Below are 56,145 nucleotides of genomic sequence, written 5' to 3' on the forward strand. Positions count from 1 at the left end.
ATCGCCAGGAGCCGGGTGGACGGCGCGGTGTTCACCGGGGCGTACCAAACGAGCCAGCCTGCCCCGCATTCACTGGGCAGCGAGGTGCCCGTGGCCACGTTTGGCACCCAGCCGAGCACGCTCAACATCGGATTCGGCAGATTGCTGGATGCGCATCTGATCACCGGCGTGACGGTGCGCACCTCACACCGGCGTCGCGGGCTGCTCCGCCGCATGATGACCGAAGACCTCGCCCTGGCCAAGGGCAAGGGAATCGCGATCGCCGCCCTCACCGCATCGGAAGCGTCGATCTATGGCCGGTTCGGTTTCGGTGTGGCTACCGCAGAGCAGAGCATCACGGTAGATACCGGCGCCAAGTTCCGCCTCGACCATGTGCCGGTGGGAACGGTGGAGGTGGCCGACCCCAAGGTGCTTCTCGAGCTGGCGCAGCAGGTCTTCGCCCGGCTGCACGGCGAACAGCCGGGGTCCATTGGCCGTCAGGAGTTCTACCGTCAGCTGGCCGCCGGGGCGGCGAGTCGCGAGGGCGGTCCAGACGCCAAGGTGAAGGCGGCACTGCATTATGGGCCCGACGGCGCGGTGGACGGCTACGTCTCGTACCGATTCGGCGGCTGGGACAAGACGCCCGCGACGATGGAGATTGTGGACCTGGTGGCCGTCACCCCGACGGCCTACCTGGAGCTCTGGCAGTATCTGGCGGCCATCGACCTGGTGGAGCGCATCACCTGGAACGAGGCGCCGGTGGACAACCCGCTCAGCTGGGCGCTGACCGACCCGCGTTGCGTGACGGCGTCGAACCCGCGGGACCTGCTCTGGTTGCGCATCCTCGATGTGCGCCAGGCACTCGAAGCGCGCCGCTTCGCCGCCGACGGCACGCTCGTTCTGCGAGTCACCGACGGCCTGGGTCTCACCGCGGGCACCTTCGCGCTCGAGGTGCACGACGGCACGGCGCGGGTCACCGCATCCGCCGCGGCACCCGACCTGGAATTGGACATCGCCGCCCTCTCCTCCGTCTACCTGGGCGCGGTGAACCCCGTGTCACTGGCGGCGGCCAACAAAGTGCGCGAACACACGCCGGGTGCAGCGTTCCTGGCCGCCAGACTCTTCGCGGTTGAGCGCCCCGCCCACTGCCTGACGCACTTCTAACCGGATGCCGCCGAGCGGGCGCCCGGAGACCACGGGCGTCCGCTTGGTGTGCGGAGCGGGTCAGGCCTGCCGGTCAAGCAGCACGTAGGTGTACGCAGATAGGGTCGCCGCATCCACGATGTCTCCCTTGCGGATCATGCGCCGGAAGTCGTCTTCGCTGAACCAGCGGTGCACCATGTCCTGCTCGGTGATCTCGCGCTCCGGCGGCCCGGGCGTGAGCTCGGTGGCCAGATACAGATCGCAGCCCTGGCTGCTGTGCCCGTAGGCGCTGTAGAAATGGGCCAGGTGCCGCACTTCGCCGGCACGCATCCCGGTCTCTTCCTGCAGCTCGGCGCGGGCCAGGTCCTCCTGGCTGCCGTCATTCTCACCGGGCCAGGAGCCCTGCGGGAACTCCCAGGCCCGCCGCCCCACCGTGTACCGGAACTGCTCGACCAGCCAGAATCCGCCGTCGACAAACGGCACGACGATGGCGAAGTCGGGCTTGTCGACGACACCATAGATGCCTGTTGAGCCGTCCGGACGGCGCACGACGTCTTCTCGCACGGTCATCCAGGCGTTACGGTAAGCCTCCCGCGTTGACAGGGCTTCAATCATGGGCACCGCCTCTCGGTCCCATCCAACCACGGCCACAAAGCTCCCCGCCCGCAAAGGCGCCCCCGCAGCCAGGGGGGAGCTGGCTGCGGGGGCGCTCTGCGCTGCGAACGCTAGGCGTGCTTGCGGCGAACCTTGAACATGACGGCTGCGCCGATGAGGATGGTCAGCAGACTGAACACCCCAGCACCCAACAGGCGATCGGAGTCCACCCCGGTGTGCGCGAGTGCACCCAGAGACTTCAGGGTCACTCTCACGCTGTCGTGGTCGGCAATGCCCGGACCCGTGGGAGGCGTCGCGGTCACGGTCGCGGCGTTGATCACGAAGCCGGCCGCCTTGTCAGCGTCGGTAACGGCGTACTTCGCCGTCGCCACAACAGTCGCCCCAGGAGCGAGCTCGCCCTGGGCCTTCGGCCAGGCACCGTAGGTGATTTTCGACAGGCCACGCAGTTCATCCGCTATCGAGACGGATGTCAGCGACACGTTGCCCGTGTTGGTGACGGTGAAGGTGTAGCTGATTGTGTCACCTGCAATCACACCGGTCTTCACCAAGGAGATCGCCGGACCGTCGACGAGCGGCAGATCGAACGTGTCCTTGTCCGAGACCACCGGCCCCTGTGGCGGCGTGCCCGTCACGGTGGCCGTGTTGGACACGATGCCGGCGTCAAGGTCTGCCTGCGTCAGGGTGTAGCTGGCGGTAGCCGTCACCGACTGTCCAGGTGCAAGCACACCGGAGTCAGCCGGCCAGGCGCCGTACTTCACGTCCGACAGCCCGTCGAGGGCGTCCTCGATGGATACCGACGTCAGGGTGACGGTGCCCGAGTTCGTCGCGACGAACGTGTAGGCAATCGTGTTTCCGCTCAGCACACCGGTCTTGACCAGTGACACCGAGGGAGTCCCGCCGAGGGGCTGGTCGAACTCGTCCTCGTCGGTGACGATGCCGCCGCCGGGCGGGGTTCCCGTGGTCGTCGCCGTGTTGTGCACGGTGCCGGCATCACGATCCGCCTGAGTCACCGCGTACGTCGCCGTGGCGGTCACCTGCTGGCCAGGAGCAAGAGCTCCTGCGGCAGCCGGCCATTCGCCGTAGACGATGTCCGACAGTCCGTCGAGCTCATCGGCGATTGCCACCGAGGAGAGGGTGACGGCCCCGGTGTTCGTCACAGTGAACGTGTAGGCGATGGTGTTGCCCTTCAGCACACCGGTCTTCACCAGATTCAGCGCGGGCGCACTGTCGAGGGGCTGATTGAAGTTGTCCTCAGCAGAAACGGGAGGACCACTCGGCGGCGTTCCCGTGGTGGTGGCGGTGTTGTCAACGGTGCCCGCATCCCGGTCAGTCTGCGTCACAGCGTACGAAGCGGTCGCGGTTACCGACTGACCCGGGGCAAGAACACCCTCAACGGACGGCCACTGACCGTAGGAAATCTCCGACAGGCCCTCGAGCTCATCAGCGATCGACACCGACGACAACGTCACACGGCCCGTGTTCGTGGCCGTGAACGAGTATTCGATGGAGTCCGCGTCAAGAACGCCGGTCTTGACCAATGAGATTGCCGGGACATCTCCCAAGGGCTGGTCGAAGTCGTCCTCGTCAGCAACTGGTGGACCGCTCGGCGGTGTTCCCGTTGTCGTCGCGGTGTTGTCCACGGTGCCCGCATCACGGTCAGCCTGGGTCACCAGGTACGAAGCAATTGCGGTCACCGACTGGCCCGGGGCAAGAACGCCCTCCGCGGCCGGCCATGTGCCATACGAGATCTCCGAGAGTCCGTCGAGCTCATCCGCAATTGTCACCGAGGACAACGTCACGTTGCCGGTGTTCGTCGCAGTGAACGAGTACGCGATCGTGTCGCCATCGAGCACACCGGTCTTCACCAGATTCAGCGCAGGTGCGCCGTTTAGGGGCTGGTCGAAGTCGTCCTCGTCAGAAACCGGCGGACCGCTCGGCGGTGTTCCCGTTGTCGTCGCGGTGTTGTCCACGGTGCCCGCATCACGGTCAGCCTGGGTGATCGCATACGAAGCAGTTGCGGTCACTGATTGGCCCGGGGCGAGAACGCCCTCGGCGGCCGGCCACGCGCCGTAGGCAACCTGCGACAGACCCTCGAGCTCGTCGGTGATCGACACCGCCGACAACGTCACGTTGCCGGTGTTCGTCGCAGTGAACGAGTACGCGATCGTGTCGCCAGCCAGCACACCAGTCTTCTCCAGGGAGATTCCCGGAGTGAGTTCAGGCAAAGTGACGAGGGCCGGAGCCTCATCGGTCACGGCCGTTCCGGCCGGTGGGATGCCCGAGGTAGTGGCAGTATTCGACACTTCTCCGGCCGTAACATCGGCTTCTGTAAGGGTGTAACTCGCGGTCGCGGTCACCGATTGTGTCGGCTCAAGAACACCCGGAGCACCGGGCCAGATACCGAACTCGATGGACGACAGGCCCGGCTTCGGGTCGGCGAGCGTCACGTCGGTGAGGGCAACGGTCCCCGTGTTGGTGACGGTGAACTCATAGTCCACGATGTCGCCGGCCACACCGGTGGCGCCGGCAGCGAGGGTTCCGGTCTTCTCCAGATCGATCGACGCACAGTTCGTGTTCACGATGCCGATGAGAGTGCTCGCCAGTGCAGCGAATCCGGCGAGGTGGTAGTCGTCGCCCTCGGCCGGTCCGGAGATCTGAGTGATGTGCTCACGGAACGTCGCCAGCTGATCGCCCGCGATGTTGTCGTTCACACCGATCGGAACGATCCGGGTGCCCTCGCCCTTGACCAGGTTCGCGCTGCGGACGGCAGCGTCGATGGTCGCCTGATTGGTGCTGTTTCCCGGGCCCTGGACGGGGTTGGCGTACTGGGTGGGATTGCCGTCGGTGAGGAAGAAGAGCGCGTCGTAGGTCTCGGGGGACTCCGCAATGGCTGAAAGACCGCGGTCCCAGTTCGTGCCACCCTGCGCCTGAGCCGGACGCTGCAGGCCGTTGACGTAGGACACGATCGCGTCGACGCCGGCGGAGTCGGCAACCGACGTCAGCGGCAGCGGCGCGTTGGATCCACCGCTGGTGGCCGGGGCTGTTGAAGCGAAGTTGCTTACCGCGAAGCGCACCGGGTAGCCCTCGAGCGCATTCGCGAGCTCAGCGAGCTCCTCACGGGCCTGCTGAAGCTGTGCGTCGGTGACCGAATTGGACAGGTCCAGGCTGATGGCGAAGTCGACTGCACAGTGCGCGGCCAGGGCCGGATTGGGAGCTGCGGGCACCGTCGACTGCACTGCGAAAGCCGCCGATGCGCCGCTTATCGCCAGAACGGAGGCGAGAGTCGCGGCCACCGCACCCCGCGCGACGTGTCGCGACTTCCTTCGGCGTACGGATGAATCAGGACGTAGTCGTCTCATGTGATCGGGTTCTCCATGGTCGATCGGATGGCACAGCACATACAGAGAACGGCCATGCCCGGCAGCTGGGTTACTGCCGCCCAATGCTCGCCTCTCCCTCGCCCGCGTCAGCTCGGATTCTGCGAATTTCACCCGCCACTTCACCCTTCTCCCGGCAGGCGGTCTGCGGCGCGCATCGCGGCCGGACACCTCCCCTTTGGGGGCGCGGAATCTGCGATATGGCTGATGAGGCGCTAATTATCCCGTCACAGGCCAGAACGGGTGGCGGTAGGCGGCACAGCGGCCATCGGCGGACCGGGCACGGTGGCCTTCATCGACTCATCACCCCAGAGTCTGAGGTCGGAATCATGGCGCTGTCGATGCCCAGAATTGCGAGATTGGGCTGGCTCCGCTTGCTCTCTACGGTGCGGTTGACGGTCTGTGGTCAGGCGAGCAGGTGGGGTGCCGTCGTAGCGACTCGAATGGCACCGTCTCGGTCGTTCACGTCGAGTTTTCGATAGATCGACTTCAATTGGGTCTTGATCGTGTTGGGTGACAGGTGCTCTGCGGCAGCGATCGCCGCGACGCTTCGCCGTTGCACGAGGTGGCGGAACACGACTCGTTCGCGTTCGCTCAGTTGCACGGTCGGGGGTGCGGCTATCGCACTTGTACGAGAGTCGAGTTCGCGGAGCATGCGCGGTTCGAGCGCCGCCCGGTGATGTGAAAGCAGTGTCGCTTGTTCGGGAGCGGTCAGGCGAAGCAGCACGATGCCGAGTTTCTCAGAGGCCACGAGGTCGATTGCCGCCGCGAAGTGCACCCGTGCCTCCTCGATTTGGCCGAGCTCAAGCTTCGCCGCGGCGACGAGCACCAACAGTTCGACGGTGACGCGAGGACTGATCAGAGTCTGGGACAGCCCCGGCGCTGCGAGCACGAGAGCCCCCCGGGCGTCTCCCTGCCGGAGAGCAGCCCACGCACGAACGATGCGCACGGGATCGACCGCGGCGGGAAGGGTGACACCGTCGAGTTGCGCGATCGTCTGAGTCGCCGAGCCGACATCGCCAAGCGCCAATTGCAACTCAGCGACCGCCATCGTGGACAGCCACCCGTTCAGGCCGCTCGAACGCAGGCGCTCTGGCTGGGTTGACAGTGTCGCGCCGACGCGGGCGAGCTGCTGCTGAGATTGACCGGAGGCTCTGGCCAACGCGGATTCGACAAAGAGCCTAAACGCCCAAGACTCCCGGTCGATGTCGGCCGACGGCGCGGCATCCAGTGCCTCTTGCGCATCTTCGAAACGAAGATCACTTACGGCCAGAAGGGCGCGCGCGAATGCGCCCGCTGTCAATACAGTGTCAACGGCCGCCGCTTCCGCTGGACCGTCCTGAGTCTCACGCCCGGCTCCCGGCTGGCGACTCAACCACTGTTCAGCGACGCCTCGGTTACCGGAGAGCGCGTAGTTAAGCGCCAACGAACCCGCCGCCTCCGTGGCAATACGCTCGTTGTCGAAGGTCAACGCTTCATCGAAGGTGCGTTCGTAGGCACGGTTCGCATCGATCAGCTCGCCTCCTAGTTCGAGAGTGATCGCCCATTGCAGCCGGATGTCAGGGAGCACCGGTCGGATGGATGCGATCGCTTCGTCGGAGACGTCGGCGATCATCCCGTGCGCCTCGCGCACCAAAGCCACAGCTTCGGCCATGTTCCCCTGGAACCGTGAGGACACGCTCCGGCTCGTGAGGTCGACGAGGATGTCGAGCAGGCCACGGGGAACGGGTGCCACCCGATGCTGGAACCGAAGCGGGCGGCGATCGCCGCTCACCGGCAGGTAATTCACGTAGGTCTTCGCCGCAACGAGCCGCGGGTTATCGGCAAGGACCGCTGCCGGGAGAGTATTGATCACTTCCAAGAGGAGTGCCTGATTCGTCTGTGTGAGAGCTACCCAGTTTGTCTCGACTGATTCGATCGCGACGGACCACGCCTGCTCGCTCAGCGCGTCACGCAGCTCTTCTTCAAACGACGAATCCCCCATAGCGAATCTATTGTAGGAGGGTTTCTCGTTCGCCCAACCCCCCAGAAGCCGGGGTCTGCGGCGTCCCAATCTTCCCGGCGTGCGGTCCGAAAGCACACCGAATATCGGGTTGGCGACGCGTTTCCCATACATAGTGATTAGACCGTGATCGAGCCTGCAGACGTCGAGGGATCAGACCGGGAATTGACGTCGTGAGGACCACCGAGCCCCGAGGGACGGGCGGGCACTGACGTCCCCTTGCCGCCAAGAGATTGACTAGTACTTGACATCCACAAAAACGTTTATGTAAGATCACTCCCAGATCAACAAAAACGTTTTTGGGATTGGGTTCAATGATGAGCAAGCGTGTGGGTATTCGAGAGGTCGCAGCAGCGGCCGGCGTCTCCGTGACGACCGTGTCGCACTCGCTCAGCGGCGGCGGACAGCTCAGCGACGCCACCCGGGAACGCGTGAAGTCGGTGGCCGAGGGCCTCAACTACACACCCAACCGGCTCGCCAGCGGATTGCGCAGCAAGCGCTCGCAGATCATCGGATTCGTCAGCGACGAGATCTCCACCACGCCCTACGCCGGCCGGGTTCTGCTCGGAGCTCAGGAGGCCGCGGCCGCCAACGACCAGGTGCTGATGATCGTCAACACCAACAGCAACGACCGGCTCGAAAACCGCGGCATCGACGCACTGCTGCAGCACAGCGTGGACGGCATCATCTACGCCCGCATGTACCACCAGGCGGTGCAGCTGCCCGAGGCCCTGGCCGGGGTTCCCACCGTGCTGCTGGACGCCTACACCGACCGCCTCGACCTCTCCTCGGTGGTCCCCGACGAGGAGGGCGCCGCCCGCACCGCGATGGCGCACCTGCTCGCCGCCGGACACCGCCGCATCGGCTACCTCGGCAACATCGACGACATCCCCGCCACCCACGGCCGCCTCGCCGGATACCGCGCCGCCCTGGCCGAACACGGCATCGCGTTCGACGAATCCCTCGTCACTGTAAGCGAGTCGATGACCGCACCGGGTCGCGCCGCCGCCAGCCGGATGCTCGCCCAGCCCGACCGGCCCACCGCACTGTTCTGCTTCAACGACCGCATCGCAATGGGCGCCTACCAGGCGGCCCAGCTGGCGGGCCTGGCGATCCCGAACGACCTGAGCATCGTGAGCATCGACAACTTCGAGGTCCTGGCCGACGCCCTGCTGCCCGGACTGACCTCCATCGCACTGCCGCACTACGAGATGGGCCGCTGGGCCGTCGAACGACTCGCGGCCGAACTGGCCGGCGAGGCCGACGCGGCACCGCAGCAGATCCAAATGCCGTGCCCGCTGGTGCTGCGGCAATCAGTTGGCCCGCCTCCGCATTGACGCGGCGACGAGCCAACCCCCTTACTTCGCGACCGCTGGAACGGCCGCGACGATCGGCGCCCTAGCCGAGACACCCCCAACCCCCCGAATAGAAGGAATGAAGATGCGACACGCAAAGAAGCGCCTGATCGTAGCGAGTGTACTCGCCACGAGTCTCGTTGCCGCGTTGACCGGCTGCGCCAGCGGCACCGCCGGAGGCTCCGACGGCAAGAACGGCGAACTGACCGTCTGGACCCACAACGGCGGCAACGTCGAAGAGCTCGCCGCCGTGCAGGCCATCGTCGACGGCTACAACAAGAGCCAGGACAAGACCACCGTGAAGCTGCAGGCGTTCCCGCAGGCCTCCTACAACGACTCGGTCATCGCGGCCGCGGCATCCGGCAAGCTGCCCTGCATCGTCGACATCGACGGCCCCAACGTGCCCAACTGGGCCTGGGCCAAGTACCTCACCCCGCTGGACCTGAGCGTGGACCTGGACGAGAACCTGCCCAGCACCCTGGGTATCTGGAACGACGAGACCTACTCCGTGGGCTACTACGACGTGGCGCTGGCCATGTTCGCCCGCAAGTCGGTGCTCGCCGAGAACGGCATCCGCCAGGCCACCATCGACCAGCCGTGGACCCAGGCCGAGTTCGGCGACGCACTGGAGAAGCTCAAGGCCACCGGCACCTGGACCAACCCGCTCGACATCGGCACCGGCGACGTGGGCGAGTGGTACCCCTACGCGTTCTCCCCGCTGCTGCAGTCCTTCGGCGGCGACCTCATCGAACGTGACGAGTACCAGTCGGCCGAGGGCGTGCTCAACGGCCCCGAAGCCCTCGAATGGGCCGAGTGGATGCAGTCCCTCGCCACCGACGGCTACATCGCCACCAAGAGCGGCGCCGACTCCGCCCTCGACTTCCAGAACAACGTCACCGCCATCCAGTACGGCGGCAGCTGGGCGGCCGCCAACAACGCCGCCGCGCTCGGCGACGACCTGGCCGTGATGCCCTCCGTCGACCTCGGCGAAGGCACCAAGATCGGCGGCGGCTCCTGGCAGTGGGGTGTGACCACCGGTTGCGCCGACACCGAGGCAGCCATGGACTACCTCTCCTACTCGCTCTCCCCTGAGAACATCGCCGCGGTCGCGGTGGCCACCGCCACCATCCCCGCCACGGATGCCGCCGCCGCCCTGGTGCCCGGATTCGAAGAGGGCGGCAACCTCGCCGTCTTCCGTGAGTTCTCCGCCCAGAGTGCGGTGCTGCGCCCGGAGACCCCGGCGTACCCGTTCATCGCGACGGAGTTCACCAAGGCCACCCAGGACATCATCAACGGCGGCGACCCGCAAAAAACCCTCGACGCGGCGGTCACGGCCATCGACGCCAACATCAAGTCCAACGGCGGTTACACGCAGAAGTAGTCGACCGCGGGGGCGCAGACGTCTGCGCCCCCGCTCTCGCTCAGGGAGACTCTCATGACCAGCACGATCGAACGACCCCCGGCGGCCCCCGTCGCCGGCCCGGCCCGGCACACCCGGCCCAAGCGGGACCGCACCAGCAAGACCGAGAACCTCGCCGGACTGGCCATGCTCACGCCCGCCGTGCTGCTGCTGGCCCTGTTCATCTTCGTGCCCGCGATCCTCGCGTTCGGGCTCGCCTTCACCAACGCCCGGCTCATCTCGCCCTACCCGGCCACCTTCGTCGGCCTGGACAACTTCGTGCGGCTGTTCGCGGATGCCGCGTTCTTCCGGGCGCTGATCAACGTGGGCTACTTCGCCCTGGTCGTCGTGCCGCTGCAGGCCGGCCTCGCCCTGGTGATGGCGATCCTGGTGAACAAGAAGGTCAAGGGCACCACCTTCTTCCGCACGGTGTACTTCCTGCCGGTGGTCACCTCCATGGTCGTCGTGTCGCTGCTCTGGCTGTTCATGTACCGCCAGGACGGCCTGATCAACGTGATCATCGACCGGGTCACCCTCGGCCTCGTCACCGGGCCGGACTGGCTCAACGACACCACCACCTCGATGCCGGCGATCATCTTGATGTCGGTCTGGCAGGGCGTGGGCTTCCACATGATCATCTGGCTCTCCGGGCTGCAGACGATTCCCGCCGACCTCTACGAGGCGGCCGACCTCGACGGCGTCTCGCCGTGGCAGCGCTTCAGGTACATCACCTGGCCGGGCCTGTCCGCCACCCGCAGCCTGATCCTGGTGACCATCACCATCCAGGCGTTGAGCCTGTTCACCCAGATCAGCGTGATGACCCAGGGCGGCCCGCTCAACTCCACCACCACCGTGGTCTACGAAGCCGTCGAATCCGGCTTCGCCCAGCAGGAGACCGGCTACGCCTCGGCGATCTCACTCGTGTTCTTCGTCATCGTGCTGCTGATCTCCGTCGTGCAGCGCTTCCTCAGCAGAGAGAAGGCCTGATCATGGCGATCACAGAAGTGGCCAGCGCAAAAACGGCCCCAACATCCGCCCCGCACGTGGTGCTCGGCCAGAAGACGGCCAAGAAGAAGCGCGCGCTCGGCATCGGCGGCTACCTCCTCCGGATCGGCCTCGCCGTGCTGTTCCTCTTCCCGATCCTGTTCATGTTCGTCTCCTCGCTCAAGCCCGACCAGCAGATCTTCGGTGACCTGTCCTCGATCGCGGCGTTCCTGCCCATCGGCAACATCTCGATGGACAACTACTCCGCCGTGTTCGACCGGGTGCCCGCCGCCCGGTTCCTGGTCAACTCGATCGGCATCTCGACGATCACCGTGGTCGCCGGGATCCTGGTGAACAGCCTGGCCGCGTTCGCGCTGAGCCGGATGCGGGTGCGCGGCAAGACCGTGATCCTCACGCTGATCATCGCCACCCTGATCGTGCCGTTCGAGACCCTCGCCCTGCCGCTGGTGTGGTGGGTGAACCAGCTGCCCTCGTTCGAGCTGACCGAGCTGGGCTTCATGTTCAGCAAGGGCTGGATCGACACCTACCAGGTGCAGATCATCCCGTTCGTGGCCAATGCCTTCTCGATCTACCTGTTCCACCAGTACTTCGAGTCCATTCCCAAAGAGCTCGACGAGGCCGCCCGGATGGACGGCGCCGGCTGGTTCCGCATCTACCGGCAGGTGGTGATGCCGCTCTCGGGCCCCGCCATCGCCACCGTCGCGATCCTCACCTTCCTGCCCGCCTGGAACTCCTACCTCTGGCCACTGATGGTGGTGCAAACCGAGGAGCTCCGCCCGGTGATGGTGGGCGTGCAGTACTTCTTCCAGCTCAACGTCTCCTGGGGCGAGGTGATGGCGTACTCCACGCTGATCACGCTGCCCGTGGTGGCCCTGTTCATCGCTTTCCAACGCTCGTTCGTCAACAGCATCGCGTCCAGCGGTGTGAAAGGTTAGGCCGGTTTTATGTCGCTCCAACTGCCCGATAAGTGGATCTGGGACTCCTGGTACGTTCAGGTCGACGGCGTCACGCACGCCTATTACCTGCACGCCAGCAAGGCCCTGGGCGATCCCGACCGCCGGCACCGGCACCCCATCGTCGGCCACGCCGTCAGCACCGACCTCACCAACTGGACCGTGGTGCAGGACGCCCTGATCATCTCGGATGCGCCCGCGTTCGACGACGCCACCACCTGGACCGGCTCGGTGGTGCAGGCCGACGACGGCCTCTGGTGGATGTTTTACACCGGCACCTCCCGCACCGAAGACACCATGGTGCAGCGCGTTGGCGCGGCCACCTCCCCCGACCTGTTCACCTGGACCAAAGTCTCGACCGAGCCGCTCGTGGAGGCCGACCCGGCCTTCTACGAGACGCTGGACCTGTCGGTCTGGCACGACCAGGCCTGGCGCGACCCGTGGGTGTTCCGTTTCCCCGGCGAGAGCACCTGGCAGATGCTGATCACCGCCCGCGCCGCATCCGGCGACCCCCGGGTGCGCGGCGTGCTCGGCCACGCCACCAGCGAGAACCTGCGCGACTGGACGGTGCGGCCGCCGCTCAGCCAGCCCGGCCAGGGCTTCGGCCAGCTCGAGGTGTTCCAGTTCGAGATCGTCGACGGAGTGCCGATCCTGCTGTTCTGCTGCGGCGTCACCGAACTCTCCCCCGAGCGCCAGGCGGCCGGCGAGGTGGGCGGCGTCTACAGCGTGGCGGTGGATGCGCGGTTGGAGCAGGTGGACTTCACCGGCTCGGTCTTGTTCGACCGCACCGACCTCTACGCCGCCCGGCTGCTGCGGGATGCCGACGGTGGTTGGGTGCTGCTCGGCTTCATCAACATCGTCGACGGCGAGTTCGTCGGCACACTCAGCGACCCCATCCCGGTCACGGCCGACCCGGTGCGCGGGCTCGTGCACCGGCCGACCGTGCACCGGCAAGCCGAGGACTCGGCCGCGGCATCCGCCTTCGCCGCAGCCGCGCTGTGACCGGCGGGGATCTGGCCGAGCGCCGGGTGCTGGTGGTCGGCGAGGCACTGATCGACCTGGTTCAGCGGGCCGACGGCTCCCGGGACGAGGCGCCCGGCGGCAGCCCAGCCAATGTGGCGCTGACGCTGGGGCGGCTGGGGCGGCATCCGCAGCTGCTCACCAGCCTGGGCGAGGATGACCGCGAACACGCGGTTCGGGCCTGGCTGGAGGGCTCGGGGGTACGGGTGTCTGCGGGGAGCGCGACAGGGGCGCACACCTCCACCGCAACGGCACTGCTCGATGCCACGGGGGCGGCCACCTATGAGTTCGACTTGGCCTGGGCCGTGGATGTGGAGCTGGCCGGCTCCGCCGACGTGCTGCACGTCGGGTCGATCGCGACGGTGCTCGAGCCGGGTGCGTCCGACGTGGCACGCCTGGTCGAGGCCCGCCGCGCGACGGCCACCATCACCTTCGATCCGAACATCAGGCCGGCCCTGATCGACGACGCCGCGGCCGCCCGGTCGAGGGTGGAGCAGCTCGTACAACTCGCCGACGTCGTGAAGGTCAGCGACGAAGACCTGCTCTGGCTGCACCCCGACCGCGATCTCGCCGAGACGGCAGCCTCCTGGCTGGCCGCCGGGCCGGCCGTGGTGGTGGTCACCCAGGGCGGCGAGGGCGCGTTCGCGCTCACCGCTCAGGGACGGGTGTGGGCGTCAGCGCCCCGGGTAACGGTGGTCGACACCGTCGGTGCCGGGGACACGTTCATGGGCGCGCTCATCGACGGGCTGATCGACGCTGACCTGATCGGCGACGACCGCCGCCAGGCGCTCCGTGACGTGCCGCTGGGTGTGTTGGAAGGCATCATGCGGCGGAGCGCAGAGGCGGCCGCCGTCACGGTGTCCCGCCCCGGGGCCGACCCGCCCACCCGCGCCGAACTCGCCGCGGTGTAGTTCACACCGCGCTCCACCGACCGACCGCCCGCCGACCACAGAACCGACCGACCAGCACACGACCCAATCGCGATCCACCAGCAACACAACGGAGTCAATGATGACTGCACCACTGGCGTTCCCCCGACCGACCCGCCGCCTCCGGCGGACCGCCGCGATCGTGATCGGAGCCCTGGCCGTCGCGGCGCTCATCCCGGTGGCCGCGCCACCCGGCGCGGCCACCGCCGCACCGGCGGCAGCAAGCGCCGCGTCGGAAAGTGCCGCCTCGGAGGGCAACCGGGCGCAGTACCACTTCACAGTTCCCGACCACTGGAAGAACGACCCTCAACGGCCGCTCTACGTCAACGGCGCATTCAACTATTACTACCTCTATAACGGCGACTACGACCAGAAGGTCGGCACCGCCTGGCGGCTGGCCACCACCACCGACAACGTGATGTTCGCCGACCAGGGCGTCGTCGCAGACAAGGGCACCAACGCCAACTACGACCTCTGGTCCGGCTCGGCCGTGCTCGACAGCGCCAACACCGCCGGCTACGGCGCCGACGCCATCATCATGCTGGTCACCCAGATGGACCACCCCACCCCCGCCCAGATCGCCAACGCCTCCGGACCGCAGGCACAGTTCCTCTGGTATTCCACCGACGGCGGCCTGAACTTCCAGCCGGCCGGCGACACCCCGGTGATCGCCAACGGCGGGCGCACCGACTTCCGCGACCCCAAGGTGATCTGGGACGCGGACCGTGGCCGCTGGGTGGCGCTCATCGCCGAGGGGCAGAAGATCGGCTTCTACACCTCGCCCAACCTCACGGACTGGACCCGCGCATCCGAGTACGTGAACACCGGGCTGGGCACCCTGGAATGCCCCGACCTGTTCCAGATCACCGCGGACGACGGCACCAGCAGATGGGTGATGGGGATCAGCGCGAACGGCTACGCCACCGATGAGCCGAACACCTACGCGTATTGGACGGGCACCTTCGACGGCAGCACCTTCGTTCCGGACGTGACCGCGCCCCAGTGGCTCGACCACGGCTTCGACTGGTACGGGGCCGTCACCTGGGCCGACCCGGCGAATGCCGCGAACGACAGCCGGTTCGCGATGGCGTGGATGAACAACTGGTCCTACCCGCACGTCACGCCCAACTGGCCCGCCGATGGCTTCAACGGCACCGATTCGATCGTGCGGGAGATCAGCCTCAAGCGGTACGGCACCGGCTACAGCCTGGTCTCCCAGCCGGTCGCCGCCCTCGAGGAGGATCACGCCACCAGCGTGAGGAACCTGGGCACCTTCGCGGTGAACGGGCAGCTTCCGCTGGACTATGAGGGTTCGGCGTACCAGCTCGAGGCCGACATCAGCTGGGCCGACCTGGACAACGTCGGCCTGCAGCTGCGGGCCTCCGCGGACGACAGCCGGCACGCCGACGTGGGCGTCTTCGACGACTTCGCGTACCTGAACCGCGGCGGCACCGGCAATCCGGATGCCTCCGGCCAGAAACTCGAGAGCCAGGTTCCGTTCGATCCGGCCGCGAAGAACGTGCACCTGCGCATCCTCGTCGACCGCACCACCGTCGAGGTCTTCGTGAACGATGGCCGTTACGTGATGTCGAGCGAGGTGTTCGCCGACGCCGCGGATACCGGGATCAACCTGTTCACCAGCGGCGGCGCTGCGACGTTCTCCGACGTGACGATCACCGAGTTCGCCAGTGTCGCGCAGCGACCGGCCCGGGTGCTCGCCGACTTCGAGGGCACCACCTGGGGAGCGGGCTGGACGGCGACGGGCAGCTTCGCCGGGCAGGGGCCGAGCGGCTACACCGCACCCGGAACGGTGGGCAGCCAGGTGCTGAACAGCTACGTCGGCGGCGGTGATGCGGCCACCGGCACCATCACCTCCGCACCCTTCACCATCGATCGCAGCTCCCTCCGGTTCCTGATCGGCGGCGGTGCGCATCCGCTCGGCGTGGAACCGGCGACGTCGGTGAACCTGCTGGTCAACGGCCAACCCGTGCGCACCGCCACCGGCACCAACGACGGCGCCCTGCGGCCTGTGACCTGGGATCTGACCGACCTCGCCGGCCAGAGCGCTCAGCTGCAGGTGCTCGATGACGCGACCGGGGCTTGGGGGCACCTGGTGGTGGACCAGGCGGTGTTGAGCGACTAGCTGCACCGGCCTGGTTGAACCTGTGCTCGCTGCACCTCGTATGGCCCACTGCGCCCGCTATAGGGGGTGCGGTGGGCCATACCTGGTGCAGCGACGACGTGTGCCGGTTCAACGCGGTAGGTCGGAAGGCCCTACGCCGGCGGCAATAGGGGTGCGCCTCGAGAGGATGATTCGGGAAGGCGGCTCTCGCAGGGGAACGGCCACGCCCCGTGATTGATGTGGCGTCGCACTTGCAGCATTAGGAGTTCCCATGTCCGCACGATCCTTGCTCATCGCCACAGCCCTCACGGTGTCCGCCGTCACCCTGGCCGGCTGCGCGCAGCCCACGCCGGTACCGACCGAGCCAGTGCCGAGCGTGCCGCCTGTGGCGGAGCCGGCGCACTGGTCGTACGACGGGGAGAGCGGCCCGGAGTCCTGGGCCGGACTGGACTCCGCGTTCCAGGCCTGCGAGGCGGGAACGAATCAATCCCCCATCGACCTACCGGCGGCCGTTCCCGCGCCGAGCAGCAGCATCGAGTTGAGCGCCGCCGAAGCGGACGGCGATGTCTTCGACTCCGGGCATGCCGTGGAGTTCGAGTCCGACGGGGACGGCGAGGCACTCACGTTCGGCGGGAATGAGTACAGCCTGCAGCAGCTGCACGCCCATGTGCCGTCCGAGCACACCGTCGACGGCCGGCCCGCCGCGGCCGAGCTGCACCTGGTGCACGCGGATGCGGCCGGCAACCTGCTCGTTCTCGGCATCCTCGTGACCGAGGGAGCGGCATCCGACGCGTTGACGCCGTTCATCGAGGCCGCCACCCACCTGTCCGACGACGACGAAGTGACGCTGGACGTCGCCGCCGTTCTGCCGGTCTCGCTGGAGAACTACGAGTACTCGGGCAGCCTGACCACCCCGCCGTGTACCGAGGACGTGCAGTGGGTGGTGATGGGCACGCCGATTTCGATGTCGGCGGAACAGATCGGCACGCTCGCGGACGCGCACAGCCACAACGCCCGGCCCACGCAGCCGCTCGGGGACCGCACAGTCGTTGGAGGAACCGCGGAGCTCGAAAGCGAGGACTAGACCAGAGCACCGAACTGGCGGGATGCGCCCGCGTTCTCAGGCGCATCCCCGTGCCCGCTAGGCCCGCCACACCCCGGTGGCGGCCGTAGTCCGGGCATAGTCGGTGAAGTCCGTGGCCGGCTTGCCGAGTACCCGCATGATGTCGTCGGATGTCGTCGCGAGCGCGCCGCTGCCAATGTGCGCGTACAGCTCCCCCAGCATCTGCGCCCACTCCGCGGGCACACCGTCGCCTACCTGCTCAGCAACGAACTCGTCAACCGAGAGCGGAACGTAGCTGACCGTACGACCCTGGGCGGTGCTCAATTCGTCGGCGATCTCGGTAAAGGACAGCAGGCGGGGCCCGGTGAGCTCGTAGGAGTGGCCGGCGTGTGCCGGGTCGGTGAGGGCCGCAACAGCGACTTCGGCGATGTCATCAGCATCGACAAAGGCCTCCCGGCCGTCGCCCGCCGGCAGCCGGAGTTCGCCGGTCGTCGCGGCGCCGAGCAAGAAGTCCTCGCTGAAGTTCTGGTTGAACCAACGCAGACGGAGAACGGTGAGGGAGATCGCCGCGTCGGTGATCTGCCGCTCCGTCTGTGCCACGACATCGACATCCATCCCACCAGAGGCCGGAACTGACACCATGACGGCCCGTGTCACGCCGGCAGCCGCGGCACGCTGGGCGAACGCCCGCACCTGTTCGATGGTCTCGGCGGTGCCGAGGTTTGGCAACACGATGTATACCGCGGTGACGCCGGCCAGCGCAGCCGGCCAGGTGGTTTGGTCGGTCCAGCTGAACGGCGTCGCGGTCGAGCGGGAGGCTTCCCGAACGGCGTAGCCGCGCTCCGCGAGCAGGCGAACAACGCGGCTGCCGGTCTTTCCGGTGGCTCCGGTGATGAGATAGGTTTCTGCGCTCATGGTGACTCCAAGTCATCTCGTGGTCGAGGCAACACAAGGCGCAGCGCACGAAGCTCGAACCTTTGGTTGCCACGGCAACCATATCGTTGTTTGGTTGCCGAGGCAACCAATCCAGTTATGCTCGATGTATGCCAAAGCCACCAGGAATGACCGAGCTGGAGTCGCGGGCGTGGCTGTGCGTGGTGTCGGTGGGGCAGCTGCTCACGCCAGCGCTCGACGCGCGGCTTCGGGCCGCCGGAGTGACGACGTTCGAATTGGGCACCCTTGTGCTGCTCACCGAGAATGCCGGCGGGCCCCTTCGAATCAGCGAGATCGCCACGAGCCTGTACGCCACATTGCCTCACATCTCCAAGGTCGTGGGCAAGCTCGAAGGCAGGGGACTCGTTGAGCGGGCGCCCTCATTGCGCGACGCCCGAGCCTCCAGCATTTCGGTGACGGAGTCGGGGAGACGCCTGGTGGCCGACGCCTCGCCGATCTACTCCGATGAAGCCCGAACCTTGCTTCTGAACAGGCTCGGGCCAGAGCAAGTCGCGGTTCTGGTTGACATCCTCGAACCGTTCGTACAGGCCCTGGCCCCGAACCACCCGCAGAGAGCGGCAATCGCTGAAGGTCCGACGCGGCACCCGGCACAGCCTGCCCCATAATTGGATGAATGGGCATCCGCCCGCCACGATCCACGGAGATGAGACCGGTGTCAGACCCCAGCCTTCGCCTGCCCAACACGCAGTTCTGCGCGGTGCTCAACCTCGGCGTTCTGCCCTTGGTGGCACCGCCTCTGCCGACGCGGTTCGCCCTGCCGGTGCTGGATGCGCAGTGGCTCGAGGACGGCGCCGCGATCTACATCGGCTTCGAGGAGGGCGAGTTGCACTTCGACGTGTCGGAACGGGGCATCGAGCACCACTTTCACAACGTCGACGGCGTCGACAGCGACATCAGCCCGTGGCCGAGTGCCGACACCGAGGCCCTGCTGGCCTGGGCCGGCCCGTTCGTGCGCCACGTCAGTGAGCTGCTCGAGGAACTGACCATGGATGCCGCCGAGGCGGCCGAGTGGAGCGCGCTGGGCCTGACCGTCTACGCCACCAGCCCTCCGGAACCCACGCAGCTGGAGGTTGTCGACCTCGAACTCGAGGGCGAACAGATGATGCTGCCCTGGCTGGGCGCCGGTCACGTGGGCCACGACCACATCGACGGACCCAACCACCCGATCGCGCTGCTCTGGAACGCGCAGCACGAGGAGCCCGACCTGCCCCTGGCCACCGCCTGGACCGACCCGGCCAGCGGCCAGCCGGCCGTGCTGGCCCGTCCCCAGGTGGACTGGGACGCGGTAGGCCTGCCCGAGGCAGAGGTGCTCGAGTGGCTGGAAGGGCTCTACCTCAACCACCACCTGCTCGCCGACCCCGAAGAACTCATCCTCCGCGCCGGCCTGGAGCGGATCGCGGGGATTCGCTAGAAGCTTGGGGCTGGCGCTCTAGCGGGAGCGGCTCCAGGTGACCAGGGGATGCAGCAGCGAGATCAGCTGACGGCCGGACGGGGTCAGGTTGTAGCTGATCGACACCGGGGTGGTGGGCTGCACATCGCGCTCGATCAGGCCCTCGTGTTCGAGTTCCTTAAGCCGGGCCGCGAGCACCCGGTCGGAGATGCCCTCCACGAGGGTGCGGTACTCGGAGAACCGGCGAGCGCCGCGGGCGCCGGCCATCAGGATCGCGGCGCTCCATTTACGGCCGGCCAGCTCCACGGAGATCTGGAACCGACGGCATTCTTCTTCGTCGAGGGCGAAGGTTGTGTCGCTCATGACACCTCACTAACTATTGGTTAGCAGCTTACCCCGGGATGGCGCCCGGTGGTGAAGTTTGCCATCGTGGGATAACGGCGCTCGCACCCGGCGCCGTGCACCTCGGCAGAAAGGCCTCCATGGTCAGCACAATCGGCATCCTCGGAGCGGGCCGCGTCGGCTCCGCCATCGCCCGCACCGCGCTCACGGCCGGCTACACCGTGCACATCGCCGGCTCGGGCCCGGCCGCCGACATTCAGCTGATCGTCGACATCGTCACCCCCGGCGCCGTCGCCATGACGGCCGCGGATGCGGTCGCGACCGCCGACCTGGTGATCCTCGCCGTTCCGCTGCACAAGTACCGCTCGGTCGACCCGGCCACCCTGGCGGGCAAGATCGTGATCGACACCATGAACTACTGGCAGCCCATCGACGGCGACCTGCACGAGTTCACCGGCGATGCCCGCAGCAGCAGCGAGGTCGTCGGCGACTACTTCCCTGGCGCCCGGCTGGTGAAGACGCTCAACCACATCGGCTATCACGACCTGGAAGCCGACGCCCGGCCCGCCGGTGACCCAGAGCGGCACGGGCTCGCCCTCGCCGGCGACCCCGAGACCGCGGCCGTCGTGGCCGAGGTCATCAACAGGTTCGGGTTCGACCCGGTCTACGCCGGCTCGCTTGCCGCCGGGGCCGCGTTCGAGCCCGGGTCGCCCATCTTCGGCGGCCGGCACACGGCCCGGGAACTACTCATCGAGCTGGGTCCGGCCGTGGCCGAGGCCGCCTAACTGTTCCCCGAACGGACAAGTGCGTCCGGCACACCGGGCGCAATTGTCCGCTTCGGGCACAGATACGCAACCACCTAGCCCCTCAAGACATTGGACCAACCCATGGAAATCGGCGCCTACAGCTTCGGCGACACCCCACTGAACCCCGACGGTAGCCCGCGCAGCACTGCCGAAGGCATCCGCAATCTCTTCGACGCCATCGTGGCGGCCGACCGCGCGGGGCTGGACTACTTCGGCGTCGGCGAGCACCACACCGTGAGCATGCCGGCGTCCTCCCCCGGCGCACTGATCGCCGCGGCCGCCGCCGCGACCGACCGGATCATCCTCGGCAGCGCGGCGAGCATCATCAGCACGGATGACCCGGTGCGGGTGTTCCAACAGCTCGCCACCGCCGATGCCATCTCCGGTGGCGGCCGGGTGGAGATCACCGCCGGGCGGGGGTCCTCCGTCGAGACGTTCCCGCTGTTCGGCTACGACCTGCGCGACTACGACACCCTGTACGCCGAGAAGCTCGAGCTGCTGATGAGGATCAACGGCAGCCCCACGGCGGAAGTCACCTGGTCGGGCAGCGTGCGGCCGGCGATCGACAATCTGGCCGTAGTTCCCCGGCCGGTCAACGGCCGGCTGCCGATCTGGCTGGCCACCGGCGGTAACGCGGCCTCGTCGGCGCGGGCCGGTCGGCTGGGCCTGCCGGTGTCGTACGGCATCATCGGGGGCGAGCCGCACCGGTTCGCTCCCCTGGCCGAGCTCTACCGCCGGTCGGCCGCGCAGGCCGGCCACACCGGCGAGAACATCAAGGTGTCAGTGGCCACCCTCGGTCTGGTCGCGCCCACCAAGAAGGAAGCGCTGGAACGCTTCCACCCGGGTTGGCACAACCTCAACGTGGAGATGGGCCGGCTGCGCGGCTGGCCGGCGCCGGACCGACGCCAATTCGAGGCACAGGCCCAGGCGCCGGGCGCCTATTACGTGGGCGACCCCGACGACGTCGCCGAGCGCATCGCCCACCTGCACGGTCACCTGGGCCACATGCGGCACTTCCTGCAGTCGGATGTGGGCGGGCTGCCGCACGAGCACCTGCTCGAGTCGATCGAGTTGCTGGCCACCGAGGTGAAGCCCCGCGTGGCGCGGCTGCTCGCCGCCAAGTAGGCGCACCCGAGCCCGTATCTCGCTGATCGAACCGCACCATCTCGCTGATCGAGCCGCACCGTCTCGCTGATCGAGCCTGTCGAGATCCCGTCACCAGGTCTCGACAAGCTCGACCAACGACGTGGAAACGACCCCGAGACCGGGTCACCCGGTCACGACACGCTCGACCAACGACGTGGAAACGACCCCGAGACCGGGTCACCAGGTCTCGACAAGCTCGACCAACGAGGTGGGAACGACCCTGAGACCCGATCGCAAAATCAGATGGAGGCCCGGGGAACCGGAGGGCACGAGATGAGTAGCGGGGATTCCTGCGGGGCTTCCTGGATCCCGAGCAGAACACGCACTCCGGCCGCGCCCAGTTCGTAGTGCGGAAGGGCGACGGTAGACAGCGGAGGGCGAAGGTGGGCGGCGATGACCTCCTGGTTGTCGAACCCGACGATGGCGATGTCGCTGGGGATCTTCAGCCCGCGCTCCCGCACACCGTCGTACAGACCCATCGCGACCCGGTCGTTGTGGCAGAACACGGCCGTGACCTTCAGCTCGAGCAACCGATCGGTCGCGGCGTAGCCGCCCTCCTGCTCGGGATGGGCCTCGAGCACCAGCGCTGGATCGAAATCGATGCCGGCCTCGGTGAGCGCCCGGCGGTATCCCTTGAGCCGCCCCGACTGAGCCGGAGATGACGAGGTGGTGTTGATGAAAGCGATACGACGGTGGCCGGCCTCCAGCAGGAGCCCGGTCGCGGTGTAACCGCCCTGCACTTCGTCGGGCACCACGGCGGGGGCCGTGGCGTTGGCTTCGAAGCAGTCGACGAGCACGTAGTCGGTTTCGCGCAGGGCTTCGGGCGGCACGACAGCCCGGTGGAACCAGGTGGAGTAGAGAACGCCGCGCACCTTGTGCTCCAGCATCATGCCTATTGCCGCCTCTTCGGCTGCCGGGTCGCCCTCGGTGTTGGCCACGAGCAGCACAAAGCCGTGTTTCCACGCCTCGTCCTGGGCGCCATGAATGATCTGACCGGCGAAGGGCGTCGTGGCGATGGCATCGGCGACCAGGCCGATGAACTTGGAGCTTCCGCTGGACAGCGTCTTCGCGAGCGCGTTCGGCCGGTAGCCCAGATCGCTCACCGCGTCGTGCACGCGCTGCCGGGCATCCGCGCCGATTCGCGCGCTCTTCTTGTCGTTGACAACGTTCGACACCGTCGCGACCGACACCCCGGCCGCCTCCGCGACATCGCGCATGGTGACCGGATGCCCGGCGTGACCGGATTCGGCAGCGTCGCTGGATCCAGAGCGCTTTCGCTTGGTGGTCATGATGCCATCCTGCACGGACTTGTCATACGTCATCCCTTCGACCCGCCGCTTGAGAGGCCGTAGATCATTGCCTTGTTCAGTACCAGGAACGCGAGCAGCAGCGGAGTAATGCTCACGCAGACGGCCGCGAATGTCGCCGTCCAGTCCACCTTGCCCATCGCGCCGATGTAGTTCTGCAGCCCGAGCGGGATCGTCTTCAGGCCGTCCGACAGCACGAACGTGTTGGCGAAGATGAAGTCGTTCCAGATGAAGATGCTGTTCACCATGACCACGGTCACGATCGTGTTCAACGACAGCGGGAAGGTGATCTGGGCGAAGATCCGGTAGGGACCCGCGCCATCAAGCGATGCGGCCTCATAAGTCTCTCGCGGGATGTACTCGTAAAAGGACGAAAACAGGAAGATCGACATCGGCAGCGAAAAGCCGGCCAGCGGGATGATGATCGACTGATAGGTGTCGAGCAGGTTCACGGCCGCGTAGTCGATGAAGAGCGGCACCAGGGCGATCTGCACCGGCACGACGATGCCGATCAGGAACAATCCGCGAACGAACTTGCTGCCGCGAAAGCCCAGCACCTGGAGCGCGTACGCCGCCATCATGCCCAGGACCACGATCAGCACGATCGCTCCCGAGGTGACGATGAAGCTGTTCAGGATGTTGAGCGCGAGGTTGCCGGTGGAGAACGCGCGGGAGTAGTTCTCGAGCGTGAATCCGGTGGGCAGGCCGAACGGATCGCCGTTGGCGAAGTCCTGCTCGGTGCGCACACTGGTGAGGAACAGCCACGCCAGTGGGTACACCTGCACAACGACGATGAGCGCGACAACAACGCTGGTGAGAGTGCGCTGAACGTTCAGCCGTCGATGCTGGCGCGGGGGTGGCGGCGACAGCCTCGATGACGAACGTCGGGGTGCCGAACTACGGGGTGCCGTGGTGGTGGTCATGCGTCGGCCTTCCGTCGGAGGAGGAGAAGAATGAGGCCCACTGCAACGAGGCACTCGATGACCACGAAGACGGCGATGGTGCTCGCGTACCCGTAGTCGGTGCTCGTGAAGGCCGTCTTGTACATGTAGGTGGTCAGAAGTTCGGAGGCCTGGCCCGGCCCGCCGTTGGTCAGCAGGTACGGGATGTCGAATCCGCGCAGCGCGTAGGTCGTGGCGATGATGGTCGTCGTGATCCAGACCGGGCGGATGTGGGGAAACTTGATGCGCCAGAACGTCTGCCACCACGAGGCGCCGTCGAGCTTGGCCGCTTCCTCGAGTTCCTGCGGCACGGCGAGGAGGGCCGCGTAGATGATGAGCATGTACAGGCCGGTGAAGCGCCACCCTTCCGGTATCGACACGGCCGCGAGGACCGTGCTCACATCGGAGAGCCAGGCCGTCTGCAGGCCCCCCAGACCGATGAGCTCGAGTGCCCGGTTGAGCAGGCCCGCCGGCTCCAAGGAGTAGATGCGCTGGAACAGGAACGCGATCGCGACCGTGGAGATGACCGCCGGCAGCAGGTACAGCGTCTTCACGAGTTCCCGGCCGCGGCGGAGCATGGTCAGCAGGCTGGCCACGAGCAGCGCTCCGCCCAGCTGCAGGATCAGGCAGATCACGAGATAGCCGAGGGTGTTGAGGAACGCCGTCCAGAACACCGTGTCCCCGGTGAGCAAGTAGACGTAGTTTCCCAGTCCCACGAACTGCATGTCCGTGACGCCGTCCCACTGGAAAAAGCTGAGGAACAGGGACTGCAGGATGGGAAGCAGCACGGCAACTGCATACAGCAGCAGCGGTGGCACGAGGAAGATCAGGACCGAGAGCCGTGACCGGTTGGGGAGCATCAGTGCGCCTTCCCGTGGGGGCCCTGGGGCCCCCACGTGCGGATGTGTTGAACGGAGCGGGCTATTTGAACGCGGCGGGGCCGTTTTGGGCGATGACGGCATCCATTGTCGAGATGAACTCGTCAGCCGTGACCTCGCCTTGCACGAGCAGCGTCAGCTCCTGCTGCAGTCGGGTGTTCGAGGTCGGGTCAAGCTGCGTGTCCCAGGGCATGGCCGTGGTCTCGCCGACGTCGTTGGCCTGTTGTACCGCACGCTCGTAGAGAGGCGTGGCGTTGGCGGGGATGGTGGTCTCGACGTTCGTCGTGGGAGAAAGCGCGCCCGTGGCCGCGTAGACCTCGGGGTAGCGTTCCAGCGCGAAGCCGAGGAAGTCGCGCACCAACGGGTCGAAGGTCTCGGCGTTGACCGCCATGCCGATGCCGGACGGTGAGACGAACTCGTTGGCCGCGGTTGCCGAGCCGGCTGTGACGGGCAGGGTGAAGTAGTCGATGTCGTCGCGCACTCCGGCGTCGAGCGCGTCGGTGGCGAGGCTGCCCAGCTCCCAGGTGCCGATGTTGTACACGGCGGCCTTGCCCGAGGTGAACAGGTTCTGCGCGTCAGAGTAGCCGGTTGACGAGAAGCCCTCCTGGAAGCAGCCGGACGAACCCAACTGGCTCATCCATTCCACGGCCGCAACTCCATCGGTGTCGCTGAGCTTCGCGTCGCCCTTCTTGAGGTCCTGCACGAAGTCGGGTCCTGCCGTGCGGAACGGGTGGTACGCCATGTAGCGCTCGAGGGGCCACTGATCCTGCCCGTCGAGGGCGATCGGGGTGATCCCCGCCTCGCGGAGCTGCGTGCACATCGCCGGGATCTCGTCGAGGGTCGTGGGGATCTCGACGCCGGCCTGCTGGAACAGCGCCTTGTTGTACCAAAAGAACTCGAGCTGGAACTCGAACGGCACCATGTACAGCGAGCCGTCGTCGAAGCGCTGGTAGTTCAGCGCCGCCGGGCGGTAGTCGTCGTACAGGTCAAGGCTCGTGAGCAGCGCTTCGGCATCCATCATCCGACCCTGCTTGGCGAGCTTCTGTGCGTAGGGGGTCGCGTCGGTGTCGAAGAGTTCGGGGAGCTTATTCGCGGCCGCGAGGGTTTGGTACTTCTGGATGTACGACGGACGGTCCGGCGTGGTGATGAGGTTGAGGGCGAAGCCGGGGTGATCCTTTGCGTACTCATCGGCTATCTGCTCCATGGCGGTGATCACACCGCCGTCGGCCGGCCGGGAGAGCAGCCAGGAAATCTCGCGGGCCTTGATCTCGCCCTCAGGGTCGACGTTGGTGGAGTCAGCGTTGCCCGCTGCGCCTCCTGCGCCACCACACGCTGTGAGTCCGAAAGCCAGTGCAGTGGCGGCGGCGGCGACTGCGAGCCGTGATCGGGTTGTTTTCATTGTTTCCATCTCCGTTGATCGAATGTCAGTGATCGGGTTGTTCAGTGCTGGGCTATTCAGTTGTGCGCGTACTGCCGCTCGGGCAGGTTCTGGGGGGTTTCCGTGGCGGTGCCCACGGAGCTCAGGCGCAGGTCGCGAACGACGATGCTGCCCTCTCCGGCGAAGACGCCCACCCGCCCGGCCGGGCGGTCGTAGATCCGGGTACTGAGCGTGGTGCGGCCGTCGAGGTTCGCGACACACAGGTCGCCGTCGACGATCACCTCGAGAGTGTGTTCACCCGGCGAGATGTCGCAGTGGCGTTCCAGCTCGATCACGAAGGGCGTATCCCCCGAGATCTCCCACTGACCGTCACCGGTGCGGCGACGCGGCCAGCGATCGAACACCATGCGGCCGCGTGTGGGCTCGAGCCGAAGGATGTAGGCGGCGTCTCCGTCGTCGCTCGCCCGCAGGAGCACGCCGCATTCGGTCGTGCCCGGGGCGATGTCCAGGGTGAGGGAGAGGCGGAATTTGCGGGGCGAGTCGACCTCGGAGAGTCGGACGCTGTAGCCATCCGGCGCATCGAGCTGCAGCGAAGCGCCGGCTAGCCCGGTGCCGGCGATCCCGAGGGGGACGTCCTCGGTGAAGCTCGCCAGGAGTTCGGGCGCGAAGCCGAAGGCGAGCGTGCCGTCGTCGTTCTGGGTCGCCTCGAGAACTGACATCGTGCCCGCCCACTGCCAGGCTCCGTCGTCGCGGTCGCCCTCGCGGCTGGCGATCCAGCCGAAGAAGAACCGGCGCCCGTGCCGCTCGGCGGTCTTGGCCGCATAGAACGCGCGCCCGTCGATGCTGTCGTGTTCGGGAACCAGCCAGGGTCCGGCGAGACTTCTGGCCATGCGGTAGCGGGTGGTGAAGTTCTCGGAGAACTCCGAGTACACGAGGTACCACCAGTCGCCCCAGCGGAAGACATCGGGGCACTCGTGCGCCACGTAGCGCCGCGGATCCCAGAACGGTTCGACGCTCTCCCAGTGCACGAGGTCGGTGGACACGCACTGGGCGATGGTTCCCCGGCGCCGCTCCGGCCCGTCGGTGTGCCGGGCGGCGATCAGCATCCGCCACAGTCCGGCCTCGTCGTCACGGAAGACGAAGGGGTCGCGCCAGTCCGCCGTCTCGTAGCCGGCCGGCGCCCCGAAGGTGTGCTCGGGGAACCGCTGCCAGCTGGCCAGGCCATCGGTGCTGGTTGCGTGCATGACGAGCTGCAGCGGGAGGCCGTCCGCACCGAGGATCGCGGGATTCTGGCCCGTGTAGAAGAGGTGGTGCGTTCCGCTGCCGTCGTCGACGATGCTGCCGGTGTACACGTTGAAGTCCGCGGCGGCGGTCGATCCGTGGTCGAATGCCAGGCCCCGGTCGTCGAAATCGACCAGGTTGCCGGTGGTCACGAGGTGCCACGGGGTGCCGGGTTTCGGGGTGCTGCGCTCCTCGTGCAGGTAGAAGAGCTGAAACTCGTCGTTCGCTACGAACGGGATGATGTCGCCAACCCACGCTCGTGGTGGCTGAAAAAAGAGGTGCTGTGGCATCGGCGCTGATCCTTTGGTTAATCGCTTAATCAGAACCATAAGCGGTTAACAAATGAAAGATCAAGCGGTTAATCAAAATCGGGCGACGAGTGCGCAGGCACAAGGGTACGGTGGGCGGCATGACGGATGCGGCGCTGATCGGTGGGGTGACCGCGCCCGACCTGCACGTGATGACCTACAACATCCGTCGCCGGGTGCCCACCCTCCGGCCGGGTAGCCCCGACAAGTGGGATACCCGCAAGCTGCTGCTGCGGCGCCTGCTGGCGGCTGAGCAGCCGACACTGCTCGGCGCGCAGGAGGCGCTCGTCGACCAGGTCGATTTTGTAGCCGCTGCCCTCGGCCCGCACTACCGCTGGGTGGGTCGCGGCCGGCACGCCGCGGGGACCGACGAGCACAACCCGATCTTCTACGACAGCCGTCGCCTACAGCTCACCACCTGGCAGCAGCGGGCCCTGTCGTCCACCCCGCACGCGCACGGGTCACGTTCCTGGGGCAATCTCACCCGGCGGGTCGTGGTGTCCGCTGCTTTCACCGACCTCGCCACCGGCGCCCGGCTGCTGGCCTTCAACACCCACTTCGACCACATCTCCTGGCGGTCCCGGCTCACCTCGGCGGCGTTCATCACGTCCCTGGTGAACTCAGCCCTCGCCGCAGAACCCGACGCCACGATCGTGGTCACCGGCGACCTCAACGCCACCGTGGACTCCGCCGTGTACCGGAGACTGACGGGGGAAGGCGTGCTTCGGGATACCTGGCTGCTGGCCGCCGAACGCCTGACCCCGCAGTGGGGCACCTTCTCGGGCTATCGGCGCCTGCGCAAGGGCGGCGCGCGCATCGACTTCGTCCTGGTGGGGCCGGGCGTCACTGTGACCAGCACGGGCATCAACGCCGCACGGTTCGACGGCCGGGCGGCCTCCGACCACGAGCCCGTGCAGGCCGTGCTGCGCCCGGCACGCTTCTCTGCCGGCGGCCAATCCGGCTAGTGTGCTGGCCATGATCCACATATTGCTGCGGCGCCCGTCCGGAGTGGCGGAGGCCACGGCCGACGCACTGCGGGCGTTGGCCGTGGTCGGCATCGTGGTCGCCGCCGTCGGCTGGGGCCCGTTCTCCGGGCTGAGTCTGGCCGTCGTGGCCGTACTGATGGTGCTCCCCCGCCTGGTCGGGCTGCGGCCGAGCGTCGACATCGCGTTCGGCGCGGTGGTGCTCGTCGCCGTCTGGAGCAGCGTGCTGGGGATCTACGTCACGACCCGCTGGTGGGACCTGCCGGTGCACTTCCTCACCAACGGGCTGTGCGCGGCGCTGCTCTACATCGTGCTTTTGCAGTTCGGCGTGGTGGCCGACGCCGGCACCCTGCCCCGGCCGATGCTCTCGACCGCCGTGGTGACGACGGCGCTGGGATTCTCGCTCGGCGTGCTCTGGGAGCTCTTCGAGTGGGTCGGGCACACCTTCTTCGATCCCGAGATCTTCGTCGGCTACAACGACTCGATCGGCGACATGGTCTGGGGCGGTGCCGGCGCGCTGCTCGCGGGGTGCAGCATGACCTATCTCACCGGCCCGGCGCCGAGCCTTGCGGAGCCCGCAGCCGACGCCGGCACGGCGAACTTCTAGGTCGGGTTACCGCGCGACGGAATCCGCGAACCAGGTGGTGATGGTCGTCGGATGCGTGATGGCCGTACCGACGACAACCGCGAACGCGCCGGCGTCGACGCAGGCCGATGCCTGGGCCGGCGTGTGCACCCGGCCTTCGGCGATCACAGGGATCGGCAGCACCGACGCGAGCTCGCGCAGAACCTCGAGGTCGGGACCGTCGGTTTTGGACCGCTCTCCCGTGTAACCGCACAGGGTGGTGCCCACACAATCGGCGCCGGCCTCGTGGGCGGCGATGCCGTCGGCCACCGAGCCGACATCCGCCATCACCAGGGCGGTGGTCTGCTCGTGGATGCGGGCGATGGTGTCCGCCAGGCTCAGGCCGTCTGGCCGGGCCCGGCGGGTGCCGTCGATCGCTACGATTTCGGCTCCGGCGGCGATGACGGCCAGGGCGTGTTCGAGGGTCGGCGTGATGAACACCTCATCGGCGCCGTCCTTCCACAGGCCGATCTGCGGCAGGGCCACCCGCTCGTGGATCAGGCGGATGTCGTCGATGCCCTGGGCGCGGATGCCCACGGCGCCGCCGCGCACGGCGGCCTCGGCGACCTGGGTCATGGTCTCGGGGTTCCGCATGGGCTCCGCCGGGTAGGCCTGGCACGACACGATGAGGCCGCCTTCGAGCGCGGCGAGGTGGGGATGGGTCATTCCGGGGATCCGTTTCACAGAGTTATTGGTGCGAGAAGTGTGGTGGTGGTGATGAGCGAGGCCGCGCCGACGATGGCCGAGTCGGCGCCGAGGGAGGTCGGCACGATCCGGCAGCCGGCCAGCAGGCCCATCGCTTCGGCGCGGGCGTGGCTCTCCACGGTGTTCCACCAGCGGGGGCCGGCTGCTGCGAGGCCGCCGCCGACGATGACGAGGTCGGGGTCGACGCTGTTGATCAGGCCGCCGATCGAGCGGCCCAGCGCGGTCGCGGCGATGTTGATGACCTCCGCCGCCACGTCGTCGCCGGCGTCGGCCCTGGCGAAGATCTCCTGGGTGTCCCCGGGCTCGCTTCCGCCGCGGCGCAGATACGCCTGGAGGATCGCGGGCCCCGAGGCGATGACCTCGAGGTGGCCGGTACCGCCGCAGGTGCAGGCCAGTCCCGCGGCTTCCGCGGCCGGCACGTGCCCGTAGTGGCCCGCGGCCCCGTGCCGACCGGCCTGCAGCACGCCGTCGACCACGAGCGCACCGCCGATCCCGGTTCCGGCGGCGATGACGAGCACCGTGCGCTCGCCTCGGCCGGCACCGTGCACAGCCTCGCCGATGGCGTGTGCGTGCACGTCGTTGACGGTGGCGACCGGCATGCCCAACCGGCGCTCGATCTCCGCGCCGAGCCGCGTTCCGGTCCAGCCGGGCAGCGAGTTCGTGGCGAACTGCACGGTGCGGCTCACCGGGTCGATCACGCCGGCCGCACCGATCCCGCACCCGGCGATGACGGTGCCGGGTGCGTGATCGGTGAGGCTGGTTGCGAGGTCGACGATGGTCTGGAGGATGGCCTCTGGACCCTCGGCCGCCGGCGTCGGCGCCGACATCCGCCGGGTGACGACGCCGCCGGGGGCGACGAGTCCCGCCGCGATCTTGGTACCGCCGAGGTCGACGCCGAGTGTGAAGGTCATCGCACCAGGAGGCCCGCGCGGTCGACGATCGCCTGGATGCGCTCGACGGTGTCGCCGGTAAGGGCGGGGACCGGCGGCGACATCAGGTTGGTCGAGATGATGTCCAGGTGCGCCAGGGCGGTCTTGAACGCGCCCAGGCCGGCGGCTTCGCCGCTGACGCCGGAGGCCTGGAAGACGATCTCGAACAGTTCGGACAGTTCATCCTGGATGCGGCGAACGGCCTCCCAGTCGCCCGCCTTCGACGCGGCGAACAGGTCGACGTAGCGCTTCGGGTCGACGTTGCCGAGGCCGGGAACCACGCCGTCGGCGCCGAGCAGCAGGGCGCCGTCGACGACGACCTCGTGGCCGGTGAAGACGACCAGGGGGCTGCCGGCGGCCCGGTTGGCCATCACCAGACGGCGGAAGCCCACGTCGTCGCCGCTGGAGTCCTTGACGCCGGCGATGATGCCTTCGGTGCCCAGACGAATGAGCATGTCGAGGCTGAGCTTGTTGTGCACCCGAACCGGCACGTCGTAGGCGAAGATCGGCAGCGTCGTCGAGGCGGCGAGCAGACGGAAGTGCGTCTCGATCTCGGCCTGGTTCGGCAGCGTGTAGAACGGGGCGGTTGCCACGATCGCGTCGACACCGGCGGCCTCGGCCAGGCGGATCTGCGCCACGACGCGGGCCGGGGTCATGTCGTTGACGCCGGTCATGATCTTGACGCGGCCGGCGGAGATGCGCACGGCTTCGGTCAGGACGACGGTGCGGTCCGCGTCGGAGAGGAAGGCGACCTCACCAGAGGACCCCAGCACGAACAGGCCGTCGACGCCGGCGTCGATGAGGTGGTTGACGAGTCGCTCGAAGGATTCGAGGTCGACGGCGCCGTCGGCGGTGAGAGGGGTGACGAGAGGGGGAACGACTCCGCCGAAGGTGGGTGCTGACATAGTTGTTGCTCCTGATTTCTTTAGTTATGGATGAGAAGGCTGGGGGCCGCACCGAGGAGGGTGCGGGTGTACGGATCGGTCGGGGTGGTGAAGACCTGCTCGGCGGGTCCCTCTTCGACGACGCGTCCGGATTTCATGACGATGATCCGGTCGGAGACGTAGCGCACCGTCTGGATGTCGTGCGAGATGAACGCCATGCCGAGGTTGAGACCCACCTTCAGGTCGCTCAACAGGTTGAGGATCTGGGCGCGCACCGACACATCCAGGGCGCTGGTCGGTTCGTCGGCGATGATGATGTCGGGTTCGAGCGCGAGCGCCCTGGCGATGGCCACACGCTGACGCTGGCCGCCGGAAACCTGACCGGGGAACACGTCGCTGGTGGAGGCGGGCAGCCCGACGAGGTCGAGCAGCTCCCGCACCCGCGCCTCCCGCTGCGCCAGGGTGCCGATGCCGTGCACCCGGAGCGGGTCCATCAGCACGTCGTGCACACTCATGCGGGCGTTCAGCGCGGTGGAGGGGTCCTGGAAGATGATGGACACCGCTTTGCCGTACGCCCGGGCGGTGGCCCGGTCGCGCTTGACGATGTTCTGTCCCTTGAACGACACCGTGCCGCTGGTCGGCTCCTGCAGCCCGACCATCACCCGGGCGAGGGTGGACTTGCCACAGCCGGACTCACCCACGATGCCGATGGTCTCGCCGCGGTTCAGGGTGAGGCTCACGCTGTTGACGGCGTGCACCTTGTCCCGGCGGAACAGCGTTCCGGTGCGGGCGGTGTGGATGACGTGGATATCGTCGAGCCGCAGAATCTCGTTGCCGGTGCTCATCGCGCGGTCTCCAGTTCGTCATCCGGTGCCAGCAGGGCATCGTTGTGGGTGGACACAAGGTGCAGGGTGCCGGTGACCGGCCGCAGCTCAGGCCGGGTGGCCCGGACCGCGTCGCCGCTCCTTGACCGCGGTGCGAACCTGTCGCCGGTGGCGAAGTCGCGCGGCGAGGGCACCGTGCCGGGGATCTGGTGCAGCCGGGTGGCGCCGTCCTCGATGGACAGCACCGAACCGAGCAGGCCCCGGGTGTACTCGTGGCGGGGGCTCATCAGCAACGCCGTGGTCGGAGCGGACTCCACCACCTGACCGGCGTACATGACGGTGATGCGGTGCGCCAGCTCCGCGACCAACGCGAGGTCGTGGCTGACGAACACCATCGCGAAGCCGAGCTTCTCCCGCAGGTCGTTGAGCAGGTCGATGACCTGGGCCTGCACCGTCACGTCCAGCGCGGTGGTGGGCTCGTCGGCCACGATCAGCTTGGGGTCCCGGGTCAGCGCCATGGCGATCAACACGCGTTGGCGCTGTCCGCCGGACAGCTCGTGCGGGTAGCTCTTCAACGTGCGCACGGGGTCCAGGCCCACGAGTTCGAGCAGTTCCTTGGCGCTGCGGGTGCCGCCGCGCTTGATCAGCTGACCGAGCTGGCTGCTGACGAGCATCGACGGGTTGAGCGAGCTCAACGCATCCTGGTAGACCATCGCCATCTCGTGCCCGAGCAGCGCCTGGCGCTCTTTGCGCGGCATGGTCAACAGGTCGCGACCCTCGAAGAGGATCTGCCCGGTGATCTCGGCGGTGTCCGGCAGCAGTCCCATGATGGCCAGGCTGGTGATGCTCTTGCCGCAGCCGGACTCGCCGACCAGGGCCATCGTCTCGCTGGGGCGAACCGAGAAGCTCACGTTGTCGACGATGGCGATGTCACCGTGCCGGTTCGGGAAGCGGATGCTCAGGTTCTTCACCTCCAGCAGTGGAGCCGCATCACCGGTGTACACCAGTCGGTCGGTGCGGGTCGATTCGATCAGCCGCAGCTGGGCGAGGTGCAGCTCGAGGGGCACGGATGCCGCGGCCACCTCCACCACGGAGGCCGTTGTGGTGGTGGCGCTGTCGGCCGCCGACACGGCCGCAACGGCCTTGGCGTTCTTCGTGGCCGGCTTCACCAGGGCGTCGGTGAGTCCCTCGGCGAGGATGTTCAGCGACAACACCGTGATCAGGATGAGCATGCCGGGGAAGAAGGTGGCCCACCAGCCGCCGCTGAGCAGCAGGTTGCGGCCCGAGGAGATCACGTTGCCCCAGGACGGGGCCGGGTCCTGCACGCCGGCGCCGATGAACGACAGGCTCGCTTCGAAGACGATCGCGTCGGCCACGAGCACGGTGACGAACACCATGATCGGGGCCGCGCAGTTGCGGGCCACGTGCCAGAACAGGATGTGCGGAAGCCGGGCGCCCATCACGCGCTCGGCGGAGACGTAGTCCTCGCCGAACTGGGCCATCACGTTGGCGCGCACGATCCGGGCGATCTGCGGAACGTAGAGGAACGCGATCGTGCAGATCAGGATCGGCAGCTCCTTGCCGAACACGGCGACGAAGACGATCGCCAGGGCGATGCCGGGGAACGACATGATGATGTCGAGGATGCGCATGATGGTCTCGCTCAGCCACTTGGATGCGGTGGCGGCGATCGACCCGATGATCGCACCGGCGATGAGAGCCAGCGACGTGGCGCCCAGGCCGATGGCCAGGGAGAACCGTGCGCCGTAGAGCAGCCTGGAGAAGATGTCGCGGCCGTTGCGGTCGGTGCCGAAGAGGTGCTCGAACGAGGGCGGCAGCGCCGGGATGCCCGACTTCAGTGGGTCGAACGGGGCGATGACCGGCGCGAGGACCGCGAGGAGCACGACGAGACCGAAGAAAGCGAGGGCGACCTTGGAGCCGCGCGGCATGGCGCCGAAGCGCTGGGCCGGCACGCTCAGTCGCGCGTTGAGTGATCGACGCATCGTTACACCGTCCGAATCCGTGGGTTGATGAGCAGGTACAGCATGTCCACGACGATGTTGACGAGCACAAAGGCCAGCGCCACGGTGAGGGTGACGCCCTGCACCAGGTTGATGTCGTTGTTGGTCACACCGTTGAGGATGAGTTTGCCCATGCCGGGCAGGTCGAAGATGACCTCGATGATGACGGCACCACCGATGAGGTAGCCGACCCGCAGGCCGAGCACCGTCACGGGGGTGATGAGCGCGTTCCGCAGCACGTTCCGGCTCACCACGACGCTGCGCGGCAGGCCGCTGCCGATGGCGGTGCGCACGTAGTCCCGGTCGAGCTCCTCGACCATCGAGGTGCGCACCACCCGGGTGAGGGAAGCGGCGACGGGGATGCCCAGCGAGATCGCCGGCAGGATCATGGTGCCCAGCCAGCCGGTGAAGGAGTCGTTGATGTTGACGTAACCGCCGGTGGGCAGCCAGCCCAGCCCCAGGGCGAAGTTCTGGATGAGCAGGATCGCGAGCCAGAAGGACGGCACCGCGATTCCGGCGATGGACACCACCCGGATGACCTGGTCGGGCCAGCGGTCTCGGTACAGTGCCGCGGTCACACCGAGCGTGAGCGAGAGCACCACGGCGATCAGCAGGCCCATGATGGTCAGCTGCACGGTGAGGGGGAAGGCCGACCCGATCAGGGTGGTCACCTTGCTGGCCGGCGGAACCGTGACGCCGAGGTTGCCCTGCACCAGATTGGCCAGGAAGGTGAGGTAGCGCACGATCAGAGGGTCATTGAGGCCCGCGTCTTCGCGATAGGCCTCTCTGGCGGTCTCCGACGAGCTCTCCCCGAGGGCGTTGATGGCCGGATCTCCCGGCGCGAGCTGCATAACGAAAAAGACGAGGGCGGTGATGCCCAGGATCATAATCGGGAGCACGGCGATTCGTCGGGCCATGAGCCTGAGCAACGCGGTCACAATTGTCTCCTCAAAAAAGAAATGGGGTGGGGGCCGGCCACGGGCCGGCCCCCGGGTGGATTACTCAGCGGTGCGCGCGACGTCCAGGAAGGACAGGCCGGTGAAGGCCACGGGCTTGAAGCCGGTGATGGCGTCCTCGTTCCAGGCCGTCGGCAGCTTGCGGTGCACGAGCGGGTAGACCGGGCACTCGTCGGCGATGAGGTTGAAGGCCTTGCCCCACAGCTTCTTCTGCTCGGCGGGATCGGACGTCGCCATGGCGTCGTCGAGGTAGCCGGTCAGCGTGGCGAACTCCGCGGAGTCGGCCCAGCGGTACCGCTTGGTGGGCCAGACCGTCGCGGCGCCGTACCACCAGCGCAGCAGCAGGTCGGCGTCGTTACCGAACACCGAGGGGTCACCGGGGGCGACCATCACCGTGTAGTTGCCCTCGTCGACGGTCTTGTACTGCGCACCGGACTGGTTGGAGTCGATGGTCGTGGCGATGCCGGCGGCGTCGAGGTCCTCCTTGATCAGCGGCAGAACGTCTTTCACCCAGCTGGTGTCGGTGGCCAGCAGCGTGATCGACAGTCCGTCGACGCCGGCGGCCTTGAGCATCTTCTTGGCCTTGGCCAGGTCGTAGGTGTAGACCGTCTTGGCCTTCTGGTACGACGGGTGCTCCTTCTGCAGGTAGCTGGTGGCCGCGGTGGCCTGGCCGAGCATGCCCGTGTTGATGAGCTTCTCGTAGTCGATGGCGTAGCGGAACGCCTGGCGTACGCGCTTGTCGTCGAACGGGGCGACCGAGGTGTTGAACATCATGAACAGCTGGCCGAACGACTGCACGGACTCCACGGTGGCGTCCTTGAGCGAGGCGACGTCGATGTACGGCACATCCTCGATGGCCTGCACCCGACCGGACTGCACGGCGGTGACGCGGGCGGCGGCATCCGAGAGCAGGTTCCAGGTCATCGCCGCGGCCAGGGCCGGGCGGGCGCCGGTGTAGTCGTCGAAGCGCTCGAACATGATCTTGTCGTCCTTGACGGCCGACAGCATCTTGTACGGACCGGTTCCGGTGGGCAGGGAGTCGAAGGCGACCTTGTCGGCCTCCACCAGAGCCTTGGGAACGATCTTGACGACCGAGAGGCGCTCCAGAGCGAGGGCGGTCTCCTGCTTGAGCGTGATCTTCACCGTGCTGGCGTCGACCTTGCTGATCGAGTCGACGAACGGGAGGAAGGTGAGGTAGAGCGACGCGTTCGCCGGGTCAAGCACGCGCTGGAACGAGAAGACGACGTCGTCTGCCGTTACCGGAGTGCCATCGTGGAAGACTGCACCGTCACGCAGCTTTGCGGTGACGGTCTTGCCGCTCACGGTGGGCAGGTCGGCGGCAAGTGCCGCGTACACCTCGCGGGTGACCGGGTCGAGTTCGACCAGGCCCTCGAGCACGTGCCAGTTGGCGGCGACCGTGACGGCGCCGGTGGTGGTCATCGGGTCGAAACCGGTGGAGAGGGCGTAGGAGATGCCCGCCTCAATGGTTCCGTTCTTGTCAATGCCGGGGCCCTCGGAGCTGGTCGGTGCCACGCTGTTGGTAGACGCGGGCCCGCTGCAGGCGGCGAGTGTCGCCACCAAACCCATGGCGCCTGCGGCCTGGAGGAAGACCCTACGGCTAGTCTTCCCCTGAAGTGATTCTTGGAGCATCAGATTGCCTCTCGTTTTTTTGTGATCGGAAAGCTAAATCAGACGTCAGACGTCCTACGTGATAAACTGAAGTTATACACACTCGAGTGAAAGGTCAAGCGCCGGATGCCAAAACATGACATGTCGAAATCTGGAGTTTTCGCATCCGAAACCTCTCGGAAACGCAGTTCCGTGACCGACCAGATCAAGGATTTCATCTTGACCAAGGGGCTCAAATCCGGTGACCTGATGCCCACCGAAACCGAAATCTGCGCTGAACTGGGCGTTAGCCGGTCCAGCGTTCGCGAGGCGATTCGCACTCTTGCTGCATTGGACATCGTGGAAGTCAAACACGGCTACGGCACCTATGTCGGCCAGCTCTCGCTGGCTCCCCTGGTGGAGGGGCTCGTTTTCCGGGGCGTGCTCCGGCCGCAGGATGACTTCGCGGCGCTCCGCGAGGTGATCGAGGTGCGGGAGGCTCTCGACACCGTCATGGCCCAGCAGATCATCGATGCGCTGCACGGCGGCACCGACGAAATCCTTGAAGGCCTGGTGGCGACCATGGTGGCCAAGAGCGCGACCGGCACCTCCTTCGCCGAAGAAGACCTGGCCTTCCACACCCGGCTCCTGGCCTACCTGGACAACACCCTGGTCGGCCAGCTGGTCACGGCATTCTGGGAGATCAACACCGTGTTGTACCCCAAGCTCGGCATCGCCCCGGCCACCGACATCGACGACACGGCGCGCGCGCACGGCGCCATGCTGGATGCGGCCAAGGCCGGCGACCTCGACGCCTATCGTGCCGCGGTCATCGCGCACTACCAGCCGCTACGTCGCTCCCTCGAGAAGGCGAAGCTGCAGACCGCCGCCGGCTAACCGCCCGAGAGGCTCCGGCGGGCGATGTCCAGCACCAGCTGCTCGTCGTCGACCCCGCCGCCCTCGTGGCCGTTGAACGGCCACACCGTGATCTCCTTCTGGCCCTCGTAGGCGTTGAAGGCACCGAACACCGTCGACGGCGGGCAGATCGGATCCATCAGCGCCGCGGACAGCCACACCGGCGCGGTGGCGCGGGTGATGAAGTTGACCCCGTCGAAGTACGACAGGGTGCGCAGCACGGCCTCGGCCTTGCCGCGGTACCAGGACAGGTAGTTAGCGATCTCCTTGTAGGGGTCGGAATCGGTGATCATGATCGCCCGCGGGAAGTCACACAGGAACGGCACCCGCGCGGCCACCGCCCGCAGGCCGGGCACGAGCCCGGCCACGGCCAGGGCCAGCCCGCCGCCCTGGCTGATGCCGGTGACCATGACCCGCTCCGGGTCCGTGATCGGCAACTCGGTCACGGCATCGACCAGGCGCACGGCGTCCACGACCAGGCGCCGGTAGTAATAGGTTTCCCGCGAGTCGATGCCCCGGGTGAGGAACCCGGGTACCTGGGGTCCAGAACCCGAACTGTCGGGGGTGCTCCCCCGGGAGCCGCTCCAGGCCTGGCCCCGGGTGTCCAGCTCCAGGTGCGCGTAGCCGGCGGATGCCCAGAGCAGGTTCTCGATGGCGTCGCCGCGGCCCCGCCCATAGCCGTGGAACTGCACGATCGTGGGCAGGGCATCCTCGGTGCCGGCAGGCACCCGCAGCCAGGCCTTGATCCGTTCCCCCTCGAAGCCCGAGAAGGTGAGGTCGTAGACGTCGAGGGTGGCCAGGCCGGCGTCGATCTTCCGCACCTCGAGCGCCAGTGGATGCCGGCGGGAGGAGCGCAGGGTCTCGGCCCAGAACTCGTCGAAATCCGCCGGGTCCACCTGCGAGCTTCGGTAGTCGTGCAACTCTGCTTCGGGCAGGTCCAACAGCATGCGGGCGCTCTCAGCGAACCGTGTTGCGCAGGGTGCCGATTTCGGGGATGGTGATCGCCACCTCGTCGCCGGGGCTGAGCGCGGCCGCGGTGTTCGGTGAGCCTGTCATCACCACGTCGCCGGGTTCGAGGGTCATCCACCGGGTGACGTAGACGAGGGTGTCGACCACCCGGGAGGGCAGGTTGAAGGTGCCTGAGCTGGCCACGACCTGGCCGTTGACCTCGACGATGATCTCGAGGTTCTCAGGGTCGGCGATCTCGGTCTCGATCCAGGCGCCGAGCGGGGTGTAGTTGGTGCCCGCCTTGCTCTCGAAGTTCTTGTTGTCAACGGCGTTGCGCTCGGCGCTGGTCACGTCGTTCACGATCGTGTAGCCCAGCACGTGCTCGAGAGCGTTCTCCACCGTCAGCCGGCTGGCCGTGCGGCCGATGACAACCGCGAGCTCGCCCTCCGCCACGACGGTTCCCGCATCCGCCGCCAGCACGATCTCGTCACCGTCGTTCGCGACCGTGCGCACCGACTTGAGCCAGGCCTGCACGGGCAGGGCCGCCCGCGGGTCGGCGTTGTGGCCGATGCCTACGACGAGGCCGGGGGTGCTGGTGCGGGCGATCTTCACGGGGTGGAGCCTTTCATGGAGGGGGTAACGGGCATAGAGGGAGTGCCGGGCAAGGGGGTAACGGGGTCGTGCGGCGTGTCGTCCAGCAGGGCATCGCGGATGATCCGGCGGGGGTCGTACTGGCGGGGGTTGAGCTTCTTCCAGTCGATGTCGTCGAACTCAGGGCCCATCTCGTCCTTGAGACGGTCCTTGGCTCCGTCGGCCATTTCCTTGGCCTTGCGCACGAACCGGCCGAGCATGGCCGCGTAGTGCGGGATGCGCTCGGGGCCGAGCAGGAAGGCGGCGATGATCGCGATGATGATGAGCTTGTCGAACGTCAATCCGAACATGGAGGAAACTCCTTCGCTGCTGTCGACCGCCGGCCGGTCATCGACAGGCCGGCCAGTTCCTGGTCGATCCGGTCGGCGGCCTTTCGGGCCCGCCGGTCGTGGATCCAGGCGATGAAACCGGCCACGAAGTACAGGAAGATCATCGGCACGGCGAGCATGAACATCGACATCACGTCAGCGGCGGGGGTCGCGACGGCCGTGAAGATGATCACCACGACGATGGCGATCCGCCACGAGCCCAGGATCGATCTGGCGCTCAGCACGCCGGCGAAGTTGAGCAGCACCAGGAACACCGGCAGCACGAAGGCGATGCCGATGGCGACCACGAGCTTGAGCACGAAGTCGTAGTAGCCCTTGGCGCTGATGATCGCCGCCGAGTCCTCCGGCGCGAACGAGGTGAGCAGGGCCACCATGTTGGGCAGCACGAACCAGCCCGCCGCGCAGCCGGCCAGGAACAGCGGCACCGCGGAGGCGACGAAGGCGATCGCGAACTGCTTCTCCCGGCGGGCAAGGCCCGGCATGAAGAATGCCCAGATCTGGTACAGCCAGATCGGCGAGGAGATCACGACGCCGACGGTGACGGCAATCTGCATCCGCAGGTCGAATGCCTCCGAGATGGTGGTGAAGTTCAGCTCTGAGGTGCGCCCCTGGGCCTGGGCGATGTTGCCGATCGGCACGCGGAGCGCGTCGAGCACGGGCTCGGACACCATCCAGCCCACAATCGCGCCCAGCAGGATCCCGATGGCCGCCCGGGTGATGCGCTTGCGCAGCTCGATCAGGTGTCCGCCCAGCGTCATCTTCCCGTCGCGGGCGGACTTCACCTTCGTGACGGTGGTCACAATGGGTCAGATCCGGGTGGAGGCGCGCGTCGGCAGGGGGATGGGCTCGGCGACAGTGTCGGTCGCACCCGTGTCAGTCCCATCCGTGTCGTCGTCTTTCAGCGTCTTGACTTCACTCTTGAAGATGCGCATCGACTGACCGACGCTGCGGGCCAGGCCCGGGAGCTTGGGGGCGCCGAACAACAGCAGGACAATCGCCAGGATGATGACCATGTGCCATCCGGTGAGGTTTGCAAGCATGATTTTCGCCTCTCGTGTGCGGGATGTAGAACGTCTGACGTCATACGCTACTGGAATTCGTCGGGAATGCAAGGGAATGCGGATCATTGGCCGAGTTCGCACTGAGTTCGCGCCGAGCTTCACCCTGAGCTTCACCCCAAGGCGATGAGGCGCATCTTCGATTACGGGTGAAGGGTCTTCATCGGACACGCCGCGGCATCCGCGGCTCGCCGTTTGCCTGAGAGGAGCCGAGCGATGACCGGCAGCGACCTACCGAGCTGGACCGACGGACCGGCGGAGCGTGCCGTGCGTGCCTTCGTGACCACGGCGACCACCCCCGGACCTGGCTTCGTCGACGTGGCCGACCGCATTGCCGCGTTCGACAATGACGGCACGCTGTGGTCGGAGCAGCCGGTTCCCCCGCAGTTCGATTTCGTCTTTCGCAAGTGGGGCACGGAGGTGGCGGCCGACCCCTCACTGGCGGATATCCAGCCCTACAAGGCGCTCGTGGAGCGCGACAGGTCCTTCTTCGGCCGAGTCCTGGCGCAGGACCCGGAGACCATCGCGGCGTTGCTCGCCGCATTCGGGCGCTCGTGGGCGGGTGCGACCCCGGGCGACTTCGACGCCGAGGTGCGGGTCTGGCTTGAGACCGTCAAGCAGCCCAAGTTCGACGTGCCGTACATCGACCTCGTGTACCGGCCGATGCTCGAGCTGATCGAGTACCTCAAGGCCCACGACTTCCGGGTGTTCGTCTGCTCCGGCGGCGGACGGGATTTCATGCGCACCTTCGCCGAAGAGACCTGGGGCATCTACAAGGAGAACGTGATCGGCACCGCGGCCGACTACAGATACGTCGACGGCACGATCGTCCGGACCGAATCCGTGCTCGGCGGACTCGACATCGGCCCCGGCAAGCCGGAGCACATCTTCGCCCAGACGGGCCGGCTGCCCGTCTTCGCCGGCGGCAATGCGGATGTCGACATCGAGATGCTGGAATCGGCGAAATTTGCGTTGATCGTTCGGCACGACGACGACCAGCGCGAATTCGGGTACACCTCCGGTGCCGAAAAGGCCTTCGCCCGGGCCGCCGAGCTCGGCTGGACCGTGGTGAGCATCAAAGACGACTGGTCCACCGTCTTCGGCGTCAGCCCCGGCTCGCCCTTCACTGGTTGAGACTGTCGTCCGCTGGTTGAGCCTGTCGTCCGCTGGTTGAGCCTGTCGTCCGCTGGTTGAGCCTGTCGAAACCCGGTGACCCGCCTGCGGGCCCAGGCCTCAGCTCAGCAGCACCGCGGTGATGCGCGCGCGGAAGAACTCACCCTCATCCTGCCGAGCGGTGCCCCACCACCAGCCCGCGGTCAAGGTAGCCGGCAGCGTCAGACCCGCGTGCTGCTGCTCGGTATGCACTGTGCAACCGAAGGGATATCGTCCGAACGGTGCCCCACCGGGATTCCCCCAGCGTGACAGGAACGCCGACTGCACCTCGCCCCGCGGCCCGATACCCAGTTCGACGGATTCCTCTTCGCCGTCGATCTGCCAGGTGCCGATGACGTGATCTGCCGAACGGCCGACCGTCCAGACCGCCGAGCGGAAGCCGGTGGGGGCGAGCACGATTTCGCTGGCCAGGCGCCCGGCGGCGCTGCGGGCCACGTCGGCGCCGACGGCGGTCACCACGGGAAAGAGCCCGAGCATCCGCCAGCGCATCTCGCCCGTGCCGGCGCTGAACCGGTCGAAGCCGCGCACGGGCAGGCCGGCCACCCAAGCCGTCGCGGCCCAGATATAACCGGCGCCGGGAACGATGACCTGACGGGCGGAAAACCGCCGCCAGGCGCCGAGCCTGATCTCGCCGCGCATGGTCACCTGCACCGAGCCCGAGAGAGGTGTGCCCGTGGGGATGGCGTGAATCAGCCAGCGCCGCGCGGGTTCGGGCAGCTGCGCCACGAGCTCAGGAGCGAAGACCTCGGTCGGGGCGGGGCGGGCGGCCAGCTGGTGCCACGCCTCGCTCACCTGCCGGGCTTCCGCCGGCACGTGGTTGGCCCTCATGTCGTGGCCCTGGCGTTCGCGGTGCGGTACGGGTGCCGGGGCGCGCCGTGGGCCGGCGCCATCCCGTAGCGGGCGAGCACGAGCTGCACGGCGAGCCGGGGCGCGTCGGGGTCCGCGGGTGCCCCGGTGATGAGCGCCCGCACGTACAGCGGGCCGGCCAACGCGTCGAGCACGAACTCGACATCGGTGTCCGGCAGCAGTTCAGCGGTGGTGATGCCGCGCTGCACCGCATCCCGCCACAGCCGTCGGGTGGGCTCGACGATCAGGGTGCGATAGCTCGCGGCGAGCTGCGGGTCGGTCGCCATCGCGGCGACGAGCCCGGGCAGCACCCGACCGAGCGGCGTTTGCGTGAGCGTCACCGACAGCCGGGTGGCGTAGTCGAGGAGCTGTTCGGCGACGCTGCCGACGCGCACGCCGGTCTCCCCCGGCATCTGCGTGGCCATCGCCTCGACAACGAGCTGGGACTTCTGCGGCCACCGTCGGTACACGGTCGGCTTGCCCACCCCGGCCCGCCGGGCGACGCCGGCGATGCTGAAGCCGGCGTAGCCGACCTCACCGAGCATCTCGAGCGCCGCAGCGATGATGGCCGCATCGATGTCGGGATGCCGCGGTCGCCCGCGCTCCCGCGCGTGCCCGCGTTGCGGCCCGGTGGCCATCTCGTCCGGTGTCATCACTGTTCCCTCCAATAACGTTACGGCTCGTAACGTTATAACGAGTGTATCGATGTGCGGCGGAACGATCTGCGGCAGGGGCTCGCTTTCCCCTCGTATATCTGATAGATATATCTAGAAGATAGAGGGAGCCTGTTCATGGCAACGTCAGACCAGACCCAAATGGCCGTCCTCGGCGGCCTCAGCATCGCCCCGATGACGGGTTATGCCCTGCGGGAGCAGATCCGGGATGCCCTCGGGCATTTCTGGGCGGAGAGCTTCGGGCAGATCTACCCCGCGCTCACGGCGCTCGAACGCGACGGGCTGATCGAGCGCCAGGCGGCCCTCCGGGCCGGCTCCTCCACGTTCGCCCTCACGCCGCTGGGCACCGAGCGCCTGCGCGAGTTGCTCGCCGAGACGCCGGTGATGCCGAAACCGCGGAACGGTGTGCTGCTGCGGCTGTTCTTCGGACGCCAGCTCGGCGAGGAGGCCTGCCGCCAGCTGGTGGCGGACACGCGGGCCACGGCCGAGGCGGAACTCGCCGAGATGCGCCGCATCCGCGAGGAATTGCAGGCCGACACCGGACCGGATGCGCCGTACATCCTGCTCACCGTGCTGGCCGGCGAGCATGCCGCGCGCGCCTCGCTCGCCTGGGCGGATGAGGCGCTGGGAGTTCTCGACGGCCTGGCGTCGGCGGCCTCGCCCGCGGCCACGCCCGCTGCCGCGCCCGCGCGGGAGCACTCATGAGCGCCATCTCGACGGCCTCGCGACGTCGCGACCGCCTCTTCCCCCGGCGGCAGACCGCGGTTGCCGTCGCACTCGGGTTCCTCATCGTGGTCGCCTTCCAGATCAGCCTGACGCTCGGTGCACCATTCGGAGCCGCCGCGCTCGGCGGCGCGAACGCCGGCGCCCTGCCGGCCGAGCTGCGGATGGTCACCGCCGTGAGCGCGGTCATCTGGATTGCCGCAGCCGTCATCGTGCTCGCTCGGGGTGGGCTCGCAATCGTGCGCGTGCCATCCGCGCTGAGTCGCTGGGGAACCTGTGCGCTGGTGGGGTATCTCGCGCTGGGCGCGCTCATGAACCTGGCTTCGTCCAGCCCCTGGGAACGATTCGGCTGGGCGCCGTTCACGGCGGTGCTGTTCGGGCTGACGCTGCTTCTGGCACTCAGCGACCGCGCGGGGCAGCCGGCCCAGCCGACGGGGGCGCGGCCGTGAGCGACGCGGTGGCGACCGGCGCGGCCGCTGTCTTCTGCGTGCTCATGGCCGGCCTGATCGTCTTCCAGGCCGCACTCATCGCCGGGGCGCCGCTGGGGCACTTCGCCTGGGGCGGCCAGGACCGGGTGTTGCCGATCCGCAAACGCCTGGGCAGCGCCACCTCGATCGGTCTCTACCTGATCTTCGCGGTGCTGGTGCTGCAGCGGGCCGGGCTGGCCGACGTCATCCCGTGGCCCGGGGTCGTCACAGTCGCGACCTGGGTCCTGGCCGGGTACTTCCTGCTCGGCATCGTGCTGAACGCGGCCTCACGGTCGCGCCCGGAACGGTGGACCATGGCGCCGCTGTGCGCGGTACTGGCGGGCCTCACGGTGCTCGTGGCCCTGGGCTGACCCGCCCGGCGCGGCCCGGGGCGGCCCGGCTCGCGGCACGCGTCGGCCCCGGCGGCACGCGATAGTCCCGGCGGCACGAGTTATACCGTGTGCCGCCGGGCATAAACCGTGCCGCGAGAAGGCGGGCGACCGCGGCGGATGTCCGCGGCGGGCGACCGCTACGGCGTCGCTGGGACCTCACCTCACGCGGGGCCCTGACCGCTTCCGGTCCACCACGAAGACGGCGGCCACGACGAGGGCCAGCCCGAGCAGCAGCGCGCCGGTCGTGAGGGCAGCGGAGGCCTCCCGGGCCACGGCGGCCGCACTGTCACCGCCGCCGGTCACCCCGGCCGCGACGGCCACCAGCACCGCGAGGCCGAGCGAGCCGCCCAGCTGGTGCGCCACATTGACCAGGCCGGAGCCGGCGCCGGCGTCGCGGGGTTCGATCCCGGCCACGCCGGCCGCGGTCATCGGTGCGAAGGCGAGCCCCTGGCCGAAGCCGATGAGCACCATGGGCAGGGCGACCGCGGTGAGGTACTCGCTGTCGACGCCGACCCGGCCGAGCCAGAGCATCCCGACGAAGGTGATGCCGATGCCGGTGACGAGCAGCGCCGAATTGCCGAACCGGCGGGTGAGCCGCGGGATGCCCAGCGCCACGGCGAAGTTCACCACGGTCATCGGCAGGAAGCCGAGCCCGGCCTGCAACGGGCTGAAGCCGAGCACGCCCTGCAGGTACTGGGTGATGAAGAAGAAGTAGCCGAGCATGGCGCCGAGGAAGAGCATCCGGGTGCCGTTCGCGCCGGAGCGCTGCCGGTTGCGGAACAGGCGCAGCGGCATGATCGGCTGGGCCGCCTTGGACTCGATGAGCACGAACAGGGCCAGCAAGAGCACGCCGGCGGCGACCGCCGCGAGGGTGAGCGGGTCGGCCCAGCCGTCTTCGGCGGAGCGGACGATGCCGTAGACCAGCGCGGTCATGCCCAGGGTGGAGGTGATGGCGCCGAGCACGTCGAACCGGCCGGACTGGCGCGTCGACGAGGGGATGAAGCGCAGCGCGGCGATGATCATCAGCGCGCCGATCGGCACGTTGATCAGGAAGCCGACCCGCCAGGAGGTGAGGTCGGCGAGCACGCCGCCGAGCACCAGGCCCACGCTCGCGCCGATGCCGGCCACGGAGCCATAGGCGGCCACGGCACGGGTGCGGGCGTGTCCCTCGGCGAAGCTGGCGGTGAGCAGGGACAGGGTGGCCGGCGCGAGGATCGCGGAGCCGACTCCCTGCACGGCCCGGGCGATGAGCATCCACTCGGCCGAGGGCGCGGCACCGATGGCCAGGGAGGCCAGCGCGAAGATCGACAGGCCGAGAATGAACATGCGGCGTCGGCCGAAGACATCGCCGGCGCGGGCGCCCAGCAACAGCAGGCCGCCGAAAACGAGCGTGTAGGCGTTCTGCACCCAGGAGAGCCCCGCGGTGCTGAAGCCGAGGTCGTCCCGGATGCGGGCCAGGCCGGTGAACACAATCGAGTTGTCCAGGATGATCATGAAATAGCTGACCAGGATGATCGCGAGGATCGCGCCGGTGTGCACCCGAGTCGGGCGGGGCGTGGTGGCTGTCGTCGTCATGCTGCTTCTTTCGCGTGGGAACCGGTGCGGTTGGGTGACTCCAGTCAAAGCCCCGGTGCGGTATCGGTACAGGTTCTGTCGGAGCAGGTACTGGCGGGGCCTGCCAGACACCCACTTGCGAACGTCGGGAGAGTGAGTGTACAGTCACTCTCATGTCAACTCTCTCCACCGCCGAACTGCGGATGCCCGTCGTCGCGGCGAGCGCCGTGCGCGAATTCGCCCGCGGCGGCTACCACGGCACCACCATCGCCGATGTCGCCCGCGACGCCCGCATCTCCCCCGCCTACGTGTTCAAGCTCTTCCCGAGCAAGGAACGACTGTTCGTGGCGGCGCTCGACGACTGCTTCGAGCGCATCCTCGAGACACTCGCGGCCGGGGCCGACGCTGCGGCGGACCAGGGGCCCGATGCGGTGCTGGACGCGATGGGCGGCGCCTACGCAGAACTCATCAGCGACCGCACCTTGCTGCTGCTCCAGGTGCACGCCCAGTCCGTCGCCGACATCCCGGAGATCGGCCAGGCTCTCCGCGCCGGGCTGAAGAGGGTGACCCGCTTCGCCAAGACCCGCTCAGGGGCGAGCGACAGCGCCGTGCAGCGCTTCGTGGCCTATGGGCAGCTCTGCCACCTCATCGTCACGGCCGGCATCGACACGGTGCCCGACGAGTGGGCGACGATCCTGTCGCACGGCATCCGCCACCCCGCCTGAACCGCCAGGACCCGCTCCGTTTTCGTTTGTCCAAAATAGTGAGTGGCCAGTCACTCTCTCCATGAAAGGTACCCATCATGAGCCCTATCACCCGCCCGACGCGCACCCTCACCGGGGCGCTCCCACCGACTCCGCGGAGCAGCCATCGCTGGGCTGCCCTCACCGTGCTGGCCTTGGCGCAGTTCCTCGTCGTCCTCGACGCGTCCATCGTCAACATCGCCCTCCCCGTGCTCGGCGGCCAGCTGGGCCTGGACACCGTGGCCCTGGCCTGGGTCATCACCGCCTACGTGCTGCCGTTCGGCGGCCTGCTCCTCCTCGGCGGCCGGCTAGCCGACCGCTACGGCCACCGTCGGCTGTTCCTCCTCGGCACCGCGGGCTTCGTCGCAGCCTCCGTCCTCGCGGGCCTCTCCCTCACCGGCGGGATGCTGCTGGGTGCCCGCGCCGTGCAGGGGGCATCCGCCGCGCTGCTCGCCCCCGCGGCGCTGGCCTTGCTCACCCAACTGTTCCCCGCGAGCACCGACCGGGCGAAGGCTCTTGGCATCTGGGGCGCCGTGGCCGGCATCGGGTCGGCGGCAGGCGTGCTGCTCGGAGGCGTGCTGACCGCGAGCTTCGGCTGGCAGGCGGTGTTCTTCGTCAACGTGCCGGTGGGGCTGCTCGTGCTCGTCGCCATCCCGATCCTGATCAACCGCGACCCCGCCGTAACCCCTTCCCGGCTCGACTTCCCCGGCGCGATCACCATCACGGGGGCGCTGGTCGCCGCGGTCGGTGCGCTCAGCAGCATCGAGACGGTCGGCTTCGCGTATCCGCTCACCCTGGGCCTGGCCGCCGCCGCCCTCGCGCTCGGCGCCGCGTTCATCGTCATCGAGCGCCGCACCGCCGAGCCGCTGGTACCGCTGGGCGTGTTCCGCAACCGCAACCTCAGCGCCGGCAACCTCGTGATGCTGCTGCTCGGCGCGGCGATGGTGGCCCTGTTCTTCGCCCTTTCGGTGTACCTGCAGGCCGTGCTCCACTACGACGCCCTGACCGCCGGCCTCAGCCAGCTGCCGCTCGCCGGCGCCCTGGTGCTCGTCGCCGGGATCGCCCCCGCACTCGTGGGCCGGCTGGGCATGAAGCGCACGCTGATCGGCTCCCTGCTGCTTCTCGCGGCCGGCCTCCTCTGGCTGGCAGCGGTGCCGAGTGACGCCGACTTCGCCGTGCACATCCTCGGCCCCAGCCTCGTCATCGGGGTCGGTCTCGGCGGCGCTTTCATCACCGCCACCCAACTGTCCGTCGACGGTGTCGCGGGCGGCGAGGCTGGCCTCGCGGGTGGACTCATCAACACGAGCCAGCAGATCGGCGGCGCGCTGGGCCTGGCGCTGCTCGCCTCCCTCGCGGCGGCCCGTACCGGTGCGCTCGAAGCGTCTGGAGCCGCTGTGCCCGAAGCGCTGACCAGTGGTTTCTCGTGGCTGTTCCTCGGCACCGCGGCGTTCGCCCTCATCGGTGCCGGGGTCGCGGGCATCGCCCGTTCGACCGCTACCTCCACGTCCACGTCCACCTCAAACTGAACGGATCCCACCATGTCCTCAATCCCCACGCCCGCTCCCTTGGCTCCCACCTCCCGCCGCGCCCCGCGGTACGTGCAGATCTCGCTCTGGGCGATCCCCGTCATGGTCATCGGCCAGTTCTCGATGCTCGCCGTCATCCCCGTGGCACTCGTGCTCGTCGGCACCCTGCGTGACAGGCGTGTCCGGGCGTTGCGCTGGTGGGCCGGCCTGCTCGCGCTGGCCTATGCCGCTCCACTGGCCATCTGGGTGCTGCGGCCGGACGGCGCACAGAGCCTGTCGAAGGACATGCATCCGGTGTTCGGCGCGCTGATCGTCGCCGTCGCGGCGGTGCTGCTCGTCAAGCTATACCGGCGCCAGCGCTGACTTTGCCTCACCGGACAGGTTGGCCGAGACCTGCAGTACGGTGAGTGCACATGCAATCAGCGCCCGCTCAGGCGGGGTTCCAGACGACCACCGTCGAGAGGTGACCGCATGACCGGGTCCGCAGTTGTGGTTCCCCTGGCTCCCCGCCTGCAGCGGGATCGGTACCTGGTGCCCGATGTGGCACGCGGCGTGGCCATCATGGCCATGCTCATCGCCCATGCCGGCCCCATCATGGTCGACCAGCCCGCGGCCACGGCGTTTTTGCAGGGCCAGCTGAACGACGTGGCCTCCCCCTTGTTCGCCACCACGATGGGTGCCGCCGCGGCGATCGTGCTGGCGAAGGCCGGACCCAGCCCGGCGAACGTACGGACCGTGATCCTGCAGAACGTCATCCGGGGTGCCATCCTGGTGCTGCTCGGCCTGTTGCTGGCCACCTGGGGCAGCTGGATCGCGATCGTGCTGTCCTTCCTGGGCATCGTGCTCGCCATTGGCACGCCTCTGGTGCTGCTGGGCACCCGCACGCTGATCGCCGTGCTGGCGGCGGTGCTGGTGTTCGGCGCACCGCTCAACAACCTGATGCTGGCCGCCACCGGTCCGCTGATCACTGTGGGTGAGCGCACCCCGGCAAGCTTCCTCCTCGAGTGGCTGTTCCTCAGCCCGCACTACCGGGTGACCAACCTGCTGCCGTGGTTCCTCTTCGGGGCGCTGCTGTTCCGCATCCGCTTCGGCGGCCGCCGCGCCGGCTGGATTCTGCTGGCGATCGCGGTGCCCGCCTGGTGGCTCGGCCCGCTGTGGCGCGGCGCCACCGGCGAGGAGTTCAGCCCGTCGGGCAGCTACCTCGACACCCTGCACGACGCCGGGCTGGTGCTCGGGGTGCTGGGCGTGATCATCCTGCTCGCATCGCTGCGGGGGCGGCGAACCGCGGCCGTGGTGCGTGCGGTGTTCCTGCCCTTCGAGGCGATCGGGTCGATCTCGCTGTCGCTGTACGTGTTCCAGGTGGCCGTGGTCGCGTGGATGTCCGACAACGGGATCAGCTTCGGCACCACCGATCCCGTCGCCTGGATCGTGCTCGTGCTCGGTGTGCCGCTCGTGGGGATTCTCTGGTGGCGATTCGTGGGCAAGGGCCCGATCGAGTGGCTGATCGGGGTGGTTACCGGGCGGTACCGGCTACGCGCTCAACCTCCCCGCTGATCGAGCCTGTCGAGATCCCGCGAGTCAACCGCGTTCGCGACAACACGTCACGAGGTCTCGACAAGCTCGACCAGCGGGAGGGGTCGCGACCCTTCCGTTGGTCGAGCTTGTCGAGACCAGGCGACTAGGCGACCGACCAGCCCCCGTCGCTGGCCAGCACCTGGCCGTTGACGTTCACACCGTCGTCGCTGAGCAGGAAGGTGATCGACGCGGCGAGCGCATCCGCCTCGACGGCGTCGGTCAAGACGGCCATGCCGGCGCGCACCCGCTGGGCACCGAGCTCTGACGCGAACTTCGCCTCGATGTTGGTGATGACGGGGCCGGGGGCCACCGCGTTCACCCGGATGCCGCTGGGCCCGTACATGTACGCGCTGCTCTTGGTCAGCCCCACGACCGCGTGCTTGGACGCCGTGTACGCCACCCCGGCCGCGGAGCCGCGGAGCGCCGCCTCGGAGGCCACGTTGACGATCGAGCCGGACTGGCGCTCGAGCATCCCGGGAACCACGGCGCGCATGAGCTTCATGCTGCCGTCCACGTTGATCGCGAACACCCGCTGCCAGACGGCGTCGGTCACCTCGTGCACCGGGGTCATGTCGTCCATGATGCCGGCGACGTTGGCGAGGGCATCGATCTGGCCGCCGGCGGCCTCGACGATCGCGGCGATGGCGGTGTCGTCGGTGATGTCCGCGACCACCGGCACGATGTCCGCGCCGGCGAACTCGGCCACGAAGTCGTCGAGGCGTTCCTGCGAGATGTCGACGGCGATCACCCGGCCACCCTCCCTGGCGACCCTGGAGGCGGTGGCCCGCCCGATGCCCGAGCCCGCTCCGGTCACGATGACGGTCTTGCCGGTGAACCGGCCGGCATCGATGCGCTCGACCCATTCCGGGCGCTCCACCGGCGCCGGGCCGGATGCGGCGGGCTCGGCGGGCGCCGGCGCATCCGTCGTGTCGGACACGGGAACGTCGCCGGCCTCGACCCGGCGCACGAGTTCGTCGATCAGCTCGGGCGGGAAGGTGCCCTTGCTGAGCTTGACCAGGCGCTTGAGCGCGAGGCGGCGCACGGGCCTGAGCACGTCGGCGCTTTGGCCGGCCTGGGCGAGGAGGTCACGCAGGATCGGGCCGCCGGTCGGGTCGTCGAGCCAGGTGCCCACCGAGGAGTCTGCGGAGAGAGTGGTCTGAGTCATGCGAGGGGTTCCTTTTCTTTGGGGATGAGCAGGGCGGTGCGGGCCGCGTCGGCGGCGGTGATGGCAAGTTAACGTCGCGATCCCAGTGGGCGCTCACGACTTCCTCCTCGATCCGGACAACGCTGTCCGGATGTAACCTACCTCGGTGGCCACAAATTCCAAAGCGAACCGGGGACCGAGCGCCGGACCGGAAAACCGGCGTGCGCTCCTCGCCGCCGCGCGGGAGGTTTTTGCCGCCGACGGCTTCTCCGCGCCGCTGAGCGCCGTGGCCCGCCGGGCCGGTGTGGGCCAGGGCAGTCTCTACAGGCATTTCCCCGATCGAACCGCACTGGCGATCGCCATCTTCGACGAGAACCTCGCGCAACTCGAGACCTTCGTGGCCCGGCCGGAGAGCACCCTCGACGACCTGTTGGACCGGGTGATCGACCAGGCGCTCGCCTCGACGGCTCTCATCGATCTGGTGATGGCCGACGCCCACGATCCCCGCGCGGTGCACCTGGACGAGCGGCTCAACGCCATCGTGGCGCGCCTCCTCGTGCGCGAGCAGACGGCCGGCCGGATCGGCGAGCACGTCGTCACCGCCGATGTGATCCTCGCGGTGTCGATGCTGGCCGGGGTGCTGGCCCGCAGCGATGCCGCCGACCGTCCGGCTGTGGCCCGGCGGGCCTGGGGGCTCTTCCACGCGGCGTTCACCCCGCGCTGAGGCGCGAACGCCAGCGCACGGGAGGTGCCCCGGTGCGGACGACGGCCGCAAGGGGCTTGCGGGCGGCACCCCGCTTGCCTACGTTCGGTTGGGAGCGGGCAACGGAGGTGGGTTGTGACCGAGATCGTCGCGGCAGCCGTGCTGCTGATCGTGCTGCCGCTGGTCTTCAACGCCGCGTTCATCGGCCTCGCGATGACCTTCGACTATCCCGACATCCTGCGCCGGCCCACCGCCGAGGTGCTCGAGCGGTTCCGCCGCGGCGGCCCCCGGCTGGTGCTGCTCTGGTGGGTGTTCGCCATGACGGCGGTCCTCCTCGCGCTGCTGGCCGGGCTGCTGCCGTTCGCGTTGCTCGGCGCCGAGTCCACCCTGCTGTCCGTCGGTTCGCTCGTGGGGGTGCTGGCGGCGCTCGTGCAGTTCCTGGGCCTGATCCGCTGGCCGTTCCTGGTGCCGTACCTCGCCAGGGCAGAGGCCGAGGCGGATGCGTCGCCCGCGCGCAAAGAGTCCATCGACGTGGTCTTCCAGGCCTTCAACCGCTACCTCGGTGTGGCGGTCGGTGAACACCTGGGGCTGCTGTTCACCGGCGCCTGGAGCATTCTCGTCGGCGTCTCGATCACCCAGACCTATCTCCTGCCGGACTGGCTGGGCATCGTGGGCATCGTGGCCGGAGCGGTGCTCGTGCTGTGCTCCTTCGAGTTCGTGGGACCGTTCGAGCGCGCCGGGTGGGCGCTGGCGGCCCACCTCACCCCGGTCGCGTACGTGGTGTGGTCGCTGTGGCTGGTGGCCACCGGGGTGTTCCTGCTCCTATGAGCCGCGACCTGCCCCGCTGCGGACGACATGCCCCGCCGTGGCAGGGCAGTTCGTCCGCGGGTGGGCAACTCGGCGCCCCGGCGGCATACTGACGGCACCGGATGTCTGTGACACCTGCGGAAGGAACCCCCGTGAGCTTCTGGATCTGTGCCACCTGCGGCGTCGAGCACGCCGAGAACACCGGCGTCTGCGCCATCTGCGCCGATGAACGCCAGTGGGTGCCGGCCACCGGCCAGCGGTGGACCACGCTCCCCGACCTGCACGAGGCGGGGTACCGGGCCGACCTCCTCGAACTGGAGCCCGACCTGTTCGGCATCGAGAGCACCCCGGCCGTGGGCATCGGCCAGCAGGCCAAGCTGCTCTGCACCCCCACGGGCAGCGTGCTCTGGGACCCGATCGGCTTCGTGGACGACGACATCGCCAGCCGGGTGCTCGAACGCGGGCCGGTGCGCGCGATCGTGGCCAGCCATCCGCATATGTTCGGCGTGCAGGTGGAGTGGAGTCGGGCGCTCGGCGGCGTGCCGGTGCTGGTGGCCGAGGCCGACCTGGCCTGGCTGGCCCGGCCCGACCCGGTGATCCGGACGTGGTCGAGCCGGGTGCGTCTGCTGCCCGGAGTCACGCTGATGCAGGTGGGCGGTCACTTCCCCGGCAGCGGGGTGCTGCACTGGACGGCCGGTGCGGCGGGGCGGGGCGTGCTGCTCAGCGGCGACACCGTGTTCGCCAACCCCGACCGCACGTCGGTGAGTTTCATGCGCAGCTACCCCAACCGGCTGCCGCTGTCGGGTCCGGTGGTGGAGCGGATCGCCCGCACCCTGGAGGGCTTCGACTTCGACCGGCTGTACGGCAACTTCGACAACGTGATCGCGGCGGATGCCCGTGACGTCGTGCGCCGGTCGGCCGATCGACATTGGGGCTGGGTGCGCGGCGACTTCGACGACCTCACCTGAGGCGCGCGGCGCCGAGTTTGCTGGTCAGTCGGGTCGCGGGGTCTGCTCGGGCGGTTCGGGGAGGATGCGCAGGCCCGCCGGGGTGTTCGCCACCTGCACGAGCTCGTCGATCCAGGTGCGGTTGAGGGAAGGCTCGCGCTTGCCGGAGAACTCGAAATCGAGGGGTACCGCGGGGTTCAGCCAGATGGAGCTGTGGCCGCTGCCCGAGTCCTTCGACCTTTCCCAGGAGAATGCGAAACTTTCGCCGCGGCGCAACTTGGCCACGATCACGACCTTGAGATGCGCGAGTGTGCGGTCGTCGATCTCTACCGAGATCGCCGGCGTCCCGTAGATGAACTTGCCCATCACATTCCTCGTTTTGACTGGAGGGCCCGCACGATCCGAGTACCGGCGCGGCCCGGTGTCTCACGACGGAGTGTAGGCCGAGGCGGCCGCGCTGGCTACGACACGCGGCTCCGCCCGGCCTCAACGGTCGAACAGCCCGTCGGTGCCCTGGTCGATTTCCTCGACCGCCCTGTTGAAGTCGGCCGCGTGCGCCTCGGCCTCTGCCTCGGTCTCGGCCGATGGCTCCTTCACCGCGAGGATGTGGCTGGGCGGGAATATTGGCAGGGGAAAGAGCGCGATCTCGCCCGCGAGCGTGTCCTCCGCGACATCCGCCACATCGAGTTCGGTGGCCGGTCCGAGCACGAGAGTGTGCGTGCGGGTGCTGCCGTCGGGTTCGAGCACCTGGATGTCCACCGCGATGCTCTCCTCACCCTGGGAGTGCGCGGTGACGTAGTCGAGCAAGGCCTCCGCGACGTCGTCGCCGGTAAGGATCGTGCCGCCGGCGTAGGTGATGAGCTTCATGCCACCGACGATAACCGCGCGGCCGGGTCTTGGGAATGACCGCGGCCACACGAACGCTACGCGACGAGCGCCTGCACGGCGGCCGATCCGGCAGGCAGCACCATGTCGATCCTGGCCGCGCCCAGGTGGAGGGTGACAACGGAGGCGCCCGGGTAGGTCGGGTGCGGCACCAGCCCGATCTCATCGATCGCGGCCAGCGGAATTGTCGTGTGCGCGCAGGACAGGTCGGGGGTGTTTCCACGCACCAACCAGCCCTTGCGGCCGATTATGTGCAGCTCACGCTCGGTGCGGCAGAGCACCGCTCCGTGCAGGGTCATCGGATAGATGGCGTGCGCGACCCGACTGACCAGGCCGCCGTTGGGCGGCAGGACTTCACGGCCGTGGGCAGCGAGCAGGGTGGCCCCGAACTCGTGGCGCATCACGTCGAAGTAGGAGGTGACCAGGCCCACATCTTCCTTGCCCAGGTCGAGCAGATCGAGGTCGGCCGGCGCGGCATCCGCCTCGGGGAGCGTCACGGTCAGCGTGGGCCGCAGCGCCGCCAGCGAGAGTTCGCTCAGCACGTCGATGAGGTGGGTGATCACCTGTTCAGACGACCCGTTGTACGGCACGGTGAGGGTCTCGCCAGTGCGGGCCAGGATGTCGATGCGGCCGTCGACCAGGTCGACGGTGTCGGTGACCGCGACGACATCGCCGTAGCCGAGGGTGCGCTCGGTGTAGCCGAGGGCGCTCCCGCCGGTGTCGGGGTCCGCGCGGCTCAACACGACAAGTGTGTCAGGGGCCACGATGATCAGGTGGTCGTAGAGGTCCATCGTGGGCTGTGCGTCGCGGCGGCTGATGTTGCGGGGAACTTTGAGCACGAGCTGGCTGGTGGCGAA

56 protein-coding genes (2 of these 56 running past the window's edge) are annotated in these 56,145 nt (G+C 68.0%); 27 read left to right on the forward strand and 29 right to left on the reverse strand.

The features are described 5' to 3' along the window. Positions 1-1,143: the 3' portion of a GNAT family N-acetyltransferase gene (locus tag CXY76_RS10825; RefSeq protein ID WP_104164320.1), read on the forward strand. The gene continues 141 nt to the left of window position 1, outside the view; the window shows 1,143 of its 1,284 coding nt (coding positions 142-1,284); its start codon lies off the left edge, out of view; its stop codon occupies positions 1,141-1,143. Positions 1,144-1,203: 60 nt separating this feature from the next. Here CXY76_RS10825 and CXY76_RS10830 read toward each other — a convergent pair whose 3' ends face one another. The 3 genes from CXY76_RS10830 to CXY76_RS10840 form a co-directional block, all read right to left on the reverse strand. Next, positions 1,204-1,737, reverse strand: coding sequence for an NUDIX hydrolase (locus CXY76_RS10830; protein WP_233199704.1), 534 nt, complete (start codon positions 1,735-1,737; stop codon positions 1,204-1,206). 110 nt (positions 1,738-1,847) lie between these two features. Then, positions 1,848-5,285, reverse strand: a complete 3,438-nt coding sequence (locus CXY76_RS10835) for a hypothetical protein (protein WP_158253883.1) — start codon at positions 5,283-5,285, stop codon at positions 1,848-1,850. Between the two features lie 235 nt (positions 5,286-5,520). Further along, a complete protein-coding gene (locus CXY76_RS10840) occupies positions 5,521-7,098 on the reverse strand; it encodes a LuxR C-terminal-related transcriptional regulator (RefSeq protein ID WP_158253884.1) in 1,578 nt (525 codons plus the stop codon). Positions 7,099-7,430: 332 nt separating this feature from the next. Between CXY76_RS10840 and CXY76_RS10845 the strand changes: the two genes are divergently transcribed. The 8 genes from CXY76_RS10845 (at position 7,431) to CXY76_RS10880 (ending at position 16,983) form a co-directional block, all read left to right on the forward strand. After that, positions 7,431-8,453, forward strand: a complete 1,023-nt coding sequence (locus CXY76_RS10845) for a LacI family DNA-binding transcriptional regulator (protein ID WP_104164329.1) — start codon at positions 7,431-7,433, stop codon at positions 8,451-8,453. Positions 8,454-8,556: 103 nt separating this feature from the next. Further along, a complete protein-coding gene (locus CXY76_RS10850; protein ID WP_369826126.1) occupies positions 8,557-9,852 on the forward strand; it encodes an extracellular solute-binding protein in 1,296 nt (431 codons plus the stop codon). Between the two features lie 54 nt (positions 9,853-9,906). Further along, entirely contained in the window at positions 9,907-10,857 is a 951-nt protein-coding gene (locus tag CXY76_RS10855; RefSeq protein ID WP_104164333.1) for a carbohydrate ABC transporter permease, read from the forward strand. 161 nt (positions 10,858-11,018) lie between these two features. Beyond that, positions 11,019-11,810, forward strand: coding sequence for a carbohydrate ABC transporter permease (locus CXY76_RS10860; RefSeq protein ID WP_233199729.1), 792 nt, complete (start codon positions 11,019-11,021; stop codon positions 11,808-11,810). A gap of 9 nt (positions 11,811-11,819) precedes the next feature. After that, positions 11,820-12,830 carry a glycosyl hydrolase family 32 gene (locus tag CXY76_RS10865; RefSeq protein ID WP_104164337.1) on the forward strand — a complete coding sequence of 337 codons (1,011 nt, stop codon included), beginning with the start codon at positions 11,820-11,822 and terminating at the stop codon, positions 12,828-12,830. Further along, positions 12,827-13,759: a carbohydrate kinase gene (locus CXY76_RS10870; RefSeq protein WP_233199705.1), complete on the forward strand. Its 933-nt coding sequence runs from the start codon at positions 12,827-12,829 to the stop codon at positions 13,757-13,759. Before CXY76_RS10865 ends, CXY76_RS10870 begins: the two co-directional genes overlap by 4 nt. 97 nt (positions 13,760-13,856) lie before the next feature. Then, positions 13,857-15,920 (forward strand): glycoside hydrolase family 32 protein, encoded by a 2,064-nt coding sequence (locus CXY76_RS10875; protein ID WP_104164339.1) that lies wholly within the window; start codon positions 13,857-13,859, stop codon positions 15,918-15,920. A gap of 250 nt (positions 15,921-16,170) precedes the next feature. Next, a complete protein-coding gene (locus CXY76_RS10880) occupies positions 16,171-16,983 on the forward strand; it encodes a carbonic anhydrase (protein WP_104164341.1) in 813 nt (270 codons plus the stop codon). A 57-nt stretch (positions 16,984-17,040) separates the two neighbouring features. On the opposite strand, the gene CXY76_RS10885 is transcribed toward CXY76_RS10880, so the two are convergent. Continuing rightward, complete coding sequence (locus tag CXY76_RS10885) at positions 17,041-17,877, reverse strand: NmrA family NAD(P)-binding protein (RefSeq protein WP_104164343.1); 837 nt, start codon at positions 17,875-17,877, stop codon at positions 17,041-17,043. Between the two features lie 146 nt (positions 17,878-18,023). Here CXY76_RS10885 and CXY76_RS10890 point away from each other — a divergent pair, with 146 nt between their 5' ends. Next, on the forward strand, positions 18,024-18,521 hold the full coding sequence (locus CXY76_RS10890; protein ID WP_158253885.1) for a MarR family winged helix-turn-helix transcriptional regulator: 498 nt from the start codon (positions 18,024-18,026) through the stop codon (positions 18,519-18,521). Positions 18,522-18,568: 47 nt separating this feature from the next. Next, the gene (locus CXY76_RS10895; RefSeq protein WP_146073434.1) at positions 18,569-19,327 is read left to right on the forward strand and encodes a hypothetical protein; all 759 of its coding nucleotides are present in this window, start codon (positions 18,569-18,571) and stop codon (positions 19,325-19,327) included. Between the two features lie 18 nt (positions 19,328-19,345). Here CXY76_RS10895 and CXY76_RS10900 read toward each other — a convergent pair whose 3' ends face one another. Continuing rightward, positions 19,346-19,669: a helix-turn-helix domain-containing protein gene (locus tag CXY76_RS10900; RefSeq protein ID WP_104164349.1), complete on the reverse strand. Its 324-nt coding sequence runs from the start codon at positions 19,667-19,669 to the stop codon at positions 19,346-19,348. 119 nt (positions 19,670-19,788) lie between these two features. Between CXY76_RS10900 and CXY76_RS10905 the strand changes: the two genes are divergently transcribed. Together CXY76_RS10905 and CXY76_RS10910 are read left to right on the forward strand one after the other, a co-directional pair. Then, positions 19,789-20,433 carry an NADPH-dependent F420 reductase gene (locus tag CXY76_RS10905; RefSeq protein ID WP_199190272.1) on the forward strand — a complete coding sequence of 215 codons (645 nt, stop codon included), beginning with the start codon at positions 19,789-19,791 and terminating at the stop codon, positions 20,431-20,433. A gap of 102 nt (positions 20,434-20,535) precedes the next feature. Beyond that, on the forward strand, positions 20,536-21,579 hold the full coding sequence (locus CXY76_RS10910; RefSeq protein WP_104164353.1) for an LLM class flavin-dependent oxidoreductase: 1,044 nt from the start codon (positions 20,536-20,538) through the stop codon (positions 21,577-21,579). Between the two features lie 260 nt (positions 21,580-21,839). On the opposite strand, the gene CXY76_RS10915 is transcribed toward CXY76_RS10910, so the two are convergent. The 5 genes from CXY76_RS10915 to CXY76_RS10935 all read right to left on the reverse strand — a co-directional run bounded on the left by CXY76_RS10915 (position 21,840) and on the right by CXY76_RS10935 (position 27,675). Then, positions 21,840-22,889, reverse strand: a complete 1,050-nt coding sequence (locus CXY76_RS10915; protein WP_104164563.1) for a LacI family DNA-binding transcriptional regulator — start codon at positions 22,887-22,889, stop codon at positions 21,840-21,842. 29 nt (positions 22,890-22,918) lie between these two features. Further along, a complete protein-coding gene (locus tag CXY76_RS10920; protein ID WP_104164355.1) occupies positions 22,919-23,830 on the reverse strand; it encodes a carbohydrate ABC transporter permease in 912 nt (303 codons plus the stop codon). Beyond that, complete coding sequence (locus CXY76_RS10925) at positions 23,827-24,708, reverse strand: carbohydrate ABC transporter permease (protein WP_104164356.1); 882 nt, start codon at positions 24,706-24,708, stop codon at positions 23,827-23,829. Before CXY76_RS10925 ends, CXY76_RS10920 begins: the two co-directional genes overlap by 4 nt. 61 nt (positions 24,709-24,769) lie before the next feature. Further along, entirely contained in the window at positions 24,770-26,125 is a 1,356-nt protein-coding gene (locus tag CXY76_RS10930; RefSeq protein ID WP_104164358.1) for an ABC transporter substrate-binding protein, read from the reverse strand. A gap of 56 nt (positions 26,126-26,181) precedes the next feature. Then, positions 26,182-27,675, reverse strand: coding sequence for a glycoside hydrolase family 32 protein (locus tag CXY76_RS10935; RefSeq protein WP_104164360.1), 1,494 nt, complete (start codon positions 27,673-27,675; stop codon positions 26,182-26,184). Positions 27,676-27,764: 89 nt separating this feature from the next. Here CXY76_RS10935 and CXY76_RS10940 point away from each other — a divergent pair, with 89 nt between their 5' ends. Beyond that, entirely contained in the window at positions 27,765-28,658 is an 894-nt protein-coding gene (locus CXY76_RS10940) for an endonuclease/exonuclease/phosphatase family protein (RefSeq protein ID WP_233199706.1), read from the forward strand. A gap of 10 nt (positions 28,659-28,668) precedes the next feature. Then, on the forward strand, positions 28,669-29,283 hold the full coding sequence (locus CXY76_RS10945; RefSeq protein WP_146073435.1) for a hypothetical protein: 615 nt from the start codon (positions 28,669-28,671) through the stop codon (positions 29,281-29,283). A 6-nt stretch (positions 29,284-29,289) separates the two neighbouring features. Here the strand turns inward: CXY76_RS10945 and CXY76_RS10950 are convergent, their stop codons facing one another. Genes CXY76_RS10950 through CXY76_RS10980 form a run of 7 tightly spaced genes read right to left on the reverse strand, consistent with a single transcriptional unit; the run spans position 29,290 to position 37,153 of the window. Continuing rightward, positions 29,290-29,967 (reverse strand): N-acetylmannosamine-6-phosphate 2-epimerase, encoded by a 678-nt coding sequence (locus CXY76_RS10950; protein ID WP_104164366.1) that lies wholly within the window; start codon positions 29,965-29,967, stop codon positions 29,290-29,292. 14 nt (positions 29,968-29,981) lie between these two features. Then, positions 29,982-30,917 (reverse strand): ROK family protein, encoded by a 936-nt coding sequence (locus CXY76_RS10955; protein ID WP_104164368.1) that lies wholly within the window; start codon positions 30,915-30,917, stop codon positions 29,982-29,984. Further along, complete coding sequence (locus tag CXY76_RS10960) at positions 30,914-31,840, reverse strand: dihydrodipicolinate synthase family protein (RefSeq protein ID WP_104164370.1); 927 nt, start codon at positions 31,838-31,840, stop codon at positions 30,914-30,916. Before CXY76_RS10960 ends, CXY76_RS10955 begins: the two co-directional genes overlap by 4 nt. A 20-nt stretch (positions 31,841-31,860) precedes the next feature. Beyond that, complete coding sequence (locus CXY76_RS10965; protein WP_104164372.1) at positions 31,861-32,664, reverse strand: ABC transporter ATP-binding protein; 804 nt, start codon at positions 32,662-32,664, stop codon at positions 31,861-31,863. Continuing rightward, entirely contained in the window at positions 32,661-34,646 is a 1,986-nt protein-coding gene (locus tag CXY76_RS10970; protein ID WP_104164374.1) for a dipeptide/oligopeptide/nickel ABC transporter permease/ATP-binding protein, read from the reverse strand. The genes CXY76_RS10965 and CXY76_RS10970 overlap by 4 nt, the downstream gene beginning before the upstream one ends. 2 nt (positions 34,647-34,648) lie before the next feature. Further along, positions 34,649-35,602, reverse strand: coding sequence for an ABC transporter permease (locus CXY76_RS10975; RefSeq protein WP_104164376.1), 954 nt, complete (start codon positions 35,600-35,602; stop codon positions 34,649-34,651). A 60-nt stretch (positions 35,603-35,662) separates the two neighbouring features. Further along, positions 35,663-37,153, reverse strand: coding sequence for an ABC transporter substrate-binding protein (locus CXY76_RS10980; protein WP_369826127.1), 1,491 nt, complete (start codon positions 37,151-37,153; stop codon positions 35,663-35,665). A 288-nt stretch (positions 37,154-37,441) separates the two neighbouring features. Here CXY76_RS10980 and CXY76_RS10985 point away from each other — a divergent pair, with 288 nt between their 5' ends. After that, entirely contained in the window at positions 37,442-38,125 is a 684-nt protein-coding gene (locus CXY76_RS10985) for a FadR/GntR family transcriptional regulator (RefSeq protein ID WP_233199707.1), read from the forward strand. On the opposite strand, the gene CXY76_RS10990 is transcribed toward CXY76_RS10985, so the two are convergent. The 5 genes from CXY76_RS10990 to tatA are packed head-to-tail and all read right to left on the reverse strand — an operon-like array spanning position 38,122 to position 41,111. Beyond that, positions 38,122-39,090, reverse strand: coding sequence for an acetylxylan esterase (locus CXY76_RS10990; RefSeq protein ID WP_104164382.1), 969 nt, complete (start codon positions 39,088-39,090; stop codon positions 38,122-38,124). The genes CXY76_RS10985 and CXY76_RS10990 overlap by 4 nt on opposite strands. A gap of 10 nt (positions 39,091-39,100) precedes the next feature. Then, positions 39,101-39,703: a fumarylacetoacetate hydrolase family protein gene (locus CXY76_RS10995; RefSeq protein ID WP_104164384.1), complete on the reverse strand. Its 603-nt coding sequence runs from the start codon at positions 39,701-39,703 to the stop codon at positions 39,101-39,103. Then, positions 39,700-40,032, reverse strand: a complete 333-nt coding sequence (locus CXY76_RS11000; protein ID WP_233199709.1) for a Sec-independent protein translocase TatB — start codon at positions 40,030-40,032, stop codon at positions 39,700-39,702. The genes CXY76_RS10995 and CXY76_RS11000 overlap by 4 nt, the downstream gene beginning before the upstream one ends. Then, positions 40,020-40,871 (reverse strand): twin-arginine translocase subunit TatC, encoded by an 852-nt coding sequence (gene tatC, locus CXY76_RS11005; RefSeq protein WP_369826128.1) that lies wholly within the window; start codon positions 40,869-40,871, stop codon positions 40,020-40,022. Before tatC ends, CXY76_RS11000 begins: the two co-directional genes overlap by 13 nt. Before the next feature lie 6 nt (positions 40,872-40,877). Continuing rightward, positions 40,878-41,111 (reverse strand): Sec-independent protein translocase subunit TatA, encoded by a 234-nt coding sequence (gene tatA / locus CXY76_RS11010; RefSeq protein ID WP_104164386.1) that lies wholly within the window; start codon positions 41,109-41,111, stop codon positions 40,878-40,880. A 234-nt stretch (positions 41,112-41,345) separates the two neighbouring features. On the opposite strand from tatA, the gene CXY76_RS11015 reads away from it, so the two are divergent. Beyond that, a complete protein-coding gene (locus tag CXY76_RS11015; protein WP_104164388.1) occupies positions 41,346-42,263 on the forward strand; it encodes an HAD family phosphatase in 918 nt (305 codons plus the stop codon). A gap of 99 nt (positions 42,264-42,362) precedes the next feature. Here CXY76_RS11015 and CXY76_RS11020 read toward each other — a convergent pair whose 3' ends face one another. Further along, the gene (locus CXY76_RS11020; RefSeq protein WP_104164390.1) at positions 42,363-43,130 is read right to left on the reverse strand and encodes a DUF6544 family protein; all 768 of its coding nucleotides are present in this window, start codon (positions 43,128-43,130) and stop codon (positions 42,363-42,365) included. Next, on the reverse strand, positions 43,127-43,801 hold the full coding sequence (locus CXY76_RS11025) for a TetR/AcrR family transcriptional regulator (protein ID WP_104164392.1): 675 nt from the start codon (positions 43,799-43,801) through the stop codon (positions 43,127-43,129). The genes CXY76_RS11020 and CXY76_RS11025 overlap by 4 nt, the downstream gene beginning before the upstream one ends. Before the next feature lie 138 nt (positions 43,802-43,939). On the opposite strand from CXY76_RS11025, the gene CXY76_RS11030 reads away from it, so the two are divergent. Genes CXY76_RS11030 through CXY76_RS11040 form a run of 3 tightly spaced genes read left to right on the forward strand, consistent with a single transcriptional unit; the run spans position 43,940 to position 45,383 of the window. Next, positions 43,940-44,527 (forward strand): PadR family transcriptional regulator, encoded by a 588-nt coding sequence (locus CXY76_RS11030; protein ID WP_104164394.1) that lies wholly within the window; start codon positions 43,940-43,942, stop codon positions 44,525-44,527. After that, on the forward strand, positions 44,524-44,994 hold the full coding sequence (locus tag CXY76_RS11035) for a hypothetical protein (protein ID WP_104164396.1): 471 nt from the start codon (positions 44,524-44,526) through the stop codon (positions 44,992-44,994). The genes CXY76_RS11030 and CXY76_RS11035 overlap by 4 nt, the downstream gene beginning before the upstream one ends. Continuing rightward, positions 44,991-45,383, forward strand: a complete 393-nt coding sequence (locus tag CXY76_RS11040) for a hypothetical protein (protein WP_233199710.1) — start codon at positions 44,991-44,993, stop codon at positions 45,381-45,383. The genes CXY76_RS11035 and CXY76_RS11040 overlap by 4 nt, the downstream gene beginning before the upstream one ends. A 177-nt stretch (positions 45,384-45,560) precedes the next feature. Here CXY76_RS11040 and CXY76_RS11045 read toward each other — a convergent pair whose 3' ends face one another. Then, the gene (locus CXY76_RS11045; protein ID WP_104164398.1) at positions 45,561-46,979 is read right to left on the reverse strand and encodes an MFS transporter; all 1,419 of its coding nucleotides are present in this window, start codon (positions 46,977-46,979) and stop codon (positions 45,561-45,563) included. Between the two features lie 152 nt (positions 46,980-47,131). Between CXY76_RS11045 and CXY76_RS11050 the strand changes: the two genes are divergently transcribed. The 4 genes from CXY76_RS11050 (at position 47,132) to CXY76_RS11065 (ending at position 50,781) form a co-directional block, all read left to right on the forward strand. Then, positions 47,132-47,683 (forward strand): TetR/AcrR family transcriptional regulator, encoded by a 552-nt coding sequence (locus CXY76_RS11050; RefSeq protein ID WP_104164400.1) that lies wholly within the window; start codon positions 47,132-47,134, stop codon positions 47,681-47,683. Positions 47,684-47,760: 77 nt separating this feature from the next. Next, positions 47,761-49,227: a DHA2 family efflux MFS transporter permease subunit gene (locus CXY76_RS11055; RefSeq protein ID WP_104164402.1), complete on the forward strand. Its 1,467-nt coding sequence runs from the start codon at positions 47,761-47,763 to the stop codon at positions 49,225-49,227. A gap of 12 nt (positions 49,228-49,239) precedes the next feature. Then, positions 49,240-49,590, forward strand: coding sequence for a hypothetical protein (locus tag CXY76_RS11060; protein WP_104164404.1), 351 nt, complete (start codon positions 49,240-49,242; stop codon positions 49,588-49,590). A 108-nt stretch (positions 49,591-49,698) separates the two neighbouring features. Then, positions 49,699-50,781, forward strand: a complete 1,083-nt coding sequence (locus CXY76_RS11065) for an acyltransferase family protein (RefSeq protein WP_104164406.1) — start codon at positions 49,699-49,701, stop codon at positions 50,779-50,781. Positions 50,782-50,905: 124 nt separating this feature from the next. Here CXY76_RS11065 and CXY76_RS11070 read toward each other — a convergent pair whose 3' ends face one another. After that, entirely contained in the window at positions 50,906-51,967 is a 1,062-nt protein-coding gene (locus CXY76_RS11070; protein WP_104164408.1) for an SDR family NAD(P)-dependent oxidoreductase, read from the reverse strand. A 145-nt stretch (positions 51,968-52,112) separates the two neighbouring features. Here CXY76_RS11070 and CXY76_RS11075 point away from each other — a divergent pair, with 145 nt between their 5' ends. The 3 genes from CXY76_RS11075 (at position 52,113) to CXY76_RS11085 (ending at position 54,424) form a co-directional block, all read left to right on the forward strand. Next, positions 52,113-52,670 carry a TetR/AcrR family transcriptional regulator gene (locus CXY76_RS11075; protein WP_104164410.1) on the forward strand — a complete coding sequence of 186 codons (558 nt, stop codon included), beginning with the start codon at positions 52,113-52,115 and terminating at the stop codon, positions 52,668-52,670. 114 nt (positions 52,671-52,784) lie between these two features. Further along, the gene (locus tag CXY76_RS11080) at positions 52,785-53,477 is read left to right on the forward strand and encodes a DUF4386 domain-containing protein (RefSeq protein ID WP_104164412.1); all 693 of its coding nucleotides are present in this window, start codon (positions 52,785-52,787) and stop codon (positions 53,475-53,477) included. Between the two features lie 131 nt (positions 53,478-53,608). Next, the gene (locus tag CXY76_RS11085) at positions 53,609-54,424 is read left to right on the forward strand and encodes an MBL fold metallo-hydrolase (protein ID WP_104164414.1); all 816 of its coding nucleotides are present in this window, start codon (positions 53,609-53,611) and stop codon (positions 54,422-54,424) included. Between the two features lie 24 nt (positions 54,425-54,448). Here the strand turns inward: CXY76_RS11085 and CXY76_RS11090 are convergent, their stop codons facing one another. The 3 genes from CXY76_RS11090 to CXY76_RS11100 form a co-directional block, all read right to left on the reverse strand. Further along, positions 54,449-54,769, reverse strand: a complete 321-nt coding sequence (locus CXY76_RS11090) for an ATP-dependent DNA ligase (protein ID WP_104164416.1) — start codon at positions 54,767-54,769, stop codon at positions 54,449-54,451. A 120-nt stretch (positions 54,770-54,889) separates the two neighbouring features. Beyond that, a complete protein-coding gene (locus tag CXY76_RS11095) occupies positions 54,890-55,270 on the reverse strand; it encodes a hypothetical protein (protein WP_104164418.1) in 381 nt (126 codons plus the stop codon). 56 nt (positions 55,271-55,326) lie between these two features. Beyond that, positions 55,327-56,145, reverse strand: the 3' portion of a protein-coding gene (locus CXY76_RS11100; RefSeq protein ID WP_146073437.1) for a hypothetical protein. 114 nt of this gene lie beyond the right edge of the window; the window shows 819 of its 933 coding nt (coding positions 115-933); the start codon falls outside the window, past its right edge; the stop codon is at positions 55,327-55,329.

Origin of the sequence: Cryobacterium sp. N22 (genome assembly GCF_002929555.1) — a bacterium.
GTDB lineage: Bacteria > Actinomycetota > Actinomycetes > Actinomycetales > Microbacteriaceae > Cryobacterium.

Bases quoted from the DNA above. Each gene is read 5' to 3' on its own strand.
- CXY76_RS10840 (WP_158253884.1), bottom strand. From the start codon at position 7,098: ATGGGGGATTCGTCGTTTGAAGAAGAGCTGCGTGACGCGCTGAGCGAG.
- CXY76_RS11035 (WP_104164396.1), top strand. From the start codon at position 44,524: ATGAGCGCCATCTCGACGGCCTCGCGACGTCGCGACCGCCTCTTCCCC.
- CXY76_RS10900 (WP_104164349.1), bottom strand. From the start codon at position 19,669: ATGAGCGACACAACCTTCGCCCTCGACGAAGAAGAATGCCGTCGGTTC.
- tatA (WP_104164386.1), bottom strand. From the start codon at position 41,111: ATGCTTGCAAACCTCACCGGATGGCACATGGTCATCATCCTGGCGATT.
- CXY76_RS10930 (WP_104164358.1), bottom strand. From the start codon at position 26,125: ATGAAAACAACCCGATCACGGCTCGCAGTCGCCGCCGCCGCCACTGCA.
- CXY76_RS11065 (WP_104164406.1), top strand. From the start codon at position 49,699: ATGACCGGGTCCGCAGTTGTGGTTCCCCTGGCTCCCCGCCTGCAGCGG.
- CXY76_RS10875 (WP_104164339.1), top strand. From the start codon at position 13,857: ATGATGACTGCACCACTGGCGTTCCCCCGACCGACCCGCCGCCTCCGG.
- CXY76_RS11060 (WP_104164404.1), top strand. From the start codon at position 49,240: ATGTCCTCAATCCCCACGCCCGCTCCCTTGGCTCCCACCTCCCGCCGC.
- CXY76_RS11095 (WP_104164418.1), bottom strand. From the start codon at position 55,270: ATGAAGCTCATCACCTACGCCGGCGGCACGATCCTTACCGGCGACGAC.
- CXY76_RS10860 (WP_233199729.1), top strand. From the start codon at position 11,019: ATGTTCGTCTCCTCGCTCAAGCCCGACCAGCAGATCTTCGGTGACCTG.
- CXY76_RS11070 (WP_104164408.1), bottom strand. From the start codon at position 51,967: ATGACTCAGACCACTCTCTCCGCAGACTCCTCGGTGGGCACCTGGCTC.
- CXY76_RS11045 (WP_104164398.1), bottom strand. From the start codon at position 46,979: ATGACGACGACAGCCACCACGCCCCGCCCGACTCGGGTGCACACCGGC.
- CXY76_RS10970 (WP_104164374.1), bottom strand. From the start codon at position 34,646: ATGCGTCGATCACTCAACGCGCGACTGAGCGTGCCGGCCCAGCGCTTC.
- CXY76_RS10865 (WP_104164337.1), top strand. From the start codon at position 11,820: ATGTCGCTCCAACTGCCCGATAAGTGGATCTGGGACTCCTGGTACGTT.
- CXY76_RS10945 (WP_146073435.1), top strand. From the start codon at position 28,669: ATGATCCACATATTGCTGCGGCGCCCGTCCGGAGTGGCGGAGGCCACG.
- CXY76_RS10885 (WP_104164343.1), bottom strand. From the start codon at position 17,877: ATGAGCGCAGAAACCTATCTCATCACCGGAGCCACCGGAAAGACCGGC.
- CXY76_RS10880 (WP_104164341.1), top strand. From the start codon at position 16,171: ATGTCCGCACGATCCTTGCTCATCGCCACAGCCCTCACGGTGTCCGCC.
- CXY76_RS10920 (WP_104164355.1), bottom strand. From the start codon at position 23,830: ATGACCACCACCACGGCACCCCGTAGTTCGGCACCCCGACGTTCGTCA.
- CXY76_RS11015 (WP_104164388.1), top strand. From the start codon at position 41,346: ATGACCGGCAGCGACCTACCGAGCTGGACCGACGGACCGGCGGAGCGT.
- CXY76_RS10965 (WP_104164372.1), bottom strand. From the start codon at position 32,664: ATGAGCACCGGCAACGAGATTCTGCGGCTCGACGATATCCACGTCATC.
- CXY76_RS11030 (WP_104164394.1), top strand. From the start codon at position 43,940: ATGGCAACGTCAGACCAGACCCAAATGGCCGTCCTCGGCGGCCTCAGC.
- CXY76_RS10915 (WP_104164563.1), bottom strand. From the start codon at position 22,889: ATGACCACCAAGCGAAAGCGCTCTGGATCCAGCGACGCTGCCGAATCC.
- CXY76_RS10990 (WP_104164382.1), bottom strand. From the start codon at position 39,090: ATGCTGTTGGACCTGCCCGAAGCAGAGTTGCACGACTACCGAAGCTCG.
- CXY76_RS11020 (WP_104164390.1), bottom strand. From the start codon at position 43,130: ATGAGGGCCAACCACGTGCCGGCGGAAGCCCGGCAGGTGAGCGAGGCG.
- CXY76_RS11050 (WP_104164400.1), top strand. From the start codon at position 47,132: ATGTCAACTCTCTCCACCGCCGAACTGCGGATGCCCGTCGTCGCGGCG.
- CXY76_RS10850 (WP_369826126.1), top strand. From the start codon at position 8,557: ATGCGACACGCAAAGAAGCGCCTGATCGTAGCGAGTGTACTCGCCACG.
- CXY76_RS11090 (WP_104164416.1), bottom strand. From the start codon at position 54,769: ATGGGCAAGTTCATCTACGGGACGCCGGCGATCTCGGTAGAGATCGAC.
- CXY76_RS11055 (WP_104164402.1), top strand. From the start codon at position 47,761: ATGAGCCCTATCACCCGCCCGACGCGCACCCTCACCGGGGCGCTCCCA.
- CXY76_RS10955 (WP_104164368.1), bottom strand. From the start codon at position 30,917: ATGACCTTCACACTCGGCGTCGACCTCGGCGGTACCAAGATCGCGGCG.
- CXY76_RS10925 (WP_104164356.1), bottom strand. From the start codon at position 24,708: ATGCTCCCCAACCGGTCACGGCTCTCGGTCCTGATCTTCCTCGTGCCA.
- CXY76_RS11025 (WP_104164392.1), bottom strand. From the start codon at position 43,801: ATGACACCGGACGAGATGGCCACCGGGCCGCAACGCGGGCACGCGCGG.
- CXY76_RS10935 (WP_104164360.1), bottom strand. From the start codon at position 27,675: ATGCCACAGCACCTCTTTTTTCAGCCACCACGAGCGTGGGTTGGCGAC.
- CXY76_RS10890 (WP_158253885.1), top strand. From the start codon at position 18,024: ATGACCGAGCTGGAGTCGCGGGCGTGGCTGTGCGTGGTGTCGGTGGGG.
- CXY76_RS10830 (WP_233199704.1), bottom strand. From the start codon at position 1,737: ATGATTGAAGCCCTGTCAACGCGGGAGGCTTACCGTAACGCCTGGATG.
- CXY76_RS10845 (WP_104164329.1), top strand. From the start codon at position 7,431: ATGATGAGCAAGCGTGTGGGTATTCGAGAGGTCGCAGCAGCGGCCGGC.
- CXY76_RS11000 (WP_233199709.1), bottom strand. From the start codon at position 40,032: ATGTTCGGATTGACGTTCGACAAGCTCATCATCATCGCGATCATCGCC.
- CXY76_RS10950 (WP_104164366.1), bottom strand. From the start codon at position 29,967: ATGACCCATCCCCACCTCGCCGCGCTCGAAGGCGGCCTCATCGTGTCG.
- CXY76_RS10905 (WP_199190272.1), top strand. From the start codon at position 19,789: ATGGTCAGCACAATCGGCATCCTCGGAGCGGGCCGCGTCGGCTCCGCC.
- CXY76_RS10960 (WP_104164370.1), bottom strand. From the start codon at position 31,840: ATGTCAGCACCCACCTTCGGCGGAGTCGTTCCCCCTCTCGTCACCCCT.
- CXY76_RS10855 (WP_104164333.1), top strand. From the start codon at position 9,907: ATGACCAGCACGATCGAACGACCCCCGGCGGCCCCCGTCGCCGGCCCG.
- CXY76_RS10910 (WP_104164353.1), top strand. From the start codon at position 20,536: ATGGAAATCGGCGCCTACAGCTTCGGCGACACCCCACTGAACCCCGAC.